Consider the following 56,593-nt stretch of genomic DNA (forward strand, 5'->3'; position numbering starts at 1 on the left):
GCTCATTGCTAGAGCCCAAACAGCCGAAAGCTGGGACGGCCGGAAAGCTCGCGCACGGCATCCAATTGTTGCAGCCGGTCGAACAAGCGCCGCGCCGCAAAGCGGGACAGGTTTTTGGTCGTCAGCGATCCGGAGACGGCGTCGTCGTCGAGCAGTCCTTGGATCACATCGCCCGCCCCCTTTGCCCTCAGCTTCGGTGCGACGGCGATGAGCCGCTCCGCACGACGCGACACATCGGCGGCCAATCGGCAGGCGTCGGCCGCGGCCGCAACGAGCGCGACGCAAACCGCCCGCTCAAACCCTTTTTCCCCCGGCCGAATGCGCTTGCCGCCGGCCTCGCGGCGAAAAGCCGGTCCGAAGGCCTGAGCCATCAGCAGCGGCAGCGGCCGCGGCCAGCGCAAGCTTTTTGCCAGCACCAGGTCGGCCAGCCACCAGGCAAAAAGCTCGGCATCGTGGCGCATGGCGACGGTGCGGGCGGCGAGCGCCGCGGCGGCGAACGGCGCCGGCCGCTGCGATGCCGCCAGTTTTTCGATCTCCGCGGAAAGCGCGGCGAGCGCCGCGTCGTCCCAATGCACTCCGAGCTGGTCGACGATCTTTTCGAGCCGGTCGGGGGCGGCGACCGACGGCTGCATGGCCAACTGCCGCCAGGCGCCAAGAACCGCGCCGGCGGGGCCGGTGTCGGCGCCGGCCGGGCGCAGGTACCAGGCATCGCGCAGCGCGGCCTCGTCTTCTGAGCGGCCGGCGAGCCGCATGCTGGCCGCGGCACAGCGAAGCGCCATCCGCTGCCGCCAGGCTCCGGCCCAGCTGGGCTGCGCGCGGGCGAGGCCGTCGAGCGAAGCCAGGGCGGCGCCGGCGTTGAAGGTGGCGTCAGCGTCGCTCGGCGCGCCGGCGTTTGCGAGCGCCCAGGCCGGGACGGCGGGCGGCGCAGAGGAGCTGGCGGTCGCGGGATCAAGGCGAATCATGATTGTGGAGGGTAAAGCGCTCGTGCGCTTTGTGCCATGAATTTTGCACCAAAACGCACAGGCTGTCGGCAACAGATAACGAACGATAATCTTGCATTATCACTCGTTTGCTCTTTATAAGAGAAATGGCCATTTTCGTCGAGCAAAGCCCCGAAAACCGTGCTGGGCACCGCTCTGCTGACCAGAGAGAAGGGCCGCAGGGGTCGTGCATTCCCGCATCGGATAGAGTATATAGGCTGAAGGTAGACAATTAGGAACCAAGGTACCCTCAAATGGCCCTCAGCATCAAGGATCGGGAAACGGAACTTCTTGCCCGCAAGCTCGCCCAACGCACGGGTGAGACCATCACCATTGCCACCAAGCGAGCGCTCGAGGAGCGACTGCGCAGGACGGGCTCTGCTGCGCGCAAGGCAGCGCTGCTGGAAGATCTGGAGGCAATTCGCAAGCGCTTGAACGCGCTGCCGATTCTCGACGAGCGAACGCCCGATGAGATCATGGGCTATGACGAGAACGGAATTCCGTCCTGATGGTTATCGATGCTTCCGTGATTGCCGCAATCGCGTTCAATGAGCAGGAAGCCAGCGGTCTCCATGAGAAAATCGCCGACGATCCTGTTCGCCTGATTTCGGCTGCGACGGTGCTTGAGGCAGCCATGGTCATCGAGGCGCGCCTCGGAGAAGCAGGCGGAGCGGATTTTGACCTTTGGCTTCACAAAGCCGAGGTCGGCATCGTGGCCGTGACCGCGGAGCACGCGGACCAGGCTCGCCGTGCCTGGCGCCGCTTTGGCAAGGGACGGCATCCAGCGGCGCTCAATTACGGCGACTGCTTCTCTTATGCCCTGGCCAAACTCACCGGCGAACCGCTGCTTTTCAAGGGCGATGATTTCTCCCGAACGGACATCAAGGCGGCATGAGGATGGCTGATAACGGTCACGGATCACCGGCTTTCGGCGACGACGACATGCCCGACATCGTCGACGTCGTCATGGAGATGGGCCGCGCGCCGGAGGATCCCGCAGCCGACACCCCCTCCCCTTCCCTTCCGGCCGTCCGACCGGAGCCGCGCGTTTCGGCGCATCTGGAGCGCCTGGCCGACCGCGCCCGGAACTATGTCGAGGCAGCAAGCTCGGCCAACACCCGGCGCGCCTATGCGACCGACTGGAAGCATTTTGCGAGCTGGTGCCGCCGCCAAGGCATTGAGGTGTTTCCGCCTGATCCGCAGGTCATCGGGCTTTATATCACCGCCTGCGCGTCGGGTGCCGTCACGGGCGACAAGAAGCCGAACTCCGTGTCCACGATTGAACGGCGCCTCGCCTCCCTAACGTGGAACTATGCGCAGCGCGGCCAGCCGTTGGACAGAAAAGACCGCCATATCACCACCGTCATGGCCGGTATCCGCAACACACACGCTTCCCCACCCCGGCAGAAGGAAGCGGTTTTGCCGGAGGATCTGATCGCCATGCTGGAGACACTGGATCGCGGGACCCTGCGCGGACTGCGCGATAGGGCGATGCTGCTACTCGGGTTTGCCGGCGGACTGCGCCGCTCCGAAATCGTCGGCCTCGACGTGGCCAGGGACCAAACTGAGGATTCGTCCGGTTGGATCGAGATTTTGGACAACGGCATTCTGGTGACCTTGCGTGGCAAGACTGGTTGGCGCGAAGTTGAGATCGGCTTTGGGTCGGCCGACAGCACCTGCCCCGCGGTTGCTTTGAAGACCTGGCTGAAAATGGGGCGTATCGCGCACGGGCCTGTTTTTCGGCGCGTCACCGGCCAAGGCAAGGCCGTCGGCGCCGAACGGCTGAACGCCCAGGAAGTGGCGCGGTTGGTCAAGCGCGCGGCAATGGCCGCAGGCGTGCGGGGCGATCTGTCCGAAAGCGAGCGAGAAATGAAGTTTTCAGGCCATTCGCTGCGCGCCGGTCTGGCCTCCTCGGCCGAGGTCGACGAGAGATACGTGCAAAAGCAGCTTGGCCATGCATCCGCCGAGATGACCCGCCGCTATCAGCGCCGGCGTGACCGTTTTCGTGTCAACCTCACCAAGGCAAGCGGATTGTAGGCCGGTATAAGCCCCCTCCCCTGCCCTTCCATGAGCCTACTATGACCAAGACAACTGGTCCTTCGGCAACCGGCCGCTCGGATCGAAGACAGTTACTTTATGCGGGAGGTCCGGACCCCACTCCCACAGGACCAGGTTACGATCCTCGTCCTGGGCACTTGGCGCGAAGCTCGGGACCACAATTCCGGCAATATCGCGAGACCGCAGCCGGTCGTAGATGGACCAGGACGCCGGGCGCTCTGCGTCGCCTAGAGCCGTCGCCCAGGCGCAGGCCATGTCCTCGAGCGCGATGGCGAATTCTCCCCTGGCCTGTTCGGTTGTCAGATCCACGATGTCGTCGCAGTCGATCTCATAGGAGCAAAGGACACAGGGATCGATCCGGTGCGCAAAGCCCTGGTTGGCTTCCTTGACCGCAGTCATGATTGTCAGCCCGAGATAAAGCGCCGGCACGCCTTTAGGGTTGAACCGGACGCCTCTGATCGCCGCTCCATCACCGGAAGTCGGCTTGAATGCCCAGCGTGGATCGTGCGCCCTGTAACAGGTTCTGACGAACCTCACGCAAAACCGCCAACGGCCATGTGATCGAGATAATCACGGACCGCGGCGGCCTTGCCATCCTTCACCAACGCTTCGGCGGTGCGTCCGCCAAATGCCGCAAGCGGCTGAGCCCGATACCAGGCCATTGCCTGTTCCTTGCCGCCCGCCCAATCCGTCACGCGGCTGATGATCTCGAGCATTTCGCGCAGACGCCCCTGGGTCTTTGTCGCAGCGCTGCGCTCTGAACGATAGACTGTCTCACGCGCAAGACCGGCGGTCTGGGCCAACTGACTCTTGGACATCCCAAAACCATCCGCGACCTGCTCGATCGCAATCTTCCCGTTCCGATCCATATAGGACAAGACGAGCGGCCTATTCTGCTCGGCTGTCTTGAGTGCATGCCCCATAGTGTTCATCCACCATATCAGGAGTCATATTTCTTGTGCAAAAGGTATGGCATTTATGGACAGCTTTCAAGCCCGGGAGCCCGCCGACCGTAGGTGGCTGCACGCCGTCACCTACTCAGGTGCCCTTGAGCAGCGCCGATCAACCCTGAGCCCCGAACCCTGTACCTCACTCATGCCGTCATCCTGGTTGCCGGACCATTGGCCTTGAGCGCGGCCATCAGCATCGGTCCGACCGAGAACTGCCCTGCCCGAGCCTTTTCCGTCAGCACACGCAGATAGCCACCGGCCGAATTGATGTGCTGTGCCCGTTGCAGAATACACGCAATCACAATCGCGGCGACTTCCTGACCCATCACATGGCAAGCCTCCTCATAGGCCGACGGTGAAACACCAAGGTAGCCGCGCACCTGGGCCGCGGTGAGCATCAAATCGCGCCAGCTGGCGATGCCGTTGGCCGCATACTCCACAATCTCCGGGCAGGCCTTCAGCACCAGTCCAATCGGATAGCTTTTCAACCGCTCGTCCGGTGCCGGTCTTGGCTCGACGGCCGCCCTGCTTTTTTCGAAAGCCGGTTCAAATACAAAAATGGAGTCTGTGTTTGAATCAGATTGCTGCCGCTCACTTTGGGACTCATTGCCGCCGGGATTCGTGGAATTTGCGAAGCTTTCCAGCATCCTATCCACTTCATCATGGAGCACGGTCATCTCGCCGACGATCGCTTCCAGCTGTGGCAGCCCTGCCCGGCGCGGAATTGCATCCACGATGGACCGAAACCGCCTCCAGACGCCGCCCCAGTCGCCAGAAACCCCTTCCTCGACCGCCGCCTCGACCAGCTTCTGGATGTCCCTGCGATGCAGCGTGATCCGCTCCCGCATCAATTTCAGCGCCAGACATTCGGCGCGGACCTGCTCGGCGGCGCGCTGAAACTCCGAGGCCCGTGTCAGCAAAGGCGCCAACGAGAACCCGAAGACCTCCAGGACAGCACCGCCCTGCCCCTTGCGAGCGAATCTTTTGCCGTTCGGACTATCGCGGCGTATGATCAGGCCGCAACTCACGAGCTCGGCCAGGTTCCTTCTCAGCGTTGAATCGGCCATGCCGTGCGCCCGCAAAGATAGCTGTGCATTCGACGGGAAGACCATCAAACCGTTTTCCTCGCTGATCTGGTCGTCAGGATAGAACGTCAAAAGCCCGCTCAGCACCGCCAGCGCACGATCACCAACGCCAACGATAGACTTGCCCTCGCATAGCCACCGGTAGACCTGCCATTTCTCAACGGCGGCCCCCTCCGGAATCTGCCGTGACGCGGCGTTGGCCTTCACCAAGGCAAGCGTCATCGGCCGCCGCCCAAAGGGCGTCGTCGCAAACCCACTCTCCATTTCCCTCACCTTTCACGAAGGCAAAAGAAACCTGCTCGCCGAAACGGCGCCACGACTCTTGACAGTGATTCGGGGAAGTGCGATTCTCAGCTTGCTACAGACGAGAAGGGCTTCCGCGACGGCGACGTTCGGGGGCCTTTTTCTTTTGCGGTTTCAGTCTCCCGTTTTCTTTGACATTTCCGATTGCCGGAAAGCTTCGAAAAGCTCGTCAAGCCGTTCGGTGATGAAAGCACCGAATGGCGAGGCTTCCCTCGCTTTCAGGGCAAGCGTGAACACTTTTCCAGTGTCGGTGATCTTGGCCCGCACCGACTTGTCCCGCGGCGCCCAGGCCGTGTCTCGTGTCTTCGTCGCAGCCGGCGAACGTTTCGCCGGCGCGCTCAGGAAGTCGAAAAGAAGCGCAAAACGTGCGTCACTGCTTGGCGCCGCGAAATCGGCGCTCTTCACATACTCACCCGCCCTGCCCGCGTTCCCCGGATGCTCCATGAGCTTGGCCAGTTGCCACCATCTGTCCCGCCCGACGGCCTTGGCCGCGCCAACCGCCACAATGACTGGCTCGGGAATATTGCCGGTCACGGAGCGCATCTTCGAGAAGGTCGTGTCATCGAGTGCCAAAGCGGACTTCACCGTGTCCGACGTGTGGCCGCGCTTGAGAATGCGATCGGCAAACAGGGTCCTTTCGATGAAGGACAGATTGGCCCTGGCGGCATTCTCCTGGCCCTGGGCGATAACATGGTCCTCGTCGCCCATCTTCTTGACGACGGCGCGGACCGGCCTTCCCAGTTGGCGGGCAACCTTGACGCGGCGATGGCCGAATACAGTCTGGAAGCGTCCCGAAACCTCCGGATGCGGTCTGACCAGGACCGGCGAATCTTGGCCTCTGTCGCGAATTGCCGACAGCAACTCCTGATACGCCTGGTCGTCTTCGTCCAGGCGGTCCGAGACGAAAGAGGTGTCAACCATGGCAGGATCGAGATCGACGACCGAACTCTTGGAGAGCTCCTCGAAGGATTGCATGATCGAACGGGAGGCACCACGAACGGCATACCCCGATACATCCTTGTTATCGGCCACCGCAGCGACGGGCCCCATCACACTGCCGAAAATATCCTTACGGGCCATTCAACCGCCTCCGTGCGCGGCTAGCGATCTGATTCCACGAGCAAAATAGCCGGTTTTTACTGCCGTAAAGTTCGTCGTCATGACCGACCCCAGGCGCGATGGACGAGGGTGACGATCTCGGCGTTCACCGCGTCGAGCGATTCCAAAGCGCGGTCATATGTCGAGCGGGTGAAAGCCGATTTCTCCACCTCGTAAAGCGTTTGCTTGGTGAGGCCTGCATCGGAAATCGCCGTCGACTTCAACATCGGATTTTCCAGGATCTGGCCGGCAAGCATGGACTGCATGAAGCCCACCATTTGCGCCTGCGGAATATCGGTCGGTTCGTAGCGCGTGATCAGGTAGCGAAACCAGTCGAGTTCGATCGCGGCGCCGGCGGCCTTGATGGTCTTCAAGATGCCGCCAAGCATCAGCAGGAACTGGCTCATCGACATCAGGTCGAGCATCTGCGGATGGACCGTAATGAGGACCGATGTCGCCGCCGACATTGCCGTCAAAGTCAGATAGCCAAGCTGGGGAGGGCAATCGACAACGACGACATCGTACCGGTCGTCAACCTCCGACAGCGCTTTGGCCATGCGCGTGAAGAACTGGCGGCCGGCATTGGAGGTTTTGTCCTGCATGGCAAGCGGCGTGTCGTACTCGTATTCCTGCAGCTCGAGATTGGCGGGAATGATATCAAGGCCCGGGAAATTTGTCGGTATGATCACATCCGCAATCGATCTACGTTCGTCGTCATACCTGATCGCTTCATAGAGCGAGAGGTTGCGATCGAGTTCGGGCTGGAAGCCGTGCAGTGCCGACAGCGAAGCTTGCGGATCAAGATCGATCGCAAGAACCCGATGACCGGTCAGCGCCAGGTGCTGGGCGAGGTGGGCAGCCGTGGTCGTCTTGCCGCTGCCGCCTTTGAAATTGACCACCGCAACCACCTGGAGTTTATCGCCAAGCTTGCGGTGCGGAACGTACTTCTTGACTTCGGTCCTGCCGTGCTGGTCCAGGAAATGTCTGAGCTCGAGCATCTGGGTAGCCGTGTAGGTGCGACGGCCGGAAGGACTTTGGTCAGGCAACGGCCCCTTGCCTTCGAGATGGAGACGCTTCAGATTGTTCTGCGAGACCCCAAGGTAGTGAGCGACCTCCGCCATGGAGAATGTGCGCAGCGTCTTGGTTGCATTGGGCGGAAATTTCTCCATCCGAAGCTGGTTCAACCGCCGGGAAATCTCGGCGCCCTGTTCGAGGATTTTGTCATCGAACTCGAAACGAGGCAGCCGCATGGAGATATTCATTCTCGTCGAAACCTGAATTGGCGCTTTTTGTAAGCAATACCCACAACAAGCGCCATTAAGCTCCGATTCGGACTTACCGGCAAGAAGTTTTGGGTTAACAAAAGGTTAACGCATGCCAGACCGCAGCCGATCGCACGGGCGGCCTGCGGAGTTTACCGCAGTAAAAAGATCCCGGATCGATATTGAAAACAAGGAGTTGCGCCGCAAGACAACGAACCGGCGAAGCCAACTTTTAGATCGCCGGTCGCGATAGTGTCGGAAAAACCGCGATGTTGACGCGGGACAGTGACAGGCATCGACGTGGTCTCGGTTTGAAACCGGGAAGGAGGGGACTTGCGTGTCAACGTTTGTCGCAAGAGGCCGACCGTGACAGGGGCGGGCGCTGCAGAGCCAAGCGTTCGTCGATCGTGCACCTCCGAGTAGGGACGGGGGCCAGTAAAGACCAGCAAGAATGCCATTCCAACTGGCTTTGTACGGGAGCCGAGTACGTCTACTGTTTTTTCAGTGCCTGACCTATGAGGGTGTGCATCATCGATGCGCATTGCCGTTGGGCGCCCGGCCGACACCTTGCGGAGCTAGGGTCGTTCCAAACACAGAAATTGCGGCGGACACTCGGTTTCTGCTTGACCAGCTAAATATCGGCTTTGGCGATGCGCCAACCTCGCAACGGCAAGGCTACTTTCTGCTTCTAATCCTGATTGGCAGCAGAACGGTCCACTCCGGCTAACGGCGCCTCCAGATTCCATCTGATGCCATGCGAACCATATTCAAGATTTCCCCGCCCGCCCACGGCTTCAGGTGCAACCCGTTTCAGGACCACGGTTCCAAAGCCGCCCTGTCCGATAGTCGTGACTTGCGGCCCATCGGTTTCGGCCCAGGTCAGGCGGAAGAGCCGCGATGCTCCGGAACCGCTGATGTTCCATGTGACAGAAATTTGGCCGTCATCGCCGGAGAGCACGCCATACTTCGCAGAGTTGGTCGCGAGTTCGTGGAAGGCAATCCCGAGATATTGGACTGCATTGGGGCCAAGCACAAACGACGGCCCTGACATCTCGATCATCTCACCGCGTGGAAATGGCTGAGCCTGCGCGGCCAAAAGTTCACTGATGGTAGCTCCCTGCCAGTCGGCCGAAACAAGCAGGTCCTGGGAGCGCGACAATGCCATGATGCGCTCGCGCACCTGGGACTCAAACTGCTTGGGCGTCTCCGATCGTTTGTTGGTCTCCCGGATCATCGACAGGATAACCGAATACTGGTTTTTCACCCGGTGATTGACCTCGCGCATCAACATGCGGATACGCTGTTCGTTTTCCCTGGCCGATGTGATATCCCGCGCAATCTTCGAAGCGCCGACGATCTGCCCTGTTGCGTTACGCACTGGCGATATCGTCAGCGAAACCGGAACTAGAATGCCATCCTTGCGTCGACGTATCGTTTCATAGGTATCGACGCGCTCCCCACGACGGATTCGCTCAAGGATGCGAGGTTCCTCGTCCGGGTGGTCATCGGGGATAAGCATGGTTACCGACCTGCCGATCGCCTCGCTGGCGGTGTAGCCAAAGAGCTTTTCGGCGCCTCGATTCCAGCTCTTGATGATCGTGTTGAGATCCTTGCTGACAATAGCGTCAAATGAGGATTCCACGATCGCCGACAGGTGCTGTCTGGTTTCTTCGGCACGCTGGCGGTCCGTCAGGTCGAGCAGCATATTCACCGCGCCAACGAGGTCGCCCTGCTCATCGCGCAGCGGTGTGGGGTAGGGCATGAATGGGAAAAAAGACCCGTCCGGACGCTGCGCTATGGCCTGCTGGTTGCGGACCGGCCGGTTTTCCTTGAGGGCGACTGCCATCGGGCATTCGTCGTGCGGCAGTTCCTTGCCGTCGGTGGTGAACAGCTTGAACGTGACGCACCATTTATCCTTGCCGACCTGAGGCTCCCGCCCTGCCAGATCGGCAGCGGCCCGATTGTAATAGGTAATGATGCCATACTGGTCAGTCGTGTAGATGGCGACTGGAAGGCCATCGAGAATCTGGTGATAGGCGTGGTCCTGCTGCCTGAGTTCTGTCCGCTTTCGCTCAAGGTCAGTTACATCGACAGTAAAGCATCTGGTGTGGACTAGCTTACCGTCGCGGAAATGGCTGCTCGACGTGAGTTCGACGTGCTTGATGGACCCGTCACGGGCGCGCAAACGCGCCGGATATCTTGCAATCTTCTCACCACGGGACAGCCTGCTCAAAATGTCGGTTATCACGTCCCGGTCGGGATAAAACTCATCAATGTGGTGACCGACATAGTCCTCTGCTGGATAGCCGAGGAGATCGAGCTCTGCCTTGTTGGCATGCAAGATAAGGCCATCCGCGCTCACCAGATGGAGCGCCATGGCACCGTTTTCGAAAAAGTCCTGATAGTCGAAGTTGCCGCCTAGGACCATTGCCGGTTTCTTGACGGCGACAACGTCGGCCTGCGGTAGTTCAGTCATTCGAGGGTCCCCGATGTAAACGGGCCACAACGCGCCGCCTAAACAATCGTTCCAAGTCGCCGCCCACATATCGGAAGTGAAGGGTTCGTTGGCCGAGGTAATGGGGTCCGAGCTCCTAGTGCGGACGCTGACGAACTGGCCCAGAAACAGCCTGAACTATTTACGCATGACGGAGCCTTTAGCGCGGCGAGTTAACCCCGGTCGTCGGCGGGCTTGGCCGAGGCAATCGCCCACCGCCTCGGCGGCAATGTCGGCGAGGCCCATGGGCGACAAACGGGTCGGGCGACTCGGCGGTTGGGCTGCCGAATTGCGCAGGGCCAGCAAGAACGACGCCAGGCGTGGTCGACCTGCTGTCGGCCGATGAACGGACCCATCTTTGGCGATTGCCGGTGTTTCGCGCGGTCGAACTGAGTCCGGAGACCAAGCACCACGCGAGATATCGTGCGGCAACAGTACCTTCACGTCGTGAAAGACAACTGGCGAGGAACGTTCCCGATATGCGCCCAGCAACTGGCTCGAGTGCTGACGGACTTGCCGACCCGGCCGCCCCGGGCGGCTCATGCGCTACCGCGCTACAGTCCGTTTCCGGCCTTCTTTCCAATGGTAACGCACGGTGATTAAGCTCGACCTCTCGGCCAGGCCGCCCGCAAGGAAAGTATGCGCGGACTTTGGGCCGTTGGCTTCAGCGGGCTGGTGCCGTGGGAACCTCGATCAACGCATTCCGTTGTGATGCATCAAGTTGCCGTCCTGTCTGCAAAAAGGGCAGGGCGGGCGACGACAACACAAAGGATAACCACCATGAGCTACAAAAGTCTGGCTGCCGCCACCGCGCTTGCAACCCTTATTGCCTCGGGAGCCTTTGCCGCGAACGTCGTGACAACGGCGCCGGCGGACAACAATGCTGCGACAACTGCTGCGGTCGCGCCAAATGGTAGCCTTGTTTCCAAAATTATCGGCGCTACCGTTTACAACGGAACGGACGCTAATGCCCAGACGATCGGCAAGGTCAATGATGTCCTGCTTGCGAAGGACGGCAAGGCACAATCTCTCATTATCGGCGTCGGGGGCTTTCTCGGCATCGGTGAAAAGAATGTCGCTTTCGACTTCAACAAGGCCCAGTGGGCCGAAAAGGACGGCAAGCGCTGGCTTGTGATCAAGACCACCAAGGAAGATCTCCAGGCTCAGCCGAACTTCGATACCAAGGCCTATGATCCCACCACGGCTTCTAATACAGCCCCCACGCCCACGACAGTGGCCCCCGACTCAACCACCACCGCGGCTGTTGACAAAACGGCTCTGACCGCCGTGCCGATCGAAAAGGTCCGGGCCGAGGATCTGGTCGGCACGACCGTCTATGGCGCCAACGACGCCAAGGTTGGAAAGATCGGCGACGTTGTGCTGACGGGGGACAAGAAAGTCGACGCAGTCCTGATCGATGTCGGTGGGTTCCTCGGGATAGGAGCCAAGGAGGTCGCCGTTGGCATGGACAACCTCAAGTTCATGACGGACAAGTCAGGAAATAAGTACCTATATACAAACTTTACAAAAGAGCAGTTTAATGCGCAGCCGGCCTATGAAAAAGGCACCTACGCCAGCGCGCGTGACAAACAACGCATGATCGCGAACTAGAAGGTGCTTGGCCTGTCCGTTGAAATGGACGGACGCTTTCTGCGACCCGGTTTTAGCGACCGGGTCGCGGAGCCTCAACAGGTTGTCCCTCGGTTAGGGCGAGGCGACTGATAGGTGGTTGGACTTTAGGCTGCCGTGTGCGGGCGATGCCAATTGTATCTGTGCAGCCAGACAGGCAGTTCGGCGGCGCGGTGATCGGATGTGGGTGGGCAACGGCGTAGGCCCATTCGCGCAGCGCCGTCTGGATGAAGCGCTCGGCCTTGCCGTTGGTCTTGGGCGTATAGGGCCTCGTCCTGACGTGCTTGAGGCCGAGATCGCGGCAGGCCTTGGCGAAGGCCTTCGATCTGTAGCAGGAGCCGTAGCACCTGCGGAATGAAGGAGCGGCGGCCGAGACAGCGTGCACGCAGCTTTTCGCTGCAGGCGCGCACCGCTGGAGGCGGCCATGGCCAGTCAGAGTTTCTCTAGAATGTGAATGTTCACAACCCATTCCGGAGAGACCGACCATGACCACTTCGATTCTACACCCACCGGCGCGGTGCTGGTAGCGATCGATATCGCCAAGGTCCGCAATGAAGTTCTGATCGAAGACCCAAGCCACAAACGCCGACGCCGTCTGCAGGTCCTCAACAACCGTGCTGAGCACGACCATCTGGTCGAAGTCCTGCAGACGTACGGTCGCCCCGTGGTCTGTGGCTTCGAGGCGACGGTGAACTATCACCGGCCGATTGCATGGCGCCTGGCTCCCTTCCATTACCGCGCAGCTCTGGTAAGCCGTTCAAGTATCTGGAAGTCATCCAAATCCTTATAGGGCGTCAGATCCAAGTCCCCCGGAACGCGTTTCAGCTTTTCCTCATCGATCGGCTTTTCATGGGCTTTCATCACCCGTTGGTAGGCTCGCCATGTCAACCCCGCCCCTCGCACGGCGTCGCGCTCGGCGCGCAAGGCGACCTGGTGCGCGTGCAGGTAGTGAAGCCGCAGCTCATCGAGCAAGGCTTTTTCGACGATTTCATGGGTTACCAAGAACGGCGCTAACCTGAAGTCCCGTCCCTTCCAAGCTAGTGTCCGGGGCAGGTGCCGGTCGATGTAAATGGTCTTTGCGTTGTCGCTGTAGCCGGCAATATATGGAATGTCGAAGTCATGGCTAACGTTGACGCGCCTGCAGAGTGCCGTCACGACGTCAGCCAGTACGCGATCATCCAGCTCCTCGGAGGTATGGCGAACTTCGTTGTCGAGCTTCAAGGCGCTATATCCGTTGGCACCACCGACGAACCCCGCTCTTCATGAAAGGTTCCGGTCGCGCAGTCAGATGGTCTCGATGTGGAAGGTTTTGGCATACGGGTTCTGCGTTTTAGGGGAGGGAGTAGCCCGCATCGGTCAGCGCGAGGAAATCGCAAATCGAGCCATGCGTTCAGTGCCGGGGAGCGGCCCGCGCACCTAGCATAAGCGGAGGCCGACCATACAGCCCCGCGGCCAGCGGCGCCATCAGGAAAGACGCCGCATGGCCTTACACATAGTGTAAGCGGGTAAGTTTCTTAGGCGTTCGTACTAATCCTCGTTGCCGGCTACACCTCGGAGAATATCGCAGGCTTTTCTCTACCCGGTCTTTTCGCGGCGGCTAAATGAGGTGCGCAGGCCTTCGGGTCCGGTAGCGGGTTCATGCGCTTCGGGCTGAATAATCGATCGAGACTGCGCTGCGAGCGTGTGCTGTTACCGGCGCTCGACGAGAATTGCGGCTAACGCCGTGGCAGTGGGCGTCGCGTTCGATCGCCGGACGACTTAGATGTTCGTTGGTCTAACTGCTTCGTCTCGCCGTCTGTTAGGCTGGCGCGGATGTCCGTCGACGCGGAAGGGCTTGTACCAAACCGGCGGTGAGGGGTCCGGCAAAGGGACCCCTCGGACGACCGGGTCAGGCGGCCTGCTGTTCGGCAGCCCGCTCGTTCACGCCCGCCTCGCCAAGCGACGTCAATGCTTCGTCGGTGGCTTTTTCTTCTTCCAGGTTGGCGTTGAGCAATTCCGCGACATCATCCCTGCCAAGGGATGTCGCCCACGCAATCAACGTGCCATAGCGCGCGATTTCGTAGTGTTCGACCGCCTGCGCGGCGCCTACCAGCCCGGCGTCCAGCGAGACCGAGCCTTTGTACTCCTCAAGGATCTCGGAACCTTCCTCAAGAATGCCGTCGATGGCCGGACAGGTTTTGCCTCGGGCCGGCATACCGAGAATCTCAAATACTTCTTCCAGCCGCTCGACTTGGCCTTCGGTCTCGGCACGATGCTTCTCAAAGGCGGCAGTGACCTGCTGGTCGTCCGCGCCCCTTGCCATCTTCGGCAACGCCTTCAAGATCTTTTTCTCGGCATAGTAGATGTCCTTCAGGCCTCCGAGAAACATGTCCTCAAGGCCTTTATTGGTGGCTGTTGCCTTCTTCGTAGCTGCCATTGCTGTTTTCTCCTTATTGATGAACCCATGTGGGTGAGTTTCCAACTTCATTCGAAACGCGAGGTTCCAAGCTGCGGCAGGAGATTTCAGAAGATATCGAGTGCGTAGAGCCGGTCTTAGCTGCGGCGCAGGCGATGTCGATAAGGACTGCCCGATCGGGTAGCCTGAATTCTTGTCCGGCCGTCCTCTGAGCTTAGTCTCTGGGTTTCAGCGAGAAGCATCACGCGCTTGGCTATTGCCGACCTGACCGACGCGGCGAGCTGCCCGGGAAAGTGACGCGGCAACGAAGAGATCACGGCCTCGGCCTGCCTCTCGGCGTTTTCGCCGAGGTCGTCGAAAATTTTGCGTATCAGAGATGTCCCCACGCCAGCAACGTCGGCGATCTGCAAGAAGTGACGGGGCACGATCTCATGTATCGGATAGTGCCGGCTCGTGCCGACCGACATTGCCAACTTGAACTTCTTTCGGGGAATCTGCCCGGCATCTAGGCTGGGCTGCGCGCTCAGTACGTCATAGAGCGGCGTCATCCGGAACCGCCCGCCTGAACCCAGAAAGATGCTAAAATTCTTGGCATGGCCGTCAGTCGCCCCGATCAGCCAGAATACGATGCAAGCGCGCAGAAAGACCGTGATGTCCTCTTCGGGCCTGTCACTGCCCTTCAGGATCTCGATGATCTCCCGCATACCAGGACCACCCTCTGACTGGTACTTGCGCGTGGGCGGGACCGACAGCGCTTGACACATGTCCTCCTGCGGGAGGCGCAGGAGACGGCCGTCCCTAGCCCATAACCGGTCGAAGCGCTCGACAATCAGCGTGCGGCGCTCCCCAAAATCCGCGATCTCTGTCTTGGCGGCAGGAACGCCGAACGCCTCCAGCAGCTTAAGGCACAGATACTCGTTCTCAACGCTATTGGAGAGATCGATGCCATTCGGCAACCTGCCGATCTGTGGTTTGAGGATGTGGGTGGTCGCTGCAGTGCCGATCGGCTTGAACCAGCGTCCATCCTTGCGCAGGAGTGCGGTTTTTTCTTGGGCGCCGGCGATCGAGATACGGAAATCTTCGTCCTCACCGAGGCCGAGAGGACTGGTTGCGAGGTTTTCGATCATCTCGGCGATATCCTTTTTGCTGACTGGCTTGCCATCGCTGCTGCCGGGATTGCCAGGATCGATACCATCGGGCAAGAACTGGAGCGCGCCGACGCAGTCATGGCCGAGTATGGCGAGCAGGCTGTAGGCATCGGTGCCAGCCGCACCGACGCGTTCGGCAACGCGCTTGCGGATGGCTTCATTGTCGGGAAGCAGGTTGTCGAAGACATTGATCACAGGCGCGCCGATATAGCGGTCGTCTCGTAGAGGCAACGAGAGCGAGACCGGGAAAGTGCCCTGCCAATCCAGCCATTCGCTTGCATATTTGAAGTCCACGGCGCCGGTTGATTGTCTGCGCAGCACGCCGACCAGGCGCCCGTTTAGGAAGACATTTAGCGGTGTGTGAGCCGGCCGCCGCGCCATCAGAACAGGTCCTCGATCTCCGTAGCGCTGCTTTTGCTGCGCGGGCGAACGACGAGTTCAAGGTCGAGCGCGGAGAGAGCGGCCATCAACGTACTGAGCTGCACCGCTGGCTCGCCGGCCTCAAGGCGAGACACCGTCGCCTGGCGCAGATGGATTTGGTTGCCAAGCATCTCTTGTGTGAGGTCGGCCTGCCTACGCGCGCGTCGCAGGATGGCGCCAAGTTGCTTTTCGTTGCGTGCGATCTGGGCGGTCATGCTAAGCCTCCAGAGTCTTATATACGCATTCGCGTATCTAAAGTCAATATACGCAATCGCGTATACTATGGCATTATACGGGATTGCGTATAAGGCATCATTATGCGCACTCGCGTATTGTGCCGCCCCCTTAAATCTCGGACCCGAGGCAAGCCGGCCCGGCCGCAGACGGCCATTGACGGCATCTTCATGCCGGACATATTCACGCCGGACTGGACGTCGCGCTGGGCGCCTTGCGCAGCTGGTACGCGCTACGCGTGGTGCAAGACCGGCTCACATCACGCGGAAGTCGCGCCCTTGATGCCGAAAGCGTTTTCGAAGTGATCTTCGAGGCGATGCCTCGTCGCAAGCGGCCCAGCCAGCCTTCAGGTTGACACAGGATGACTAGCCGGGCCGCGCCGGCCATGTGAGTAAGCCGGGCGAGGTTCAGAACCGGTGCCTGTCGCGGCTTCGCAAATCCGACCGGCGGGCGCTTCCCACACTCATCAAACTCGCAGGCATGATTGCGATCCGTCCACTTTGTCGCGGCGCCGCCATCAGGCCTTCGGCCAGCTTGATTGATTCCTCGCTCATCCGTGCTTTTCACAAGGGGAGGGGAGTTGCACTATCGAGATGCTCCTGAAAACGGCCGTCCAGCACGATCATTTCCTTCAGCGCCTTCATCGCCCTTGTGCGCAACGACGAAGTTGTCAGCGACAGCCGCAAAGCTATACGACCGGCATCTCTCGGGCTGCTCGGATTTTTTTGCGGTGATCGGTTTGATGGCTCCTGTCTCAATTGTCTACAGTGAACGGAATGAGAACAAAATAGTCAAGCGCCTCTTGACCTGACAGGAATATGTTCCTTATTCCTGATCTATCTGAGCAGGAAAAGGGCCATGGGAAAGCGCCAAAATGCGCCGATCGGCGAAGCTATGTCCGAAGTGGAGTTGGCGGCCCAGCAAGCCATTGCTGCAGCCGGTGGCGACGCTGTGGTCGCCTTGCTGACCGCTTTGGCCAGGAACGCCGAACTTGAACGGGAACTCGCTTTGTCACGCGCGGCGGTCTCGAATGGCTTTTCTCGCGGCTGGCATAAGGCGCGCCCCTAAATGTTGGACACCGCCGAAGACAATTTCCGGATCGAGGTTTGGGATCGAGAGGAGAAGACGCATCTCGAAACTATCTGTCGATCGCCGGACCCGGTGGTGAGCCAAGCGGCCTGGCACGCCGCCATCCGGCGCCGGCCCGGCCTGATGCTTATCCATTACAACAGCCGCCACGTCATGGAGAAGATCATCACGCCGGGCGAGGTGAAGGTCTCGCCCCAGACGATCATCGATGGCAGCATTCATGCCGGACTGGACGTGGCTCTCGGCGACCTCCGCAGCTGGCACACGCTACGAGCGTGGTGCAAGAGCTGCTCGCATCATGCGGAAGTGAAGCCCGCCAGCTTGATCAAAAGGTACGGCAAGGAAGCCCTGTTCAGCTCGGTGGAGCAGGCGCTCTTGTGCACGAGTTGCGAACGGGGCGGACCGGTGAGGTTGGAAATCCACAAGCTTCCAAGGAACTAAAGGGATTTTGAGAATGCACGACTTGATCGAATTCTTTCAGACCAATGCCGCTTTGGTGATCGCCAATCCCATGGCCTTCCTCACTTTCGCCATCCTTTTTGGAACCGGGGGGTTCATCGTGGGTCGCTATTTCCTCACCGAACGTGTCGCCAATCTAGAAAGCCGTATTGCGCGGCGAGATGATGAAATCGAGGCGCTGAAAACACCCAAGGGAAGGCCGGCCGAGCTATCCTTCATCCCAATCGTCGGCACTTCGGCAATTGGTGAAAACCGGACCACCCCGCTGTTGGGAAAATGGCCCGACCGGCGTCGGCCAGGGGCGCTCTCGGCACCTCCTCATCAACGGCGTGGCTAACTCACAGATTTATTGGGATCGGTCATCTTCTGAAGTCCAGAAAAGCCCACGGAAATTCTAGAGGTATCGGACAACGCGCCTTGTCCGTCAGCCGGTAGAGGTACCCGTGCCGCCAACAGTTCGAGACTCTATGACCCATGCTGGATCCGATGACAGGCAGCATGTCCGGGACATAGCCATCGCAGCCCGACCACGTGCGGATAACCGCGACCGGTGCAATTGCCGGCAGCAATCGCGCGATGGCGCGCAATTGCAACGGAAGGCGCGTGCGAGCGGCGACCGCATGGCCTAGATCGACGTCGACCGGCACCCTTTCGGCCGTGCCGCCGAAGACGATATTGCCCCGCTCGCCCTAACGCGAATAGGCGCCATGGTCCTTGTTGCGCGTCCAAATGCCAACCCCGGCGGAATCCGGTACGGCAGCGGCTCGGTCACACCCATCTGCGGACGCAGCCGTCGAGCGGTACCTCTTCGCCGAACTGTGATCCAGCCGCCCAACAACCGCACAAATCTTCCAGACTTTCTGGGTATGCCAGGACACCAAGCCAATAGGTGAACTCGGTGCAGCCGCCCCCAGGCTGGCACGCCCTTTTATTTCGAGGGAGGCGAGCCGAAACCGAGTCGCTTTTGAGCGGGATCGGCGCCATGGCCTCCATTCACTTCTAGTGACCTACACGAAATCGCTTGGAACCTTCACCTTTGCCTCCTGTTATTTTTAGTCTGATCTCAGACGCGCGCTCACTTCGCTCCCAGGGGGCAAAGCATGGAAAATCCGAAATCGACGGCTCAAATCGCCGGCCATCCAATCCATCCAATGCTGGTCACCGTCCCGATTGCCTGCTTCGTTGGCGCATTATTGACCGACATCGCCTATTGGCGGACCGCGGAAATGATGTGGGCAAACTTCTCGGCTTGGCTGCTGACTGTTGGCGTCATTGTGGGAATCCTGGCTGCCATCGCCGGGTTCATCGATTTCCTTTGGGGGCGCCGGATACGCGAACAACCGATCGCTTGGGTGCATATGGCTGGCAATCTCCTTGCGATCATTCTCGCCTTCTTCAACATGCTGGTGCACACGCGCGACGCATGGACGTCGGTGGTGCCGACAGGATTAATCCTCTCGGCGCTCGTTGTGGTCATACTGATCTTTACCGGTTGGCTGGGCTGGGCGTTGGTTTATCGCCATCACGTGGGAGTGGCCGATGAAACGACTTGACAGCAAATGGGTAGCCTTGGTTTTGCTCGGCTCGACTGCGCTGGGCGTTGCTGGCTGCAGCAATGACAATACTGATCCGAACGAGCAGATCGGACCAAATCCGAAACTGCCAGAAATCAACCAGTATCTTTTCCCGCCGATGCACCTGGCATCCGTTGTCGGCTGGAAGAATGATGAAACTCCGACCGTCGCACAGGGCCTTCGTATCCAAGCGCTTGCCAACGGCCTGCAGCATCCGCGCTCGCTCTACGTGCTGCCCAACGGCGACATATTGGTGGTGGAATCGAAGGCGCCTCCTGAGGCGTCAGCCAAGCGGCCAAAGGATCTCGTCATGGCGTTGATCGAAGGCTGGGTCACGTCCGGCGGCGACACCGGTCCGAGCAACCGCATCACCCTCCTGCGCGACGCCAATGGCGACGGCAAGCCGGATTACCAGGGCGTATTCCTTGATCAGCTGAATTCGCCCTTCGGTGTGGCACTGGTCGGTAACGATCTATATGTGGCCAACACCGACGCGATCGTTCGCTATCCGTATAATCAAGGCGACACCAAGATCACTGCACCCGGCAAGGTGCTCACGGAGTTGCCGGGCGGGCCAATCGACCACCACTGGACGAAGAGCCTGGTGGCGAGTCCGGACGGTTCCCTGCTCTACGTCGGGGTCGGTTCCAACAGTAACATCACCGAGAATGGCATCCAGGCCGAGAAAGACCGTGCCGCCATCTGGGAGGTCGACCGGGCCACCGGCCGGTCGCGCATCTTCGCCAGCGGGCTGCGCAATCCCAATGGCCTGTCGTTCGAACCGCAAAGCAAGGCGCTGTGGACGGTCGTCAACGAGCGCGACGAGCTAGGGCCAAACCTGGTGCCCGACTACATGACGTCAGTGAAGGACGGAGCCTTCTATGGCTGGCCATACAGCTATTACGGCCAACATGTCGATCCGCGTGTCATGCCGCAGCGGCCGGATATGGTAGCCAAAGCTATTCCGCCCGACTATGCGCTGAGCTCGCACGTCGCGCCGCTCGGGCTCGCCTTCTATACGGCTGGAAACCTGCCGCCTTCATATCGTGGCGGCGCCTTTGTCGGCGAGCACGGGAGCTGGGATCGTGACCGATTCAACGGTTACAAGGTGGTCTTCGTGCCCTTCAGCGGCGGACGTCCCAACGGCAAGGCCCAGGACGTCGTCTCCGGCTTCCTCAATGCCAAAGGCGAGGCGCGAGGTCGGCCGGTTGGCGTGGCCGTCGACAAATCCGGGGCGCTCCTGATCGCGGATGATGTAGGAAACACTGTGTGGCGTGTAACGGCGGCGGCGCCAGGGTCATAAGGCATTTACGCCCTCAACGTCTGCAGTGCTCCTCGAGGGCGATTGCCGACATCAAGGATAGGGCTGTTCGCTTTCGGAGGCTGATTGCGGCGATTGGTGCAGGTCTTGGACTAGCCTAGTTGCTCGAAAGTACATTGGCGCGGCGCCTTGTCTGGACGCCAGCGCACGAGCTTTGTTCCATGCCGGAAGCGGTCGCCGGTGACATGGTCAAAGCGAACCTCGACGACCAGTTCCGGTATTATCGGTTCCCATTCGCCGCTACGCTCGGTGCTCCAGCGGCTCGGGCCGCCCGGCGCCTTGCCGGTGAAGCCGGATCCGCCACGCAGGTGTTCGAGCTTTTCCGTCAGCACCGCACGCTCGTCATTGGCAATGGTCGATGTGAATCCGACATGATCGAGCAGACCATCTTTGTTGTAGAGACCGAGCAGCAGCGATCCAACCTGTCGTTTGCCGTTCAGATAGCGGAACCCGCCCACCACACAGTCGGCCGTGCGCAGGCGCTTTACCTTCACCATCGCGCGTTCGCCCGGCTTGTAGGGACCGTTGAGCAGCTTGGCCACGACGCCGTCGGTGGAACCGCTACCGGCGCCCTTCAACCACTTGTCGGCTGTCGCCAGGCTGGTGGCGGCCGGCGAAAGCCGCAAAGCCTTGGTTGTTGCCTTGGCCACCAAGTCCTCGGCTTCCGTGCGCCGATCATGCAATGGCAGGTCCATTAGCGGCCGACCTCCCGGAGCCACAAGCATATCGAAGACGACCAGGCGTGCGGGAGTTTCCCGACTGAGCTTGCGGATGCGGCTCTCTGCTGGATGAAGCCGCATCTGCAGCGCATCGAAAGAGGCACGGCCCTCGATCTCGATTATGATTTCACCGTCGATGACGAAATCTGTCGCATCGTGCGCACTCAAGGCCGCCAGCAGTTCGGGAAAATAGCGGCCAAGCGGTTTGCCGGATTTTGCCCTGAGGTCGACGGCCTTGCCGCCCTTGAAGGCGAGGCAGCGGAAGCCATCCCATTTCGGTTCGTACTGCCAGGGACCGTCGTCTCGCGGCAATGCCATCGCCTGGCGCGCTTCCATGGGCTGCGTGTTCAAGGGCAAGGGAAACTCAACGCCGGATGCCCCTACCATCGCTCTGCCCTATCGCGATGGGGCAGGTCGATGCCGCAGCAAACCCAGCTGAGCGGCTGCGCGGATCCGTGATTGTGTTGTAGCTCGAGTTCCGCCGGATTGTCGAAGGTTCCGACAGGCAGGGCGATTTCCTGGACGGGGGCATCATAGGCAAGAGTAAGCTGCGTCCCGCACGCTTGGCAGAAGCCGCGCTGGGCGAGGGGTGATGACCGGCGGCAGGTAGGTTCCTCGCTTTGCCAAGAACCTCCGGTAGGAGGCAGCCACGCGAGCACCGCAAAGGCGCTGCCGGTCGCACCTCGGCATATGTCGCAATGGCAGTAATGCACGCGCGGGTCGCCTGCGACCCAATAGCGGATCTTTCGGCAGAGGCATCCCCCTGTACGTTCGATAGCAATGGCCCGGATGAAATTCTCTCCTGTGTTCATCCAACTTGAACGCTCGGCGCGGCAACTGGTTTCCGAGGGGACGGGTACCCGGGCGGGGCATTTTCCGACATTGCGAGGATCAACTACTGAATCTCAACAACCGCTTCGGCTCGCCCCAAACATATGTTGTCCTACTTGACCTTCGTGAAGTGGGGGTAAGGCCGCCTGGCATTGTGATGTCAACTCCGGACACGACCTCCAGCGTCGGCTGCGCTGACCCTTTCACCAGATAGCCACCGGCTGCGACCGGGGAGGGCGGTCCGCTTGCGGGCTCACACAATGAGGGATCTCGACCTTGCCGGCAAGATCATCGCAAAGGGCGGCGCCTCGGCGAAGGTCGAGGATGGCTTCAAGGCGATGCAGGTCGGCGCGATCATGGCGCAAATCTTCTCGAAAGACGCCAATGGCGTTGCGCGCTTTGGCGGTTCTGCTGATCGCCGTGGCGACTGGGGGGCATCCTTCCCCGTTCGGACCTTACAACGGTAGTGAGGGAGCCCTTGGCGCAGCCGGTGCCGTCCGGACCTTTAACGCAAGCCTTTTGGAACATTCACCAGCGTCGCTAGTTCAGCGCTAAAGGAGCGCACAGATGAGACGATTGGCTTTGATAGTGGTCGCAGGCCTCATCGCCGGATGCAGTGACAATGGCGTCGACGGCTCGAAGACGAACTCGGTGAGCAACCAGCCGCCAGATCAGAATCCGCAAGTCGACAGGGATCCAACGGCGAAATCGAGCACGGGCGGCGATCAGCAAGGCGTCCAGCCAACTCAGCCAGCCGCGCCGCAGAAATAGACGAGGAACGCAAGGCCGGCAGATTGATCAGAGGTTGCTTCCAAGAATGACGTCGAAGCCGAACGTCCCAAGGGCAGCAGACGACGGCGTTGCAAGCCCTAATCCACGCGTATTCGGAACGAAGGAACGTTTCCGATGCCCTTTAAGAGAAGCTGCAATGCCCAATTTTCGTTTTGAAACTGTTGTTGCAGGTCGCTCCCACATTACTGTGCAGAATCTCGCGAGCGTCGACTTGGCCAGTCCCAAAGCTTTGGAATTGGTAAGAGCGGCGGCGAGCAGCGCTCCAGCAGATGCCGACCACTCTGGCTCTCACGTCAACGTCTACGATGATGCCGGCTATCTGGTCGCGGCTGTCAATTTCTCCGACCTGCTTGAGAACGGTCCATCGGATCCCAGCGATCCACCCGCCGAAGAGCCTGGTGTAATGCGCTCGGGTTGAGGACCCTCGAGGGCTCAAAAGTGCCACCGCCTCCCCTCAATTGCTGAAAGCCTTCGACGACAGGAGAGGTCCTCGCCGCCGATCTGCTCTCCGCACTCAAGGGCCCTGGGTGAGAGGCGCGATGTGCAGGCCTTGGATCACGACGTCAAGCCGGGAGTGCTTTCCGACATGGGAATGGCGACGACTGGCCGGCGCTAGTAAATCCTGGCGGCCGACCTTTTCATTCTCGGCACGCCGATCTGCTCGGACAGCCTTCCCCGTCGCCAGACGCGTGATGGCGCGCATGGACAGTACGGGACACCCGCACGAAACACGCCGTTGGTTACGCAGTTGGGAGTCAACAATGTTACCTTGAAAAGCCGCCAACCGCCCAACCTAGCGACAGGGCTAACACAAACCCGAGAATGACAGCTGTAAACAACCACATGCTATTGTCCGTCCTCCTCTGCAGGAGGCAGCGCGGGCTTCTCGCGTTGTCGCACGCAGAATTTCTGTGCGATGGCAAAGAAGATGGGCGGCTGATCCAGCGTCGAAGCTCCAAGACCTCCAACCCCAATGCTTAAGGTGGGTTCCGCGCTGATCAGGCGTCGGCCCACCAGGCATCGGCGACGCCTTCCAACAGCCTGGGGTCTCTACCATGTTACGAACAGCGCCACGGCAGCAGCCGCCATCACCGCGGTGGCCACCCAGCCCATAATCTTGAGGCCTATTGGCAGCTGAAAATCGCCCATCGCCGCCCGCTTGCCCGAAAGATGCATCATCATGCCCATTACCGGGACAGCCACCACGCCGTTGATGACGGCGCTCCAGAACAGCGCCTTTATGGGATCGATCGAAGTGAAATTGAGGCCGGCGCCGATCAGCGTCGCTGCTGCAATCGTGGTATAAAAGGCTTTGGCCCGATGCGGCTTTTTGGCCAGTCCGACATTCCAACCAAGCGTCTCGCCCAACGCATAGGCGGACGAGCCGGCGAGCACCGGCAGGGCCAGCAGTCCCGTTCCGACAATTCCAATCGCAAAGACGAGGAAAGCGAACTTGCCTGCAATCGGGCGAAGAGCTTCCGCCGCCTGCGATGAAGTCTCGATGTCGGTGACGCCGCTGGCGTGCAGCGTTGCAGCCGTCGTCACGATAACGAAGAGTGCGACAGCGTTCGAGATCGCCATTCCAAAATAGGTATCGATGCGAATACGTTTGAGTTCTTCCGGTGCCTGCTCGGGCGCTACCCTCAACGGCGATGCTTCATCGCGCTCCTTGACTTCCTCAACTTCCTGTCCGGCCTGCCAGAAGAAAAGGTAGGGGCTAATCGTAGTCCCAAGGATGGCCACGACGGAGGTGATGTATTGGTTTTGAAAGCTGATGTGTGGAACAATCAGATTGTAGCCGACCGTCGACCAGGGCACTTTCGCAACGAAGGCCACCGCGACATAGGCGAGCAGCGACAGCGTAAGCCACTTCAGCACCGAAACATAGCGAGCGTATTGCGAGAAGATCTCAAGCAGGGCCGTGAGGATCCCGAACGTAGCGACGTACAGTAGCTGGGGACCGCCCGCGATCAGTTTCAGCGCAGCTCCCATTGCGCCAAGGTCGGCACCGATATTGATTATATTGGCGACCATCAAAAGGAAAACGATCGAGATGCCGACTGCAGATGGATAGTGCTTTCGCAGATTGCCCGCTATGCCACGGCCGGTAACGCGGCCAATCCTGGCGCTAATTTCCTGGATGGCGCACATAAGAGGCCAGCTGAACAGCATTACCCACCCCAGGCCATAGCCGAACTGGGCACCGACCTGAGAGTATGTTGCGATGCCGCTGGGATCATCGTCCGAAGCGCCCGTGATCAATCCCGGGCCAATGATCTGCAAAATCGTCGAGCTATCCGGCTGATTTACCGATGCAGCGGCAGTCTTGTGCACGATCTCAGTCATATTCCTCTCGCTATTCGCTCTGGTGGCGGATCTCTTGAAGTTCGGTGAGCGGCGGTGGTCGCGCTGCTTGGTCTCGCCGTCACGCTGGGGACAATTTTCATTTCAGTTGACGCTAATATTTCTCACACCAAATGCGAGAGATCCCCGATCGTTCCGCGCCGGGCGCTTTTGAAGATAAATCTTGGCAAATTGCGCCGCGGAGAAACCGAAGGCGACGCAATGCTCAGCCTAAAGGAGCTCTCGGTCTCGCTCGATGATTGGTACCGCGGTCGTCGAGGAGACCGAAATCCCATCACCGCTGGCGAGCGGGTTCTGGCCGCTGGCGAGTCGGGTCGAGGAAAGCACGCACGTTCGGGCGATCGGTGGCCTGTGGCCTTGGGCGCGGCAGCGGTAATTTCCATCCCGACAAGCGAATGTTCATATTGCCTTTGGAGCGGCACAAGGACGGGGCAAAACTTGTCGGCGAGATCGATCTGATCCCGCGCAGGAGCCTCAGGAAATTGCGAGCCTTTCTGCGACACCCACGGGCCGGCTGAACCGCGTGTGAAAAGAAGGGACGTCGTTGTTAGAGAACCAGGGCGGGCGCTCGGCGACGCCAGTGCAGTTCGCCATCCGGTAACTCACACGTTCGTGCAATTTTCGACTTGCGACAGTTGATAAATGCGGCGCGGAACAAAATTGAAATTGCGGCGTTTGGAGGCTTGCGGGGTAGTGTGACGTCCGCGCACGAGGGGGATTTATCCTACATGGATCGATTGGGAGTGGCGCTGTGACTGTGCAGGCATCCAAGAAGCAATTGGCCCGTCGTAGCATACTGAATTCTTTGAAGGCCTTCCGACGTGGTGACTTTTCAGTCCGCATCGACAACGTCTACGAAGGCCTCGATTCCGAGATCGCAGAAACCTTCAACGAGATCGTGGATCTGAACGATCAGGTCTCCCGAGAATTCGAGCGTCTGAGCAGGGTCGTTGGCAAGGATGGGCGGATAGGCGAGCGTGGCCGCGTCCGCAACGCTACAGGCAGTTGGGAATCCAGCGTCCGGTCCGTCAACGATCTCATAGAAGACATGGTCCAACCCACCGCCGAGGTCGCTCGCGTTATCGGCGCCGTAGCCAAGGGTGATCTGTCGCAGACGATGATGGTCGAGATCGACGGCCGACCGCTGCGCGGCGAATTTCTGCGCATAGGCAAGATCGTCAACACCATGGTTGGTCAGCTTGCTTCCTTTGCCTCCGAGGTGACGCGCGTGGCGCGCGAAGTCGGCACCGAAGGCAAACTCGGCGGTCAGGCGCGCGTGAAAGGTGTCGCCGGGACGTGGAAAGATTTGACCGATAACGTCAACGCCATGGCAACGAACCTGACCGGCCAGGTGCGCAACATCGCGGAGGTGACGACGGCGGTTGCATCCGGAGACCTGTCGAAAAAGATCACCGTCGACGTGAAGGGCGAGATCCTGGAGCTGAAGAACACGATCAACACGATGGTCGACCAGCTCAATTCCTTCGCTTCGGAAGTGACCCGCGTGGCGCGCGAAGTCGGCACCGAAGGCAAGCTCGGCGGCCAGGCGCGCGTCGAAGGCGTCGGTGGGACATGGAAGGATCTGACCGACAATGTAAATTCCATGGCCGAGAACCTGACCGGCCAAGTGCGCAATATCGCCGAGGTGACGACGGCCGTCGCCTTGGGCGACCTGTCGAAGAAGATCACGGTCGATGTGAAAGGCGAAATCCTTGAGCTGAAATCGACTATCAACACGATGGTCGACCAGCTCAATTCTTTCGCCGGCGAGGTGACCCGCGTGGCGCGTGAGGTTGGCACCGAAGGCAAGCTCGGCGGCCAGGCTCAGGTGCGCGGCGTTGCGGGCACTTGGAAGGACCTCACTGACAACGTCAACTCGATGGCTGAAAATCTCACTGGACAGGTGCGCAACATCGCCGAGGTCACGACGGCGGTTGCTTCTGGAGATCTTTCAAAGAAGATCACCGTCGCGGTTCAAGGTGAAATCCTGGAGTTGAAAGACACCATCAACACGATGGTGGACCAGCTGAACTCTTTTGCCTCGGAGGTGACGCGCGTGGCGCGCGAAGTCGGCACCGAAGGCAAGCTCGGCGGTCAGGCCGAGGTGAGGGGGGTTGGCGGCACGTGGAAGGATCTGACCGACAATGTCAATCTGATGGCTGCCAATCTGACCGGACAGGTGCGCAACATCGCCGAGGTGACTACGGCCGTGGCACGCGGCGACCTGTCGAAGAAAATCACAGTCGACGTCAAGGGCGAAATCCTGGAGCTTAAGGATACTGTCAACACGATGGTCGATCAGCTGAATTCCTTCGCTTCGGAAGTCACGCGTGTGGCGCGCGAAGTCGGTTCGGAAGGCAAGCTTGGTGGACAGGCCCATGTCGAAGGGGTCGGCGGCACCTGGAAGGACCTGACCGACAACGTCAACGCCATGGCTGGCAATCTAACCGTGCAGTTGCGCGATGTGTCCAAGGTGGCGACGGCGATTGCCACCGGCGACCTGACGCAGAAGATCACGGTCGATGCACTGGGCGAGATCTTGCAGATCAAGGACGTCATCAACACGATGGTGGACCAGCTCAATTCGTTCGCTTCGGAGGTGACGCGCGTGGCGCGCGAGGTCGGCTCGGACGGCAAGCTGGGCGGCCAGGCGCAGGTGCGTGGCGTCGCCGGCACCTGGAAGGATTTGACCGACAACGTCAATGCCATGGCCGCCAATCTTACCGGCCAGGTGCGCAACATCGCCGAAGTGACCACGGCCGTGGCGCTTGGCGATCTGTCGAAGAAGATCACCGTCGACGTCCGCGGCGAGATTCTGGAGTTGAAGGACACGATCAACACGATGGTCGACCAGCTCAATTCCTTCGCCTCGGAGGTCACGCGCGTGGCGCGCGAGGTCGGTACCGAAGGCAAGCTGGGCGGCCAGGCTCAGGTGCGCGGCGTAGCTGGCACTTGGAAAGACCTGACCGACAATGTCAATTCCATGGCTGAGAACCTGACCGGCCAGGTGCGCAACATCGCCGAAGTGACAACCGCTGTGGCGCGCGGTGACCTCTCCAAAAAGATCACGGTCGACGTCAAAGGCGAAATCCTCGAGCTCAAGTCGACCATCAACACCATGGTGGACCAGCTCAACTCCTTCGCAGGCGAGGTGACCCGCGTGGCACGTGAGGTTGGCACCGAGGGCAAGCTCGGCGGCCAGGCCCGCGTTGAGGGCGTCGCCGGGACCTGGAAGGACCTGACCGACAACGTCAACCTCATGGCGACGAACCTGACCAATCAGGTGCGTGGCATCGCCGACGTCGTGACAGCGGTTGCGCAAGGTAACCTCAAGCGCAAACTGACGGTGGACGCAAAGGGCGAAATCGCTTCTCTCGCTGACACCATCAACGGCATGATTGAGACGCTGGCCACCTTCGCCGACCAGGTGACCAATGTCGCGCGTGAAGTGGGCATCGAGGGCAAGCTCGGCGGGCAGGCCCGCGTGCCGGGCGCCGCAGGCCTGTGGCGCGACCTCACCGATAATGTCAATCAGCTCGCCGCCAACCTGACGACTCAGGTGCGCGCCATTGCCGAGGTTTCGACGGCGGTAACCAAGGGCGATCTGACCCGTTCGATCAGCGTCGAGGCCTCAGGTGAAGTCGCCGCGCTCAAGGACAATATCAACGAAATGATCCGCAATCTGAAGGATCAGACGCTGAAGAATGCGGAGCAGGATTGGTTGAAGACCAATCTCGCGCGGTTTTCGCGCATGCTGCAGGGCGAACGCGACCTTGCCACGGTCTCGCGGCTTATCATGTCCGAGCTCGCTCCGCTGGTGAACGCGCAATATGGCGTCTTCTACGTCACCAACCGCGACGAAGAGGAATCCTATCTTGAGTTGGCGGCGTCGTATGGCGCCGAAAGCAGGGCCGCCATAAAACAGCGTCTCGATCTGCGCGAAGGCCTCGTCGGGCAAAGTGCCGCCGACAAGCGCGCCATCATGCTGAACAATGTGCCGCCGGAATTTCTGCGCGTAACGTCGGGTCTCGGAAGCGCCTCGCCGGCCAACGTCATCATCCTTCCGGCCTTGTTCGAGGATGAGGTCAAAGCCGTCATCGAACTCGCCTCGTTCGGCGAATTCCGTGACACCCATCAGTCCTTTCTCAACCAGCTGATGGAATCCGTCGGCATCGTTCTCAACACCATTGCCGCAACGATGCGCACCGAGGGGCTGCTCAAGCAGTCCCAGCTGCTGACCTCGGAATTGCAGGCGCGGCAGACCGAGCTGACCAAGAAACAGGAAGAGTTGCATGCCACGAACGAGGAGCTGCAAGAAAAGGCGCAGCTGCTCGAGAACGAAAAAAAGCAGGTGGAAAACAAGAATCTCGAAATCGAGATGGCACGGCGCGCCCTGGAGGAGAAAGCCGAACAGCTGGCGCTTACTTCCAAGTACAAGTCCGAGTTCCTGGCCAATATGAGCCACGAACTGCGTACACCGCTCAACTCATTGCTCATTCTCTCCAACCTCCTTGCGACCAACCAGCAGGGCAATCTGAATGAAAAACAGGTCGAGTTCGCGCGCACCATCAATTCTGCCGGAACCGACCTTCTCAGCCTCATCAACGACATCCTCGATCTGTCGAAGATCGAGTCCGGTACCGTCTCGATAGATATCAACGATATGCCGGTGACCCATCTGCGCCAGCATATGGAACGCACGTTCCGCCAGTTGGCCGCCGACAAGGGCCTCGGCTTCACTATTAAGGTCGATCCCGCACTGCCCGAGACGGTCCGAACGGACGAGAAGCGCCTGCAGCAGATTGTCCTCAATCTGCTTTCGAATGCATTCAAGTTCACATCGCAGGGCGAGGTCAGCTTGAATTTCCGGGTCGAGAAGGCGGGCGGCCGCAACCGTTCCGGGCATGCGACGAAGGCCTTGGCGATCGCAGTGACCGACACCGGCATCGGCATCCCGGAAGATAAGCAGAAACTTATCTTCGAAGCTTTCCAGCAGGCAGATGGAACCACCAGCCGCAAATATGGCGGCACCGGGCTCGGGCTGTCGATCAGCCGCGAGATCGCTCGCCTGCTTGGCGGTGAGCTACGGGTTGAAAGCACCCCGGGCAAGGGCTCAACCTTTACGCTGGTCATACCGTTCGCCGGTCCCCGTGTGGCGGCCGCCCAGTCGGCCTTGCCTGCGCCGACCGAGGTTGCGGCCGAGCCGGCATCGCTCGGCAGCTCGCCCTCGGCGGAGCTGGTCGACGATCGCGATTCCATCGCGCCGACCGATCGGGTCGTGCTCATTGTCGAGGACGACCCGACCTTTGGCGGGCTCCTGCTTGGTCTCGCTCGTTCGGCGGGCCTCAAAGGCGTCTTGTCGAATGCGGGGTCCGGCACCCTGGCCCTGGCTCGCAAACTGGTTCCCGATGCCATTACGCTTGATCTAGGGCTTTCGGACATCGATGGATGGGTTCTTTTCGATCTGTTGCGCCATGATCAGAAGACGAAGGGAATTCCCATTCACGTCATCTCGGGTGCCGAAGCCATAGACAGTCTCGCCCGCAAGGGGGCATCCAGTATTTCCACCAAGCCTGTTTCATCCGACGACCTCATGCAGGTGTTTCAGGATATCCATTCCAGGAAGCTGCGCATTCAGCGGCGCGTGCTGGTCGCGGACCCCGACCCGGAGCGCCGGCTATCGCTAGTCGAAGCGATCCGCGACGGCGTGACCTCGGTCACTGCGGTCGGCCGTTTCGCGGCAAATGCCGACGATATCGGCACGGCTTCATATGATGCCATCGTGCTCGGTTTCGGGCGCTCGGCCAAGGACAATGCACAGTCGCTGGACGAGCTCGCCGACCAGTTCGACGGAACCCTTCCGCAGCTGTTGTTCTTTGCCCCTCATCCTGATGCGCTTGAACAGGTGTTGGCCTTGAATCCGGCGCTTGCGAATACGCCGCGGGCCGAGAATTTCGCTCAGCTGGCGCTTCATATGTCGGCGACGCTGCCAGGAGAGGACCGTGAGGAGCGCGCAACGGAAACCGAGCATGCGGGCAAGTCCGACCTGGCTGGGGCGAAAGTTCTCATCGTCGACGACGATATCCGCAACATCTACTCGCTCACCAGTGTCCTGGAGACGTACGATATTCAGGTTCTCCATGCCGAGCGGGGCCGCGACGGCATCGCACTGCTGGAGCAGGTGCCCGATGTCGACGCCGCTTTGATCGATATAATGATGCCGGAGATGGACGGCTACGAGACGATGCGGCGTATTCGCGCGACGCCGGCGATCGCTCACATCCCGCTGATTTCCGTCACTGCCAAAGCGATGAAGGGCGATCGGCAGAAATGTCTCGACGCCGGTGCTTCGGATTATATCGCCAAGCCGGTCGATCTTGATCTGCTGCTGGCATTGCTTCGTGTCTGGATAGGCCGTTCCCGAGGACGCACGGAGAACCCGGAACAAATGCTCTTGGCAGTGAACTGACGGCCGGTCCATGCAAAAGCCTTCGAGAAACAGGGTAAGAAAACTTGAGGCCGGGCAATTGGCCGAGGGACCGGCAAGGGCACGGATCCTCGCCGTGGACGACGATGAACGCAACCTTCTGGCGATCAGCGAAGTCCTTGCTTCGACGGGAGACGTCATCTGCGCCCAATCGGGCGAAGAGGCATTGCGCTTTCTGCTGAAGGAGGACTTCGCCATCATCCTCCTGGACGTCCTCATGCCGGGAATAGACGGCTATGAAACGGCTGCGCTTATACGCCAGCGCGAACAATCCAAGCATACTCCCATCATCTTCCTTACAGCCATCAACAAGGAGCAGGCTCACATGCTGCGCGGCTATGATGCCGGCGCGGTCGACTATGTGTTTAAGCCATTCGATCCGATCATGCTGCGCTCGAAAGTCGCGGTCTTCGTCGAACTCCACGAAAAGACCCTGGAAATTCAGCGAAAGGCAGCGACCGAGAAGAGACTGCTGGCACAGGCACTCCAGGCGCAGAAGGACAAGCTTCAGGCCGAGCAGGCCCTGCGCAACGCGGAGGAACGGCAGGATGCTATTTTGGGTTCCCTGCCGGTCTGTTTCCATGCGCGGGCAGCCGCGCCGCCCTTCGCGACGCGCTTTGTCACCGACGGGGTCGAACGTCTAGCTGGCTTTACATCCAAGACATTGACCTCCGATCCGTCCTTTGGCCTTAGCCGGGTCCACCCGGACGATCGCGCCAGGTTGGAGCAAGCGCTTTTGGTGGCAAAAACGACCGGCTCCTACACCTGTGAATTCCGCTGGCTGTGCGCCAATGGCGAGTATCGGATCTTTCTCGACCAAGGTGTGATGTCGAATGGCGTAGATGGCCGCGAACCGGAAATCTTTGGGACGCTGCTTGACGTCACCGAGCGGCGGGCTCTTGAGGACCAGCTGCTTCAGTCGCAGCGACTTGATGCTATTGGCAAGCTGACCGGTGGCCTGGCTCATGACTTCAACAATCTGCTCGCCGCAATCTTGAGTGGGTTGGGACTGCTCGAACGCGGTGCAACCTTGGATGACCAGGCCCGGCAGGTCCTTGAGCTGATGCGGCGCTCGGCCAAACAAGGCGCCGATCTCGTCACTCGCATGCTCGCCTTTTCGCGTCGGCAAACGCTGAAGCCAGAAGCGGTGCGTCTTGCAGGGTTCGGCGACACCATGAACGGGTTGGTAGCGCCAGTCTTAGGGGGCTTGATACGCTTCGATTGGCAGATCGACGACACGGTATGGCCGGTACATGTCGATGCCGGGCAGCTTGAACTTGCGCTGATGAACCTTGTTTTCAACGCACGCGATGCCATGCCGTCGGGTGGGACTATCAGCGTGCTTGCGCAAAATCGCTCCCTCGAGACGACGTCGCAAGATCTGGCGCCTGGCGAATATGTCGTCGTAACGGTCAAGGATACGGGTTCGGGAATCCCTTCCGACATACTGGCGAAGGTCATTGAACCTTTCTTCACGACAAAACCGGTTGGAAAGGGAACGGGGCTCGGGCTCAGCACGGTTTATGGCTTCATGAAGCAGTCCGGGGGTTCTCTTCGCATAGAAAGCGCCCCTGGTCGCGGAACGGCAATGGAACTGTGGCTGCCACGTTCTTTTGATGATTCATTTAACGATGACACCGCGGCCAAAGAGGAACCAGTAACCTACAGCGGCAAAGAAAACCCGTCAGTCCTTCTGATCGACGACAGCAGCGTGTTGCGGCAACTGACTGCCGAGTCGCTTCGTCAGCAAGGTTTTCCGGTGACCTGCGCGTCTGGCGGCGCTGAGGCGCTGGCTGCCATTGAACGGGCCCCGCATGATTTTGATGTAATCGTCACTGACTTTGCCATGCCGCTGGTCACCGGGATCGACGTTATTCGATTCGCACGCAACCTCCGCAGCGATTGGCCGGCGGTGATAGTGACGGGCTACGCCGAAGCGGATACGATTTCGGATCGCCCGTCGGATGTCCCTCTGTTGAGCAAGCCCTTCCGAGAAAAGGACCTCGTAGAGGCTATCTTTCGAGCAATCGCACCAGCCCCTAAAGCAACAAAGACAGGATAGGGCGGCTAAGTCCGTTTGATCCGATAAAGCGATGGACGGGGCATGCGCATAAACGCCTGACCAAGAATTGAACGAGCCAGGCTCGAAGACTGCATTGCGCCTCAGTCTATCGATCGTTAAGCCTCCGTAGCGGACAGCGGGCCGCACGTGCCATCGCAGGGTCGCGCGGGCCCGACACACTCAATACCCCTCGGGACACCTGGCAACATAGACGCGCCCTTGGCGATCCCTATAACGGCACTGGCCAGCCTCGCTGGCGTGTCCGATCACCGCCCCTGCGATGGCACCAGCAGCTCCGCCGACGACCGCACCTTGCACTGGGTTACCAGCCACGGCCGCGCCGATTGCCGCCCCACCCAGTCCGCCGACGGCAGCACCCTGTTCAGTGCGGGAACATGCAACAAGCGGAATGAGAAGGCTTAATACGAGCATTGTCTTTTTCATCAGTCGTCCTCCAGCAGCCCAAAGCGGGCCGGATACTAAATGCGCAGTTCCCGCTTTTGATCCATATCTCTCTAATTTAGATTTAGCTGTTGACGGGATCACATGCATGCCGACAAAGCCGGCGTGCACGTCGGAGACCAGGAACTCTCTGAAAGGGACCGCCTGGCTCGGAGTTGCGCTTATTGGGGAACGCGCCGGCCCTCTTGCGAGTTCGTCCGTCACTTCAACTGCTTCTCGGCCAGCTTACCGCCGGTGGGCCGTTATTTCGCTTTGGTGTTGAATTGACGGTTTGCAGCAAATCGATGGTGAAGGTGCCTGGAGGAGCGCGAACGCCCTCCTTCACATTAGAGATAGTCACTGTCGTGATCTGCCCTCTTTCGTCGGTGAGGCTCCATCTGCGTAGATCCAACGATTTCTTGTCAAAGACCACCGTGATGTTCGAGTTTCCGAAAGCCGACTTGTCAGCCAGCTTAATGATAACCTGGGCACCATCGTCTCTGATGCCTTTGACGCGGTTACCGGAAAATTCGACCTCGTCGTCCAGGACGAGTTTAAGCGGCGTTTTGGAGAGAGCATAGAGGCGTGAGGTCTTGAGCTTCTTGTTGTAGATTACGACGGATCTTCCATCTGCAATCAAGCTGATCCCGGATTGGCCTGCATAGTCGAATCGGAGCTTGCCCGGGCGTTGCAGAAAAAATCTCCCGCTGGTCTTTTCCGCCCTAGGACCAGACTGGACGAAGTCCCCTGACATGGACTTTATGGCTGAGAAATGATCGGCAATCGTCGCTGCATCTGCCGGCGCGGCCGCGACGGCAGGAGTAAGTTCGGAATTGATCGCGGTAGCGCTGACAACTACAAACCAGAAAGCCAGCAGTCTTCTGATCTTTTCCATTTACTTTCCAGGTTCGAGCGGCGTGATTAAAGGAGGTGGCGCGCCTTTTGGCCCCGCGTAGCGCACAATCCAGCACGCGAATTTGCTGTCGCCGCTACCGTAGCAGGCTCGGCTGCGCTGGGGTCCCGAGCTCCGACCAACCGCCAATTCGGTTTAGCTTTCGCCGATCATACATCGTAATGCGTGCCCGGCTCTCCAAGTGAGAGCCGGGCAAAAAGGAGGCGGTCAATAACCGCCATTCTCCTGCTGAATAACAACGTGGCGGTGACGATGGTGGTGCGATCGATCCATCGGGCTTCGGACAACAACCGCATCGGAGCGATGGTGGCGACGACCGTGATCGAAGAAAGTGATATCACCATGATGGCGGTGATGGAGGCGATGTCCTTCACGATAGATAACGACACGATCATTGTTCCAGTGGTGGTGTCGGTGGTGTCTATGGGTCTGAACTACGATCGCGTCGGCCGAGGCGACGCAGGGTACGAGTAGGCACAGGGCCAAAGCAGTAACAATGGCGACTTTCATTTGAGATCCTCAACGATTTAAGATGGCCCTTCGCCTGCTTAACATCGTGCGATCGCTTTGGTTCCGTTACCGCAGGACCCGTCAGGGACATTGAGAGGTGACCAATTGTCGGCCGACGGCCAATACTCCGGCACTCGTCATCGGCCCAGCATTAGCAGGGCGAGTGCGGCGCAGTGATAGATGCAATTTCGAAGGTAAAACGGATTTCTTTTGCCACGCCCTCAAAAGGATCTCGGGCGTCTATCGGCCATTCCTAAGGCCGGCACTGACGCTGCGGCACAAGTTGCCAACCCGCTAAAGCCGGCCCAACGGCGACGTCCTAAAAATACGGCCCAAATATGGAACATTAGGCGGTCCGAAATGTTGATTTCGACGCAATAACCGTACGGTAGGCAAAAGAGCGTGGCCTGCCTATTATTTTGGAGTCCGATCGATGCACAGCATAATCTACATTGTTGGGCTAGTCGTCGTTGTTCTTGCGGTGCTGAGCTTTTTTGGCCTGAGGAGATAGGCACGGCAAGTGGGGAGGCATGACGTTGGTTTCCCGGGCTAGCCAAGCCATCAATGCCGGAACTGATGATGGCCGCGTGGCCGCAGCGATGAGCTGAGGAACGCTGGGCCAATGTTGATGGTCGGTATGTTTGCAAGCCCGCGCGCATCGGGTCATCGCATCGGACCCCGTCTTTCCACATTGCGTGTTCCTGCCGACCACATCGAAACTAGCAGCGGCGCCCATCCGGAATGCCGGCAAATACTACGGGCAAACGATTGTGCTGTAACGGACGCCGCCCGGCCTGGAAGCTGGCTCAGCTTAGATCCCGTCCCGGGTCGAGACGGCTCCGCACGGCCAGATGAGTGGTAGACGCTTCAACGACGCGGTGACCGGCTATTGGCGCAACTCACTCGACGCCTCCATCCAGGCGCGGCAATTTTATCGCCGAGACGTCGCGCCTTCTTACCAAAAGCGAGCCGCACCGCAAAGACAGCCAGCACCTAATCACCGCTCATTGCAATGCTCCCTTCGCGGGATTCGGTTCTTGTCGGGATTGGAGAATGGAAGTTCGTGCGGGATCCGGGTCAGGCTCTCGCACGTCGGATGTCCAGGCCGGCGCATCTAGCAGCGATTCTTTATTGGGCTCTGGTTTGGGCGGCATGTCTGCCGGTCAGCAGAGGGGTTTGCCGACCTGGGCTGCGCACCAGTTTGTCTGGCAGGGAATGGTCTTCCTGGCCAACCGACCAGCCGTAGAGAATGTTCCATCTGCAGCGGAACTGGCACTGACGGGGGCGGTTATCGTTGATCACGGAGGACCAAAGGCATGCGTGACAACGAAAACCATCGCGAAACCGGGGCCACAAAATATCCGGCAAAGACCGGCGTCGACTCTTCGAACGCGTCCTCTCAGGACGCGGCCGCAAACAAGAAGCCCAAGCCTGGCGGTGGCCTGACGCGCCCCGTGAATGAGGTGGAAGACAAGACTCACCAATCAGACGGGCGGCAACCATCAGAAGAGGAAACCGATTCCAGGCCCTGATCCTCGCCATCCGGTGGGCGCGTTAACCCTTCGCAGAGAATTCGTGGCAAGGCAGAAAAGTGATGCCAGTCATTTTGCGGTCTTGCCCAAAGTGTCCGCTACGACCGCGCCACGTTTGCCCATGGGCAGGGGCAGGCCGGTAGTGGAATCAATCGCTGTCTGATGCTCCATCTCGGCATTGATCGCGGCGCCGGCGATAAGGATGATGACGGAAATCCACGTCCACATCATTAAACCGACTACGGCGCCGAGCGATCCGTATGTGGCGTTGTAGTTGGCGAAATGCTGCAAATAGAATGAAAACAGCCACGACGCCGCGATCCACGCAACGGTCGCAATCAAAGAGCCCCAACTCAGCCAACGCCATTTGGCACGTTCGCGGCTTGGTCCGAAGCGATAAAGCAGAGAAATTCCGGTCAGCATCGCGCAGACCAAGACCGGCCACCGGGCTGCTGCTATTAACGTCTCCGTCCACGCATCCAGATAGAAATAGCGCAAAAGCGCGGGAACGACGCCCACCGTGAGCAACAGCACGATGCCGATCAACAACGCGCCGACAGTAAACAGGATCGACATTAGGTTGAGCGTGATGAAGCTGCGTTTTTCCCGTTCCTCGTAGGCGATATTCATGGCATCAAAGAGTGCCTTCATGCCGCTGTTGGAACTCCAAAGCGCGATACCAAGGCCGATGAAGAAACCGATGCCGAGAGCGCCGGGTTTTTGCCTGGCCAAGGCTTGAAGCTGTTCGCGAATGAGGTCTAGCCCGCCCGACGGAAGCAATCCGCCGAGATAGGCAATATGGTCGGCAACCGAAACCGGGTCCGCGACAAAGCCGTAAATTGAAATGAAAGCGGCCAAGGCCGGAAACAGTGCCAGAAGCAGGTAGAACGTGGCGCCGGCCGCAACGAGCAAAACCCGGTCCTTGTTGAATTCTTCCCATAAGCGCCAGAAGATATCTTTCCAACCAAGCGCAGGTATCTGGGATGGCCAAGCCGCGTCGCGTCCGCGGTCTCCCTCCTCCGATCTCAGAGCTGCCTTACTCTCTTCCGTTGTTAAGGCCGCGCGACTGGCCGCTTCTTCATCGATTAAAGACGCCTCTGTGGCGGGCAGCTTCTGACTCCGTCTCGCTTTCGAAGTCACAGGGCTAACCCCATCGCTGTCCACCACATTCGACTACGCTCCAATGTGCGGCCAATGCTTCCCTTGACCGCTGTGGGTTGCCGACGAACGCTTCCGCAATGCGCTTCCTCATGCCCGGGCTTGAACCTCTCAACGCCTTGAACGGCGTAGCTGTTCCGTTGCCCCTGCGAGCTGGCAAGCCAGCCGAAAACCTGTCCATGGTTTCGACTGGCGCAAAAACCGCTCGAAACTGCCAGCCTATTTGGCGACGCGACACATCGCCGACATTCATCCAAAATCGGCGGCCTCACGAAGGTGCCAAGCAGACCTATCGGGACCCTTGATCGTGCAGGGACCGGCGTAGCCTCAGGCGCGGCATGAGTAACGAAAAGCACGGAGAACAGAACCCCCAAAGCAACGCGATACCAATAATCAAAGCCATTCCTGGACCTCCACCCACTCGAACGCGGAGAACGTGTTGCGAAATCAGCGTGCCCCAGCCCTGCGTCTAGTTCCTCCAGCGGTGATTTGATCGCGCGGCCAACGGCGAGGACCGCTATCGAGACGCCCGACGCTTTCACCAATCCTGAACGCTGCATATACGATGCCGATCTGGATCAACAATTTGAGCATGAATAGTCTCCTTGGCAGCAAAAACTTGGTCGCTGGCCACTGGTTCCGCTGGCGATTCCGTCACCAATTCATCTCCGCAATGTGGTTCGAGCCGTTACCCGGATCATCGATCGCTGCCTCAGTCTGAGAAAGCACTGCCCGACCTTGACCACCTGGCGCTATTCCGCGGATCCGTTGTTGGTAAATGGTGAAGCGCTGGGGATGCACTGCAAGGTCCAGCCCGACGGCGTCGGCTGCCTCTGGTATTCGGCGATGGCCGCCATGCATTGTTCACGCTTGTCGAAACTGCCAGGCAAGATTGCCATGCCACCCTGCGGACCGGCTATTACCAGGTACCAGATTAACGCTGCTGTCGAAGCCATGGTGTTTCCTCGTTGCAAGCGAAGCTATAAAAGCGGGCGGCTGGACCGCTTTATGACAGTGGCAGGAATGAGCTAGCGGCAAGCTGGTGAACATCGTCGTGCTCTGCCTACGGTTCGCAACGCGCGCTTTCAGAGCATGGGATTTTGCGAGATCTTGCATTTTGAAGCCCGCCGCCACGAGACGACGGGCTTGAGCCAGGAAGGTCAGTCGTAGACCTTGACGATCTTGTGGGTGCCTGGATCGACCAGAACAGTCCGGTTGTCGATCACGACATAACGGTATTTGACGTTGGGGACTTCGCGAAGCTCGACTGTATCGGGTAGAGCCGTGCCGATATTGAGTTCCACTCCGGGGACCTTTACCGACGCGAGCGGCTGCTTCTTCACATATTCGCGGATCACCGTGTCCTGCTCGGGCTGAATGATGATATCCTCGGCCGCCGCGACGCCGACGCCTGTGAGCAGAAGAAATGCCGCGGCTGCAGCAGACAGATGCAATTCCATATTGGGCTCCTCGTGAGAGTGGCTCCGACTGGTGGTGTCGAAGCTCAATAGCCAACTTGGCGCTGACGCAATCGTTCCCCTTGGTGGACTTCGGTCTGGGGTTCGGTTGGACATATGTCTGGCCACGTTCGGCAATGGTCTTGCAGACGGTGCGGCTTGGAACGGTCCCCTTTTGCGGAAGTTGTGAGCCGGAACTGAAGGAAAAATCTATTGATAGGAGCGTTGGTCAAGCGCGTTCTGTTGGCCATTATCTCCCTCGTGATCGGAATATCTCTTGGCTGAAGTCAACCATCGCGACTTTCCGAATCGGCGCAGTTATGTCCCTTCCTGCGCTGATAAGGGTTCGCTCGTCTCCCCGGGGGCGAGCGAACCCGTGGACTTCAGCTTGGCGCCGGAAGATTGGATGTTCAACGAGAAAGAAAATCGGTTCATTGAAGCTGGCTTGCTCCTGGCCGTGCCCATTTCCGTCGCCATCACCTCACTGATAGCGGTTTTCGCCTTGTGATTTCGACGGCGGGCTTGTTCAGACAGGCTTCCACGTTCATTAGGTTGCAATAGTGTTGTTCACCGCGCTGATGCGGTCGGTAACCTAGCACCGAATTGAGATCGCCGGGACTCCAAGCGGGCTGGGGCCGATTTTCTGAGAGGCGCGGGCGTGCATTCCTTCAAGGAAATGTCTCAACGCCTTGTGCAGTCTCAGGGTTGCATCTTCGATCAGTGCGCTTTCCGGGCTCCAAACAGCCGCTTTCTGACAGGTTATTGCCGCACCGCTGTGGCGCAAATCCCGCTATCGAACTGTGTGGCGGCAGCGCATGCCTCCAACGGAACATTCTTCGCCAACTGAAGTTCTGAATTTGCCTTGGTTTTGATCCCCGTGGGCCAAGGCGAGGAGGCTGTCTCCATCAGCTTCCAACCAGCCCGCCTCGGATGGGGGCAAAACTGTCCGGGGCGGGCTTCGGTCAGGCCTAAAGCGAGCATGGTTTTCCACCGTTAACTCTTTGGATCGAGTTTTCTTGCTGGCGCTTCGGCGACTCGCTTATTAGAGACTCCTTATGGAGAGGCGGCACGCAATCCGAAGGGTCAGTGATGGGCTCTGGGAGGTCTACGACATAGACAACAACAAGGTTGTGCGCGTGGGTGGAGTGCCCTTGACAAACTTGTTGGATGAAGACGCGCTCGACGCGTTGGACCTGATAAGGGATGGCTTCCTCGCCCCGGGCCGGTCCAGGAGGACAAAGGCCTAAGCAAGGTGCCAGGTCAGGGCGCCTGGCAGCATGGCATAAGCGCGCAAAAGGCCCCGGCGAAGCGGGGAGCGCCGAGGCCTTGGCCATGTACGAGCTACTTGCATTTCCGCTGATCATGATGCGCCAAACATGCTCAATTATCTGTAAATCCGCTTCACAACCTGGAGCTGATGGCAGGCAAGCGAAGGACATAATCCGCGCAGTTGCGGGGAGCCCTCAAAACGGAGACACCCAATGGCCAGAGATCGAGCGTTTTCTGATGCCGGCGGATGCCCTCCGCGAGACCATAGAAGCTCATGTCGCCAACCGGCGATACCACGGGCAATGATGCTCCGTTCATCGGATGGAACGGGCGACTTGGGCAGGCAAACATGCGCCCGAGGCCACCGCAAGGGCAGGTGCGGTCCTTGAGTAACGCTTTCACCGGCAATGCGGCCCGGCGCCTACCAGTAGGACGCCGGGCCTAAACGACGGGACGCCGGCTGGCTATACGCTAGTGCTAGTATAGCTGCATTCGACCTTTCGTGCAGGCTCAAAGGGCCCCCTGCAACCAGATCAGGGCTCGCGGGTTCTTAGTCTCATTAAACAGCGCCTCGTTTTCCTCCGAATTTGGTCAATCCATGAACGTCTCGGTTACGCCAACAACGGCCGACAGAATCAAAGCCGGTAAGAGTGGCCTGCTTATGATCTCTGACAATTACGATGCGTTCGCCGCGCGTGTCTTAGCGGCAAGGAGTGCGGCTCGCACTCTCGATCTCATGTATTATCTCTGGCATGACGACCTTACTGGGCGCTTGCTTCTACAGGAAGTTGTCCGCGCCGCGCAGCGGGGCGTACGCGTCAGAATGCTGCTCGACGACGTCAATCCGCGCAAGAGCGATGCAGCTTATTTGGCGCTGAGCAACCATCCAAACATGGAACTCAAATTGTTCAACCCGAGCGGCATCAGAGCACGCGGCGTGATGCGAGGCGCGGAAGTCCTCTTGCGGATTTTTGCATTGACCAGGCGGATGCACAACAAGGCGTGGATCGCCGACGACAACATCGCCATCGTCGGTGGACGTAATATCGGCGATGCCTATTTTGACGCGGCGGAGACGAATTTTCGTGACCTCGACATGCTGCTCCTCGGTCCTGCCGTCCAGCAAACCGCACAGATCTTCCAGACTTTCTGGGCATGCCAGGACGCCAAGCCAATAGGTGAACTCGGTGCAACCGCTCCGGGTTCGTATTCCCCTTATTTCGAAGGAAGCGAGGAGGAAACCGAGTCGACGCTCCTGAGCGGTATCGGAGACAAGGGCTCCATCGCCGGGTTCATAGCGGCCAGCAGCGACGTTCATTGGGTCGAGGGCGCGCGCGTGATCTCTGACCCTCCGGAAAAGGTGCGAGGCTGGAGACCGTGTGGTTGGCTGATGAAGGAGTTGCTCCCAATCATTCAGTCGGCGCGCAAGCGTGTGGAAATCGTGTCGCCATATTTCATCCCCGGCAAGAAGGGTTCAAAAATCCTCGGCGACCTCGTGGACGACGGGGTGCAGGTCGCTGTTTTGACCAACTCCTTGGCCGCGACCGATGTCGCTGCCGCACACGGGGCCTACGCCAACTATCGCAAGCGCTTGCTCAGAAAGGGCGTGCAGCTCTTCGAGCTTCAGCCCTTTAGAAGGCAGCCCAAAATTTCTGTATTTGGATCAAAGGGTGCCAGCCTGCACACAAAAGCGTTCAGCGTCGATAACAGGATCGGTTTCGTGGGATCCTTCAACTTCGATCCGCGGTCCGTATCGTTGAATTCGGAAATGGGAGTGCTTTTTGAAGACGAGACGTTGGTCGCGGAACTCCGGCACCGGTTCAAATCCGAGATAGCGCCGGAAGCAAGCTACCGGCTCGAACTGAAGAACGAGGTTCTGCGCTGGCATGGCAGCGATGAAGGCAGACCTCAAACCTATACTCGCGAACCCGAGGCAGCATGGTCCCGCCGTATCCTGGCCGCCCTGGTCAGGTACCTACCCATCGAATCTCAGCTTTAGCGGTATGTCGATACTGGGAATGTTGGCGCTCTCCCCCAGCCGCCATTCAAGCAGGTTCCCACCCGCCTGGACCTTGCCGAAAGGAATAGCTGGCCGAGGTTTCGAACCCGGAACGCGAAGACTGCCATGCCCGGCATTCGACGGAGATCCTCGGATGCTCGACGCGAATGATGTTAAACGAATTTGCAGCATGGCGTACCCGGGACGAAACCGCCGTCCCCGCTTGAATAAGCAGTGCCGCATAGCCGTCGATTAGGTAGCGCCGTGCGCTCGAACCGGCGCGATGAAGATGCTGGTGGCCAGACAATATGACGTCTACGCCGCTGCGCGAGAAGGCATCCATTGCCAGATCCGCGCGGCCAACGATTCCGTCGTCGTTTTCCAGGTCCAGTCCTTCGAAAGGATGGTGCGTCACCACTATCCGGGTAACGTTATTGGACATATTTGCCAACTTGTCCCTCGCCGCCTCTAGCTGGCGGACGTTGATCCTGCCGTCCTTGATTGTCAGGGATCGTGCCGTGTTGATCCCGACGACAGCGACTTCGCTATCGGCGTAGAATGGGTCCGTGTCCGCCTCGATGTAGCGCCTGTAACGTGCCAGAGGTGTCACGGCACGCGCAAAGACATTCCAGAGCGGCACGTCGTGATTGCCGGGCACCACGATGCGGGGGCCGGGAAGAGAGTCAAGGAAAGCCCGCGCCTGCAGGAATTCGTCTTTCCGGGCGCGCTGCGTCAGATCTCCCGACACGACGAGCAAATCAAAATCGACGGCACGAACCTCAGCCGCGATCGCGTCCACGAGCTGGCTCTCTGTTTTTCCGAAGTGCAAATCCGAAAGGTGGACGAGGGTCTTCACTGAATTTCTCCGCTTTCAGTTATGGCCACTCGTCTTTGTCGTTTTGGTCAGGCGCAAGGACCTGCAAGGCCGCCGGTCGAATCCGAAAATTCAGGGGCATGTCCATACGGACGGCTTCGCCGTCCAGAGAAACCAGCATGGCGCGGCGATGCGATGTGATTTGAAGTGAAGTAGCCCTATAGGTTTCCAGATCTCGGGTCGAATCTATCACGCCGAATGCGATTTTGAACGGAAGCAATGCCAGCCCAAACCAGGACTGTTGCTTAACGACATAAATGCATAGTTCTTTTGACGAGAGGCTGCGGCGGTGGCCAAGATTGGCGACGTCGTAGAAATTGTTGCCAACAAACACGCAAGGAGTCCGCAGTCTTTCGCGAGCGCCCTGGGCAGAAACGTGAACAGCCTGCCACGTGGCGAATCTCACCGTTCTCATGAGGGCGGGGCCGATGGCGGCAAGCTTGCCAAATCCGCGGTGCCGCTGCTCGGCTGAGCGCTTTGCCACAAAGAACGGATAGATCCCGATCGATGAATTGTTGAGAAACACGCGGCCGTTGACCTCGGCGACATCGACTGCGACAGGTGTGCCTGTCGCGATTGTATCGATCGCCGCCGTCAGATCGAGCGGCACACCCAAATCCTTGGCAAAGTGGTTCAATGTGCCGAGCGGAAGAACACCGAGAACCAGATTCGTCCCCGCCAGCGCCGAGGCAGCGGTGCCGAGAGTGCCGTCGCCACCGCCCACCACCAATCTCGATCCATGATCGGAAGTCGACTTATTGTCGGCAACGAAACGCCGAGCGAGTTCTCCAACCTCTCGCCCGTCTACCAATCGCACATCCACCTCGACGCCACGTTCGGCGAACGCATCCCGCACGGCTCTCGCTATGTCGCCCTTGCGCACCGCAGCGCCGGCACCCTTGTTGATGAGCGCCATAACCTTCAAGTCTTTGGTCCCCGCTTTGGTCTTTCCTGAAACCACAAAGCGACTATCCAACACAGGATCGCCCAGCCAGAGCCAACGCACCACCCTGCCAATACATCCGTTGGATAGTGGACTGCGAGGTAGACCCGGCTTATGCCAACGGCCACCGTCAGAAACAAGGCGAGCGCCATGAAATACACTTTGAGGCGCAGATCCTGACTTGCATGTGAAAGCAGAGCCCCTACGGTCAGGAACGTGATCGCCGAAAGCATTGCATGTCCACTCGGGAAGCTTGCCGTGAATACTCGCGTGACATGAGGGATCTCCGGCCTGGGCCGGTTGAAGCTCAGCTTGAGGATCGTGCCAAGCAGTTCGCCGCCGCCCACCGCTACCGCCATCCAAATGGCCAGAGCCCGCTTGTGGACCAGAAGCAGATAAACAGCCGCTCCCAGCAACACGAAGCCAAGAAACACCACGCTGCCGAGTGAGGTCACATCCCTGGCGGCTTCCTGAAGCCAGGGCGGACCGATCGGATAGGCGGGATCGGCTGCGCGAAGGGCCGACATAATGGCCAGATCAAATTTGGTTGTGTCGCCTTCCAGGACTTCCTCGGCGAGCAGCCCAAAGCCGAGAACGAGGCAGGCGACTAGCATGCCCGCAATAAGCCTGTTCTTGCCTTGTGCGGAAGCACTGCCGATCCGAGGCGGCGTGGGAGGGCAGTGATTCCCGAGGGGCCCGCGCTCGATGTCTGGAATTGGTTCTCTCAAGCCTGGGACCTCATTGGTGAGGCATAACGGGCTCGCGAGAACGAGGTTCCCCAGCCATCACCGCGCTGAGAACGTAAGAATTTGCAGCCGCACTGCGCTACAGCCCCGACAACATGACGGGTGGGAAAGGGGCCGTCACCCTCTCTTTTCAAGAGGGAACTATTGAAAATGCTATCCGTTAAGGAGGTCACCAAAGGCGTGTGGGGACAACGTGGATCAAGAGGACGCTTCACCAATATCATCTGGCGTGGAAGGCCTCGACTACGTCCTGCGAGGCGGCTATGCAAAATTCCGCTCACATCTTGTAGAGGGCAGGCCTGGTTCAGGAAAGACCACACTTGGTCTGCAGTTTCTGATCAAAGGCGCGACAGATGGCGAGAAATGCCTCTACATAACGCTGTCCGAAAGCAAGCGTGAACTGCACTCGGTCGCGCAACGGCATGGGTTTTCTCTTGAAGGTGTCGAAATCCTCGAGCTGGTCCCGCCGGAGCTGAGCCTCGATCCGTCGCAGTTACAGACTCTGGTTCATTCCTCCGATCTGGAACTCGGTGAAACTGTGCAGTCCGCGCTTGCCGAGATCGAGCGCATAAAGCCGGATCGCGTGGTGTTCGATTCCCTGTCGGAAATACGTCTTTTGTCACAGGGATCGTTACGCTATCGACGGCAGGTCCTGGCGTTGAAAAGCTTTTTCCTGCTCAACAATGCAACGGTGCTTCTCCTTGACGATCTCACTGCCGAACATGACGATCTCAACCTGCATTCCATCAGTCATGGCGTCATCCGGATGGAACAGCTTTCGCCAATCTATGGCGGAGAGCGGCGGCGGCTGCGCGTCATCAAAATGCGCGGCGTTCAAATTCGCGGCGGCTTCCACGACTTCGTCATTCGACCCGGCGGCGTGACGGTATTTCCTCGCTTGGTTGCCTCCGAACATGAGCTGGCCGAGCCTGGAACGCCCGCCATCGGCAACAGTTCTGTCGACACGCTCTTGGGTGGCGGGCTTGACCGCGGCACCAGCACGCTTCTGATGGGACCTTCTGGTGTCGGCAAGTCAACCATCGCGTGCAGCTATTGCCATGCCGCTCTCAAGCGGGGCGAACATGTGTTGGTGCTTTTGTTCGATGAAACCAAGCGGATATTCCTGGCGCGCGCGTCGGGCCTCGGCATGGATCTGGGCCCGTTCGCCGACAATGGCAGTTTGCTGCTGGAACAGATCGATCCGGCGGAATTGTCGCCCGGTGAATTGTCGTCGCGCATCCAGTCGGCTGTCGAGCGGTCAAATGCGCGGATCGTCGTCATCGACAGCTTGACCGGGTACCTCAATGCGATGTCGGAGGAACAGCATCTTGTGCTGCAGATGCACGAGATCCTGACATATCTCAATCAGAAAGGCGTTGTGACGATCCTGCTGCTGGCCAATCATGGAGTGATCGGTCAAATGTCAGCCCCCGTAGACATGACCTATCTCTGCGATTCCTTAATGCTCCTGCGCTTCTTCGAAAGCGGCGGCCGTCTGAGACGGGCTATTTCCGTGGTCAAGAAACGCGCCGGGCCGCATGAGGACACCATTCGCGAATTCAAGATAAGCGCGACCGGGCTGGCCGTCGGTGAACCATTGGAGGAGTTTCGGGGGATCCTGACTGGCGTGCCCACCTACGAGGGAAAGCAAGGCAACCTGCTGCAAGACAAGGCCTCGTGATGCCTTCAGACTGCAGTGTGCTCGTATTGGCACCAGTCGGGCGCGACGCGAAGGTCGCGTCGACAATCCTCGCGGAGAACGGGATCAAGTCTCACATCTGCGCCACCCTCGACGAAGCAGTACCGCTGTTGGACCAAGCCCAGTGCTTTTTGGTTACCGAAGAAGCCTTGATCAGTTCTGATCGAAATCAGTTCGCATCCTGGCTCAATCTTCAACCGGCGTGGTCCGATTTTCCGATCGTGCTGCTGACGATGCGGGGAACGGAGATCGACAAGCGCCTGGCCTTTCTGGACCGCTATCTGATCGTTCTCGAGAGGCCTTTTCTGGCGTCGAGCCTGGCAAATTCGGTACGCTCGGCTCTGCGCGCCCGCGCCCGTCAGCTCGAGGTCAAGTCGTATATTGAAGAGAAGCAAGAGGTCGCTGACCGGCAGAAACTGCTGATCAGGGAGCTCCATCATCGCGTCAAGAACACGCTGGCAAATGTCCGAGCTATGATGGGTGCGACCGCCAAGTCGAGCGGAAGCGTCGATGATTTCGTGCGCGATTTCTCCGCCAGGATCGTCTCTCTCGCCGACACGCACTCGATGCTCACCGATGACTATTGGCAGATGGCCTCCTTGCACAAGCTGCTGGAGTCGGAGCTGCGCCACTACGATACGAGCGACAGGTCGCGTGTTGTGCTTGAAGGGCCAAACGTCGCCCTGGTCGCCGATATCGCCATCCCGATCGGGATGGCCTTTCATGAACTTGCGTCCAACTCATCGAAATATGGTGCGTTGTCCCGCCCCACCGGACGTCTCGAAGTCCGGTGGTCGTTGAGCAATTCGCAAGACGAGCGAATCCTCAATCTGGAGTGGCTTGAAATGGGCGGGCCGAAGGTCGAGCCCCCAAGAAGGCGCGGCTTCGGGACGACACTGCTGGAGAAAGTCGTGACTGTGCAGTGCCAAGCCAAGGTCGAGTTGAACTATCGCCCTGACGGTCTGCGGTTCACGATGGCCTTGCCGCTACGCGATACGAGGCTGGTCCCGGCATATTGACCTCTTCTAGGTGGCCGCGCTTCGGCGGTGGCCTATCTGCTCCATCGCTGATACTGATGACCTATCCTTACGGCGTAGGCGTTAAAATGACATCGGATACAGGGAAGCCCGAGGCGGTCGAGCAGCTGCTCGATACGCCAGAACTGGCCACGGCGCTGGAGAGCGAACAGTTCAAGAAGTTCCTCGACCAGGTGCCTATTGCGATCGCAGTTTCAGACCTGATCGAAACGGAACGCGTCGTCTATGCCAATCCGGAATTCGAAAAGCTCTCCGGCCTGAAGGCCGCCAGTCTGGCGCGAAAAAACTGGGCAGCGCTGTCGGGGACTGGTATCCGTCAGCAGAAAGACAAGGCGCTGGCCGAATGCGTTGTCAACGAAACGGATTTTGTCGGTACTTTCCGCCTTGAACGCGGCGCCGACGGACCAGCAGTCGTTGACGCCTATTCAAATTTGATAGTGGACGATGATGGCAAGACCTGTTTTCGGCTGGTCGCCTTGGTGGACGTATCCTCTCACGGCGAGGAGGCGCCCTCGATCGAGGAGCGTGTCCGCGAGAAGGATACATTGCTGCGGGAACTGCAGCATAGGGTAAAGAACAATCTCCAGATGATCACCGCACTCATCCGACTGGAGACCCGCAATGCGGCGGAGCCTGATCAGAAACGGTTCGAGAGGTTGGCCGGGCGCGTCGACGCTCTTGCGATACTCTACCAGGCGCTGTCGAACGACGAGCAGGAAGATGAGGTCGATCTCGGCATCTACCTCAGCCAGATAGCATCTGCGGTAATGGCTTCGCATGCCGTCGAAGGCATACGCTTGGACATGAAAGTGGATACCTATCCCGTCTCCGTCAACGTTGCGATGCCGACTGGCCTGGTGGTGAACGAACTGCTGACGAATTCGCTCAAACACGGCTTCAAGGGACGAGAAGGCGGCACGATAACGCTTCACAGCGTGGTCGATGGCGAAGGATGCCGCATCACTATCGCCGATGACGGAGTTGGCTTGCCGCAGGGTGAGACTTGGCCGAAGCCCGGCAAGCTTGGCGCACTCATCGCGCACTCCTTGACCGAAAACGCCAAAGCGCACTTCGAAGTGAAATCCAGCGCCGACGAAGGGACCAGGGTTACCATCGTTTTCAAACGGTCGGCGGCGACCTGACGACCACCCTAGAGGTTGCGCTCGACCGGGTCGCTGTCACGGCGACGCCGACCCACCGCTAGTGCCTAAGTCCGGGTCGGCCACCGTCCTCGGCCTGGGAGACGTAAGAAAGTTTCGCACCCAGCGCGAACGTGCGGATCCGGCCCCCCACCCCAAGTTGCCCGAGCGGATCCAGCCGATCACGTTTCTCGACAGCTGCTGGCACGGTGGTGTGGGCGGTGGCAACCCAGTTCCAAACGTTTCTACGACTGGCCGTCAACTAGCGGAGGTGGACGTTCAAACGTTCTGCCTTAGCGCACTGCGCACTGATGCTGGTGAGGACGAGCGATGCGACTGGCAGAAAAGGGCGGACGAGCGCCGGTGATCGCGTCCAGCGACTGCGGTAATCCGGTTAGCGGCGAATGCACGATAGGCTTTTTTGTCGGGGGCAGGAACCGCTTCATGGTGGCGAAGTTCAATTCCTAGGAACACAGGAGTGAAATATCATGGACACGCCAACCACAGACGACTTTCCGGGACCAGGTAACGCCAACGAGAACGGCTGGGGCAATGAGGACGCCGAGCGTGCCGAGACCAGGAAAGAAGCTCTCGGCAAGCTTAAGACAAGTGCGGCGGAGACCGCGTCGCATCTGAAGAATGCCGCCGCCTCCGTTTCGAGTGATGCCAAAGATTATGCAGGGTCTGTCGCCGCTGATGCCGCGGGCGCCTTCAAGGAAGCAGTCGAGTCCAACAAGACGGCGGGCGCCGATGCTATTGCCAATATCGCCCATTCCGTGAAGGACGCGGCAGACGGCATCGAAAAGCAATCGCCCCAGGTCGCAAGCATGGTGCGCACGGCGGCCGAAGGTGTCGAGCGTATCTCTACCGATATCAGGGACCGCAACGTCGGCGAGTTGCTCGATTCCGTCACGAAATTCGCGCAGCGCCAGCCTGCCGCCTTTTTCGGGATCGGCATTCTAGCCGGCGTGGTCCTGACGCGGATCATGCGAAGTTCCGATCGGTCCTGAGAAGGATCATTGGCATGGATGATGGAACGGACCACCGGCCCTTCGGAAGCGTGTTCGGCCAAGCGGTAAGCCAATTTGGCTCGTTGATGCGCCTAGACTTGCGCCTCCTCGAGGCGGAAATGCGAGCGAAGTCCACCACGCTGGTTTCTTCGGGCGCATGTGGAATGGCGGCGGCCGTGTTTTTTGCGCTGGCGGCGTTCGCTCTGGTTCAGTGTCTCATCCTTGCGATGATCTCCTTCGGGGTAGGTCCGATGCTCGCCTGTCTGATCGTCGGCCTTGTTTTGATCGCGGGAGGTTTGATCTCCCTTTATCTGGCCAAGCGCGCGCTGACCGGATGGACCATTACGCCCGTCGAGACAGTCAATCAGGTGCGGACTGACCTCGCGGCCTTGAAGCAGGGAATACGCTATGGCTCAACCCAGCAATGAGATTAGGGACATCCTGGTGCAGAGCCGAACTGAACGGCAAGCACTGTTCGGCCCTGTAAGCGAGGTGAGCCGCCGGCTGCAACCCAGACATTTGGCCGACGTTTCCACACACTACGCCAAACAGAAAGTTGCCACGGCGCTCGGGGGCATCTCGGATGCGGTCCAGGAGAATGGCGGAATAGCGGCCGCCGTTGCATTGGGCGCAGTCGCCGTTTTTGATGCGGGACGAAGGAGTGCTGACGGAAAAGTCGCTGCTGGGCGTGTCGAAGTAACCACGGCGACGGTGACAAGCGACGGAGATGCCGATGCAAGGTCAAGCGGTTATCATGCTGGCAAGCGTCGCGCCGTTGCCAATCTCGATCGAGCCAAGATGATCGCCGGCTCGGCGGTAGGGGTGTTGGTTGGCCATATCATTGGCCGGGCCTTTCCGCCGACTGCCAAAGAGCACGCGCTGTTCGGCGAGGCTGCCGACGAAATTCGGGACGCGGCGGCCCAATTTGTCAGTGAGCATAAGCGCGGCGCAAAGATTGCCGCGGCTGAGGCCTTCGGCTTCGCGCGATATGGCGCCACCTTCCTGGCCGTGCTTGCGGTGGCAAGCGACTATTTCGTCAGCAAGGAAGACATCCGGGACCCTTCCGAGAAGTAATTGTCAGACAGTCAGGCGCACTTCTTATCTTCCGCGACCTCGACGCGAGCCGGAACGCCTGGCCGCCTGCCTAGGAGCGGGCGTAACTTTCAGCCTCGAATGGAATGTCAGTGTATTGCCGGATGCCGTTCCGCGAACGTTCCATTTCTTCCCTCGAATGCTTTCGACCGCATGGTCGGGCGATCCCATCATATCCTCACGATCACGAGGGTGAGGATGCGAAGATCGCGTCGCAAATCGTTTGAATGCAACAATTCGACATGGCCGTGTGCCGCTGCGTCTGAAACCGGCGGCGCTATCCTAAAAAAGCGCAAGGACAAATGGCTGTCCAACAAGCGCGACGCGCATTGCCGGCATCTGGCGCGAGACGACGGATGAGGGCGAAGCATTCTCGGCCCAGACATTGTCTCCAATCATGACCGGCAGATCGTCATCCTCGGCCGGAAAGACTGGGCTGCCTGGCTCGATCCATCGGTCTCCGCCAAATCTCTTGTCAAGCCTTTACCGGCGCGTACGCATTCCGTCGAGCAGGTCGGCTAATCCGACTTCAGGGCATACCCCTTTGCTCGCTGATAGTGGCGATGCGCCTTCGCACGATTTCCACAATCTCCCATCGAGCACCATCGGCGATTCTGCGCTCTGCTCTCGTCGACAAAAAGCCAGCCGCACCCTCTCTCATCCTGACACTGCCTGATTTTGCCAGAGCGGATCCCGGTCAGGAGCTCAGCAGCCGACAGGGTTATCGGAGTTAGAAGGCTCCCCACTCCCTTCGTCGCGCGCCAAGCGTAGTCGCCTGCCCGCCAAGCGAGGGTTGCGCCTACCCCACCAGCGGTCAGGAAATGGTTGAAGGCCTCAAGGTCCTTGGTGCGAGGCGTCTGGCCATCGATCCGCGCAATCAGCAGATTGTAGATCAGTTCGCGCAAAGCGATCGCGCTCTCATAAAGGGAGTTGGCAGCCTCGACATCGGATTTCCACGCCCGCTGCAACGCCGTTCGTTCGCCACGGGAAACCAGGTCGTTGGCGTGAAACCAGTCCAGCAGAGCTTCCGGGCTGGGGAGCCGTTCTTCAACGTCCGAACGCAACCTCCAGGCCGCCGTGTTCACGAAGCGGATCGCCAGATCCTCGTTCGCCAGATGGCGCTCCGCAACGCGCGTGGCACGTGGTTTTGGAGAGGTCGTGGAACCAATCGGGCTCATGCCGCTTAACCTTACCTAACCTATTAGATGGTTATAAGTTCGATGACCGCTTCTTCAAGAGAAAAGCTTACGATCGTATGCGGTTTTGCCGCCATATATCTCATATGGGGCTCGACATATCTCGCCCTTGCGGTCGCTGTCCAAACCATCCCACCCTTTGCGTTGATGGGCACGCGCTCGATTGTCGGCGGAGTGATCTTGCTGGCGCATTCGAGGGCCAAAGCCGACGACGGCGGTTCGATCCGGTCCTGGCTCCGCGCAAGCCTCTGTGGGGTGCTGTTCTTCGTCGGCTGTCACGGTGTGTTGGCCTATGCCGAGCAGCGCATGCCGTCCGGCCTTGCAGCCTTGCTCCTGGCGACGATCCCATTCTGGATCATCGTCGGAAGAAGCATTCTCGGCAGATCGGACCAGCCTCTTGTCAGGACCATTTTACTGCTGCTTCCCGGCTTGCTCGGAGTCGTCCTTGTTGCATGGCGAAGCGTTGCCGGTCCCGCAGGGCTCCAACTGTCCGACATCCTGCTTTTGCTGATGGCGTCCGCTTCTTGGGCGCTTGGCACGCTCATTGCCGAAGGCCACAACAACAAGGGTTCCTCGGTGGCACTTGCCGGCCGCGAATTGGTCACCGGCGGCGCAGCACTGATGCTGTTGAGCGCGGCGCGAGGCGAACCGATTGGAGCCGTGGCGCAGATTTCCCTGTCATCCTTCCTTGGCTGGAGCTACCTCACGCTCGCCGGCACGGTGATGGCGTTCGGTTCGTACATCTGGCTGCTCAAGAAGATCTCGCCCGCCCTTGTCGCGACCTACACGTTCGTCAATCCCGTGATTGCGATGTTCCTCGGCTCGGCATTTCTTGGCGAGGAGATCACCGCAACCACCCTGATCGGAGGCTTTCTGGTTGTTGCCTCCGTGGCCTGCCTGCTGGTTGCCAACCGCAATTCCACTCACAAGGAGGTAACTCATGGTCGACGCCACGAAAAACAGCAACGGCGATCGCAAAAGGGTAAGGATCGGGGTCGTCGCCCCGCTTACGGGACGTCCTGCTTATCTCGGGATCGAGATGGCGCAGGCAGTTGAACTGGCGGTCGAGGATGCCAACGAAAGGGCTGAGGGTATCTTGTTGGAGGCGATCCGGCGCGACGACAAAGGCGACGAGGCCGAGGGCGCCAAGGTGGCGTCAAGCTTGATCGCTGATCAGGGCGTGCTGGGCATTGTTGGGCACTACAACAGCAACGTCACGCTCGCCGTGGCGCAGCGCTATTGCGATGCGTCGATGGCGCTGATTTCACCCATCGTTTCCAACCCGAAGCTAACGGATTCGGGCTGGAACAATGTGTTTCGGTTCACAAACCGCGACGACGTTACCGCGTCCGCCATATCCAACCATCTGACCGCCGAAATGGGGAAACGGTGCGCTGTCGTGGTCAGAACCAACACCGTCTACGGACAAAGTATGACCGACGAGTTTGTCCACGCCTTTCGGCGCCGCGGAGGCGGTGTTGTGCAGGACATCGCTGTAGAGGAAGGAACCACCGAGTTCGGCGCGTTGGTCGGCAGCTTTCCCAAAAATATCGACCTGGTGTTCTACGGCGGCACATTCGAGGGCGCGCCGTTGCTAAAGGCAATGCGGGCGGCGAGGGTACGGCATTTGCTCGCGACCGGGGACGGTTGCTGGGATGGTTGGAATTTCCTAGAGCCCGCCGGCCAGGCGGCCGAGCAGGATGAGGGCGTCCTCGTCCTCTCAGCCTGTCCGGAAATTGGTGTCGTCCAAGGGTCGCGGGAATTTGCTCAACGCTATACGGATCGCTTCGGTCCCCTCAAGAACTATGCCGTAAACTGCTATGACGCTGCGGCACAGTTGCTTGAGGCCATAAGGCTGGCCAAGCGCGCAAATCAGCTTAGCCGACAGGGCGTGATATCGGCGCTCCGGAAAAGCCAATATCGTGGCATTGCATACCCAGACGTCGTCAACTGGGATGCCAAGCAGGACGACATCGCCGCGGTGACGGCTTTGCACGTGGTTGAGAAAGGCCGGTTCAAGCAGATCAGAATGCTTGCTCGAACGACCGAGAAGTCGGCCTTTTGAGCAATCAGTAGCGGACGTTTGTAAGCGAATTGATGCGGCCGGTTGCCTGGGGTTCATTCCACGCCGGTAGTTCCTAGCCGCTCGCCGCGCCTCCCCAATGCCTGCGAACCGGGACTGTGGGACCGAAATTTGGTTCGCAATGTTCGCCTTGCCGTAGGGCCGGTAGCAAGCTCTTTGCTTTAGAGGAGCGATCAGGGAACCCCGCATCGAACTCCACAGCAAGACCCGCGTCGATCGCGCTTCGAGCTATGTAGTCCCCCCGTTCCCAATCCGTTAGCTCGCAGAGCTCCTTTCTCCGACGGCGTGGATGACCACGTCTATCGAACGCTCGGATTTTTGACATTATCAAGCAGGTAACGGACAACCGTTTGGCGAACGTCCGATGAAGTAAGCGTCGGAGCGACGTCTGCCATTGCAGGGCCTATGAATGAAGCCGTGTTTCAGAGCGATCGGCAGTCATTGCGTCGAAAGCGACAGGAATGCTGTGGAGGATGCATGCCGCAGCCAGTATCTCTTCCAGCTCGGGGTCCGTGGCCTTACACGCCGGAAGCAGTGTTCGAATGGCACGAATTGCCTGTGCGATGGAAAGGAAGCGGGCCTTGCCTCTGGAACGGACATAGGCGTCGGCCGCCCTTTCAACCGTGACGGTGTGAAAACTGTTGGTCATGTGAGTTCCTCCCTGAACCCAAACGAACACGATTTATGGCACCAATTCGTCAACCCGTAAGGGTGTGTCCGATTCCGGACAATCAGCTGGAATCACTGCCGAAGTGACGTTGCTCTTCGTCGCCATAGGCGCCGTGCGTCAGCTTTATCATTCCGGGCCGGTCGACAATGGTGATCTCACCGCGTTTGGCGTGGATCAGCCCCCGATATTCAAGCATTTGCAGGGCTATCGTCACGCCAGGGCGCCGGGCGCCAAGCATGGTGGCCAGAAACTCGTGCGTCAGGTAAGATCCTGTTGCCCTCCATACGATCATCGACCATAAGCAACCACCGGGCCAGCCGTTCCTCGATTTTCGAATGGCCGTTGACAAGTGCCGTGCGGGACAACTGGACCAGGAACGCGTGCGCGTAGCGAAGCAGCGAGCCGCGAAGGGACTGGCTTTCTTCAATCGCGTCGCGAAGGCTTTCGACCGGGAGCAACCAACCTTTGCCGGCGACCTGGATGTAGGTTTCGTTGGGGGAACTGTCCCGGCCGAGAACAACCGCAACCCCCATCATGCCGTCATGGCCAATGATGCCCACTTCGCTTTGCCGGCCGCCCGTCATGGCCGCGACCACCGAAGCGATTCCCGCCTCCGGAAAATAAACATGCTCGATTAGTTGATATGGGACTTCCAGTCGGTCTTTGACGCCCAGTTCGACGTGATGCATTGACGGCTGTAAGAGCGCAAAATCCTCAGGCGAGAGGGCTTGCAATACATGGTTGCGAAGAAGGGATTGGGGCACGGCGCTCTCCCTGACGGGCAAGAGCATGTACCTCTCACTGTCGGCTGCATCCGAAAACACTGGCGGCCGATACAAGCAGAGTAGACCTCATGGGCGCGATTAGCAAATTGGCGTGTACCTCAGTTGGAAAGCGCTTGTTGCGATTCAGGCCTAACTCCTCGCAAACGCATGGTGGCGCGTGCGGAACCCAGCCGGCGAACCGCGCTGCTACGGCCCTTGTTGGGTGGAAGGCGCCCATCTGGCGGACTAGACTGAGCGACCATGCTGGAAACCGCTGGGATCGAACTTATGGATTGCGGAAGGTGGA

At 59.3% G+C, this 56,593-nt stretch carries 51 protein-coding genes and 4 pseudogenes; 27 read left to right on the top strand and 28 right to left on the bottom strand.

Translation table 11 applies throughout. The features are described from left to right. Positions 1 to 8: 8 nt before the first annotated feature. On the bottom strand, positions 9 to 962 hold the full coding sequence (locus FJV83_RS29360; RefSeq protein WP_142887465.1) for a DUF1403 family protein: 954 nt from the start codon (positions 960 to 962) through the stop codon (positions 9 to 11). A 272-nt stretch (positions 963 to 1,234) separates the two neighbouring features. Here FJV83_RS29360 and FJV83_RS29365 point away from each other — a divergent pair, with 272 nt between their 5' ends. From FJV83_RS29365 to FJV83_RS29375, 3 genes are read left to right on the top strand one after another with little or no spacing between them, the layout of a single operon-like run. Further along, on the top strand, positions 1,235 to 1,489 hold the full coding sequence (locus FJV83_RS29365) for a type II toxin-antitoxin system VapB family antitoxin (RefSeq protein WP_095793421.1): 255 nt from the start codon (positions 1,235 to 1,237) through the stop codon (positions 1,487 to 1,489). After that, a complete protein-coding gene (locus FJV83_RS29370) occupies positions 1,489 to 1,875 on the top strand; it encodes a type II toxin-antitoxin system VapC family toxin (RefSeq protein WP_095789994.1) in 387 nt (128 codons plus the stop codon). Before FJV83_RS29365 ends, FJV83_RS29370 begins: the two co-directional genes overlap by 1 nt. Continuing rightward, positions 1,872 to 3,017 (top strand): tyrosine-type recombinase/integrase, encoded by a 1,146-nt coding sequence (locus FJV83_RS29375; RefSeq protein WP_142877470.1) that lies wholly within the window; start codon positions 1,872 to 1,874, stop codon positions 3,015 to 3,017. The genes FJV83_RS29370 and FJV83_RS29375 overlap by 4 nt, the downstream gene beginning before the upstream one ends. 39 nt (positions 3,018 to 3,056) lie before the next feature. Here the strand turns inward: FJV83_RS29375 and FJV83_RS29380 are convergent, their stop codons facing one another. From FJV83_RS29380 to FJV83_RS29405, 6 genes are all read right to left on the bottom strand, one after another. Further along, positions 3,057 to 3,575 (bottom strand): RES family NAD+ phosphorylase, encoded by a 519-nt coding sequence (locus FJV83_RS29380; protein ID WP_142877471.1) that lies wholly within the window; start codon positions 3,573 to 3,575, stop codon positions 3,057 to 3,059. Next, positions 3,572 to 3,961, bottom strand: coding sequence for an MbcA/ParS/Xre antitoxin family protein (locus FJV83_RS29385; RefSeq protein WP_095789997.1), 390 nt, complete (start codon positions 3,959 to 3,961; stop codon positions 3,572 to 3,574). The genes FJV83_RS29380 and FJV83_RS29385 overlap by 4 nt, the downstream gene beginning before the upstream one ends. A gap of 170 nt (positions 3,962 to 4,131) precedes the next feature. Next, positions 4,132 to 5,337: a plasmid replication protein RepC gene (repC, locus tag FJV83_RS29390; protein ID WP_095789998.1), complete on the bottom strand. Its 1,206-nt coding sequence runs from the start codon at positions 5,335 to 5,337 to the stop codon at positions 4,132 to 4,134. Positions 5,338 to 5,490: 153 nt separating this feature from the next. Then, positions 5,491 to 6,456, bottom strand: coding sequence for a plasmid partitioning protein RepB (gene repB / locus FJV83_RS29395; protein ID WP_095774637.1), 966 nt, complete (start codon positions 6,454 to 6,456; stop codon positions 5,491 to 5,493). 77 nt (positions 6,457 to 6,533) lie between these two features. Further along, positions 6,534 to 7,736 (bottom strand): plasmid partitioning protein RepA, encoded by a 1,203-nt coding sequence (repA, locus tag FJV83_RS29400; RefSeq protein WP_095774636.1) that lies wholly within the window; start codon positions 7,734 to 7,736, stop codon positions 6,534 to 6,536. A 688-nt stretch (positions 7,737 to 8,424) separates the two neighbouring features. Beyond that, positions 8,425 to 10,212, bottom strand: a complete 1,788-nt coding sequence (locus FJV83_RS29405; protein WP_142877472.1) for a PAS domain S-box protein — start codon at positions 10,210 to 10,212, stop codon at positions 8,425 to 8,427. Positions 10,213 to 11,010: 798 nt separating this feature from the next. On the opposite strand from FJV83_RS29405, the gene FJV83_RS29410 reads away from it, so the two are divergent. Next, positions 11,011 to 11,841 carry a PRC-barrel domain-containing protein gene (locus FJV83_RS29410; RefSeq protein WP_245437857.1) on the top strand — a complete coding sequence of 277 codons (831 nt, stop codon included), beginning with the start codon at positions 11,011 to 11,013 and terminating at the stop codon, positions 11,839 to 11,841. Between the two features lie 52 nt (positions 11,842 to 11,893). Here FJV83_RS29410 and FJV83_RS29415 read toward each other — a convergent pair. Continuing rightward, positions 11,894 to 12,199 (bottom strand): annotated as a pseudogene (locus FJV83_RS29415) (integrase core domain-containing protein); the annotation flags it as partial. Positions 12,200 to 12,376: 177 nt separating this feature from the next. Here FJV83_RS29415 and FJV83_RS29420 point away from each other — a divergent pair. Then, a pseudogene (locus tag FJV83_RS29420) lies at positions 12,377 to 12,580 on the top strand (IS110 family transposase); the annotation flags it as partial. Between the two features lie 11 nt (positions 12,581 to 12,591). On the opposite strand, the gene FJV83_RS29425 reads toward FJV83_RS29420, so the two are convergent. From FJV83_RS29425 to FJV83_RS29440, 4 genes are all read right to left on the bottom strand, one after another. Next, positions 12,592 to 13,080: a hypothetical protein gene (locus tag FJV83_RS29425; RefSeq protein ID WP_095793416.1), complete on the bottom strand. Its 489-nt coding sequence runs from the start codon at positions 13,078 to 13,080 to the stop codon at positions 12,592 to 12,594. 667 nt (positions 13,081 to 13,747) lie between these two features. Next, positions 13,748 to 14,275 (bottom strand): ferritin-like domain-containing protein, encoded by a 528-nt coding sequence (locus FJV83_RS29430; protein ID WP_095789999.1) that lies wholly within the window; start codon positions 14,273 to 14,275, stop codon positions 13,748 to 13,750. 116 nt (positions 14,276 to 14,391) lie between these two features. Continuing rightward, complete coding sequence (locus tag FJV83_RS29435; protein ID WP_095790000.1) at positions 14,392 to 15,783, bottom strand: type II toxin-antitoxin system HipA family toxin; 1,392 nt, start codon at positions 15,781 to 15,783, stop codon at positions 14,392 to 14,394. Continuing rightward, positions 15,783 to 16,037: a helix-turn-helix transcriptional regulator gene (locus FJV83_RS29440; RefSeq protein WP_095790001.1), complete on the bottom strand. Its 255-nt coding sequence runs from the start codon at positions 16,035 to 16,037 to the stop codon at positions 15,783 to 15,785. Before FJV83_RS29440 ends, FJV83_RS29435 begins: the two co-directional genes overlap by 1 nt. Positions 16,038 to 16,914: 877 nt before the next feature. On the opposite strand from FJV83_RS29440, the gene FJV83_RS29445 reads away from it, so the two are divergent. From FJV83_RS29445 to FJV83_RS29455, 3 genes are read left to right on the top strand one after another with little or no spacing between them, the layout of a single operon-like run. Then, a complete protein-coding gene (locus FJV83_RS29445; protein ID WP_142877473.1) occupies positions 16,915 to 17,124 on the top strand; it encodes a hypothetical protein in 210 nt (69 codons plus the stop codon). After that, on the top strand, positions 17,125 to 17,586 hold the full coding sequence (locus FJV83_RS29450) for a hypothetical protein (RefSeq protein WP_142877474.1): 462 nt from the start codon (positions 17,125 to 17,127) through the stop codon (positions 17,584 to 17,586). It abuts the gene before it with no gap. 13 nt (positions 17,587 to 17,599) lie between these two features. Then, entirely contained in the window at positions 17,600 to 17,941 is a 342-nt protein-coding gene (locus FJV83_RS29455) for a hypothetical protein (RefSeq protein ID WP_095793412.1), read from the top strand. 145 nt (positions 17,942 to 18,086) lie between these two features. Here FJV83_RS29455 and FJV83_RS37210 read toward each other — a convergent pair. Further along, a pseudogene (locus tag FJV83_RS37210) lies at positions 18,087 to 18,426 on the bottom strand (FAD-dependent oxidoreductase); the annotation flags it as partial. A gap of 278 nt (positions 18,427 to 18,704) precedes the next feature. Here FJV83_RS37210 and FJV83_RS29465 point away from each other — a divergent pair. Together FJV83_RS29465 and FJV83_RS29470 are read left to right on the top strand one after the other, a co-directional pair. Further along, positions 18,705 to 19,157: a DUF2231 domain-containing protein gene (locus tag FJV83_RS29465; protein ID WP_245437856.1), complete on the top strand. Its 453-nt coding sequence runs from the start codon at positions 18,705 to 18,707 to the stop codon at positions 19,155 to 19,157. Then, positions 19,144 to 20,481: a sorbosone dehydrogenase family protein gene (locus FJV83_RS29470; RefSeq protein WP_095793411.1), complete on the top strand. Its 1,338-nt coding sequence runs from the start codon at positions 19,144 to 19,146 to the stop codon at positions 20,479 to 20,481. Before FJV83_RS29465 ends, FJV83_RS29470 begins: the two co-directional genes overlap by 14 nt. A 110-nt stretch (positions 20,482 to 20,591) precedes the next feature. On the opposite strand, the gene FJV83_RS29475 is transcribed toward FJV83_RS29470, so the two are convergent. Continuing rightward, positions 20,592 to 21,605: an ATP-dependent DNA ligase gene (locus FJV83_RS29475; RefSeq protein ID WP_095790006.1), complete on the bottom strand. Its 1,014-nt coding sequence runs from the start codon at positions 21,603 to 21,605 to the stop codon at positions 20,592 to 20,594. Between the two features lie 704 nt (positions 21,606 to 22,309). Between FJV83_RS29475 and FJV83_RS36610 the strand changes: the two genes are divergently transcribed. After that, positions 22,310 to 22,516 (top strand): hypothetical protein, encoded by a 207-nt coding sequence (locus FJV83_RS36610; RefSeq protein WP_185973338.1) that lies wholly within the window; start codon positions 22,310 to 22,312, stop codon positions 22,514 to 22,516. A 461-nt stretch (positions 22,517 to 22,977) separates the two neighbouring features. After that, positions 22,978 to 23,259 carry a hypothetical protein gene (locus FJV83_RS29490; protein WP_142877476.1) on the top strand — a complete coding sequence of 94 codons (282 nt, stop codon included), beginning with the start codon at positions 22,978 to 22,980 and terminating at the stop codon, positions 23,257 to 23,259. 632 nt (positions 23,260 to 23,891) lie between these two features. Here the strand turns inward: FJV83_RS29490 and FJV83_RS29495 are convergent. Together FJV83_RS29495 and FJV83_RS37220 are read right to left on the bottom strand one after the other, a co-directional pair. Further along, positions 23,892 to 25,187, bottom strand: coding sequence for a divalent metal cation transporter (locus FJV83_RS29495; RefSeq protein ID WP_142877477.1), 1,296 nt, complete (start codon positions 25,185 to 25,187; stop codon positions 23,892 to 23,894). 850 nt (positions 25,188 to 26,037) lie between these two features. Beyond that, on the bottom strand, positions 26,038 to 26,262 hold the full coding sequence (locus FJV83_RS37220) for a hypothetical protein (protein WP_245437855.1): 225 nt from the start codon (positions 26,260 to 26,262) through the stop codon (positions 26,038 to 26,040). Between FJV83_RS37220 and FJV83_RS29500 the strand changes: the two genes are divergently transcribed. Both FJV83_RS29500 and FJV83_RS29505 read left to right on the top strand, forming a co-directional pair. Next, positions 26,254 to 31,674 (top strand): HAMP domain-containing protein, encoded by a 5,421-nt coding sequence (locus FJV83_RS29500; RefSeq protein ID WP_246689023.1) that lies wholly within the window; start codon positions 26,254 to 26,256, stop codon positions 31,672 to 31,674. The two genes, FJV83_RS37220 and FJV83_RS29500, sit on opposite strands and share 9 nt — an antisense overlap. Positions 31,675 to 31,768: 94 nt before the next feature. Beyond that, entirely contained in the window at positions 31,769 to 33,754 is a 1,986-nt protein-coding gene (locus FJV83_RS29505; RefSeq protein WP_245438135.1) for a response regulator, read from the top strand. A 180-nt stretch (positions 33,755 to 33,934) separates the two neighbouring features. Here the strand turns inward: FJV83_RS29505 and FJV83_RS37225 are convergent, their stop codons facing one another. Continuing rightward, on the bottom strand, positions 33,935 to 34,198 hold the full coding sequence (locus tag FJV83_RS37225) for a YMGG-like glycine zipper-containing protein (RefSeq protein WP_095774620.1): 264 nt from the start codon (positions 34,196 to 34,198) through the stop codon (positions 33,935 to 33,937). A gap of 223 nt (positions 34,199 to 34,421) precedes the next feature. Beyond that, positions 34,422 to 35,090 carry an outer membrane lipoprotein carrier protein LolA gene (locus FJV83_RS29515; protein WP_246689025.1) on the bottom strand — a complete coding sequence of 223 codons (669 nt, stop codon included), beginning with the start codon at positions 35,088 to 35,090 and terminating at the stop codon, positions 34,422 to 34,424. A gap of 258 nt (positions 35,091 to 35,348) precedes the next feature. Between FJV83_RS29515 and FJV83_RS37780 the strand changes: the two genes are divergently transcribed. Further along, positions 35,349 to 35,582: a hypothetical protein gene (locus FJV83_RS37780; protein WP_179296076.1), complete on the top strand. Its 234-nt coding sequence runs from the start codon at positions 35,349 to 35,351 to the stop codon at positions 35,580 to 35,582. 1,352 nt (positions 35,583 to 36,934) lie between these two features. Then, positions 36,935 to 37,150: a hypothetical protein gene (locus tag FJV83_RS29525; protein ID WP_095790014.1), complete on the top strand. Its 216-nt coding sequence runs from the start codon at positions 36,935 to 36,937 to the stop codon at positions 37,148 to 37,150. A 69-nt stretch (positions 37,151 to 37,219) separates the two neighbouring features. On the opposite strand, the gene FJV83_RS29530 is transcribed toward FJV83_RS29525, so the two are convergent. From FJV83_RS29530 to FJV83_RS29540, 3 genes are all read right to left on the bottom strand, one after another. After that, complete coding sequence (locus FJV83_RS29530) at positions 37,220 to 38,290, bottom strand: YihY/virulence factor BrkB family protein (protein ID WP_095774691.1); 1,071 nt, start codon at positions 38,288 to 38,290, stop codon at positions 37,220 to 37,222. A 770-nt stretch (positions 38,291 to 39,060) separates the two neighbouring features. Next, entirely contained in the window at positions 39,061 to 39,264 is a 204-nt protein-coding gene (locus FJV83_RS29535) for a hypothetical protein (protein WP_095774617.1), read from the bottom strand. A 204-nt stretch (positions 39,265 to 39,468) separates the two neighbouring features. Then, positions 39,469 to 39,768 (bottom strand): DUF1236 domain-containing protein, encoded by a 300-nt coding sequence (locus FJV83_RS29540; protein ID WP_142877479.1) that lies wholly within the window; start codon positions 39,766 to 39,768, stop codon positions 39,469 to 39,471. A 274-nt stretch (positions 39,769 to 40,042) separates the two neighbouring features. Between FJV83_RS29540 and FJV83_RS29545 the strand changes: the two genes are divergently transcribed. Further along, entirely contained in the window at positions 40,043 to 40,273 is a 231-nt protein-coding gene (locus tag FJV83_RS29545) for a hypothetical protein (RefSeq protein ID WP_142877480.1), read from the top strand. Between the two features lie 1,359 nt (positions 40,274 to 41,632). Continuing rightward, positions 41,633 to 43,033 carry a phospholipase D family protein gene (locus tag FJV83_RS29555; protein WP_142885353.1) on the top strand — a complete coding sequence of 467 codons (1,401 nt, stop codon included), beginning with the start codon at positions 41,633 to 41,635 and terminating at the stop codon, positions 43,031 to 43,033. A 46-nt stretch (positions 43,034 to 43,079) separates the two neighbouring features. Here FJV83_RS29555 and FJV83_RS29560 read toward each other — a convergent pair whose 3' ends face one another. Genes FJV83_RS29560 through FJV83_RS29570 form a run of 3 tightly spaced genes read right to left on the bottom strand, consistent with a single transcriptional unit; the run spans position 43,080 to position 45,464 of the window. Continuing rightward, positions 43,080 to 43,889 (bottom strand): metallophosphoesterase, encoded by an 810-nt coding sequence (locus FJV83_RS29560; protein WP_142877482.1) that lies wholly within the window; start codon positions 43,887 to 43,889, stop codon positions 43,080 to 43,082. A gap of 19 nt (positions 43,890 to 43,908) precedes the next feature. Beyond that, positions 43,909 to 44,823 carry a diacylglycerol kinase family protein gene (locus FJV83_RS29565; RefSeq protein ID WP_246689026.1) on the bottom strand — a complete coding sequence of 305 codons (915 nt, stop codon included), beginning with the start codon at positions 44,821 to 44,823 and terminating at the stop codon, positions 43,909 to 43,911. 5 nt (positions 44,824 to 44,828) lie between these two features. Continuing rightward, positions 44,829 to 45,464 (bottom strand): phosphatase PAP2 family protein, encoded by a 636-nt coding sequence (locus FJV83_RS29570; protein ID WP_245318236.1) that lies wholly within the window; start codon positions 45,462 to 45,464, stop codon positions 44,829 to 44,831. Between the two features lie 325 nt (positions 45,465 to 45,789). On the opposite strand from FJV83_RS29570, the gene FJV83_RS29575 reads away from it, so the two are divergent. The 7 genes and pseudogenes from FJV83_RS29575 to FJV83_RS37235 all read left to right on the top strand — a co-directional run. Continuing rightward, complete coding sequence (locus FJV83_RS29575) at positions 45,790 to 47,277, top strand: ATPase domain-containing protein (RefSeq protein WP_095790020.1); 1,488 nt, start codon at positions 45,790 to 45,792, stop codon at positions 47,275 to 47,277. Continuing rightward, positions 47,274 to 48,314 carry a sensor histidine kinase gene (locus tag FJV83_RS29580; protein ID WP_142877484.1) on the top strand — a complete coding sequence of 347 codons (1,041 nt, stop codon included), beginning with the start codon at positions 47,274 to 47,276 and terminating at the stop codon, positions 48,312 to 48,314. Before FJV83_RS29575 ends, FJV83_RS29580 begins: the two co-directional genes overlap by 4 nt. 86 nt (positions 48,315 to 48,400) lie before the next feature. After that, positions 48,401 to 49,474, top strand: a complete 1,074-nt coding sequence (locus FJV83_RS29585) for a histidine kinase dimerization/phosphoacceptor domain -containing protein (protein WP_142877506.1) — start codon at positions 48,401 to 48,403, stop codon at positions 49,472 to 49,474. 485 nt (positions 49,475 to 49,959) lie between these two features. Then, complete coding sequence (locus FJV83_RS29590) at positions 49,960 to 50,481, top strand: hypothetical protein (protein WP_142877485.1); 522 nt, start codon at positions 49,960 to 49,962, stop codon at positions 50,479 to 50,481. A gap of 14 nt (positions 50,482 to 50,495) precedes the next feature. Continuing rightward, positions 50,496 to 50,909: a phage holin family protein gene (locus tag FJV83_RS29595; RefSeq protein ID WP_095790024.1), complete on the top strand. Its 414-nt coding sequence runs from the start codon at positions 50,496 to 50,498 to the stop codon at positions 50,907 to 50,909. After that, on the top strand, positions 50,890 to 51,555 hold the full coding sequence (locus tag FJV83_RS29600) for a hypothetical protein (protein WP_142877486.1): 666 nt from the start codon (positions 50,890 to 50,892) through the stop codon (positions 51,553 to 51,555). Before FJV83_RS29595 ends, FJV83_RS29600 begins: the two co-directional genes overlap by 20 nt. Positions 51,556 to 51,858: 303 nt before the next feature. Beyond that, positions 51,859 to 52,095: pseudogene (locus FJV83_RS37235) on the top strand (SOS response-associated peptidase); the annotation flags it as partial. On the opposite strand, the gene FJV83_RS29610 reads toward FJV83_RS37235, so the two are convergent. Then, complete coding sequence (locus FJV83_RS29610; protein ID WP_245437850.1) at positions 52,092 to 52,751, bottom strand: ABATE domain-containing protein; 660 nt, start codon at positions 52,749 to 52,751, stop codon at positions 52,092 to 52,094. The pseudogene FJV83_RS37235 and the gene FJV83_RS29610 overlap by 4 nt on opposite strands. Positions 52,752 to 52,793: 42 nt before the next feature. On the opposite strand from FJV83_RS29610, the gene FJV83_RS29615 reads away from it, so the two are divergent. Together FJV83_RS29615 and FJV83_RS29620 are read left to right on the top strand one after the other, a co-directional pair. Continuing rightward, positions 52,794 to 53,825, top strand: coding sequence for an EamA family transporter (locus FJV83_RS29615; RefSeq protein WP_142877487.1), 1,032 nt, complete (start codon positions 52,794 to 52,796; stop codon positions 53,823 to 53,825). Next, complete coding sequence (locus tag FJV83_RS29620) at positions 53,710 to 54,834, top strand: branched-chain amino acid ABC transporter substrate-binding protein (RefSeq protein ID WP_246689027.1); 1,125 nt, start codon at positions 53,710 to 53,712, stop codon at positions 54,832 to 54,834. The genes FJV83_RS29615 and FJV83_RS29620 overlap by 116 nt, the downstream gene beginning before the upstream one ends. 421 nt (positions 54,835 to 55,255) lie before the next feature. On the opposite strand, the gene FJV83_RS29630 is transcribed toward FJV83_RS29620, so the two are convergent. The 3 genes from FJV83_RS29630 to FJV83_RS29635 all read right to left on the bottom strand — a co-directional run bounded on the left by FJV83_RS29630 (position 55,256) and on the right by FJV83_RS29635 (position 56,313). Beyond that, positions 55,256 to 55,501: a hypothetical protein gene (locus tag FJV83_RS29630; protein ID WP_142877488.1), complete on the bottom strand. Its 246-nt coding sequence runs from the start codon at positions 55,499 to 55,501 to the stop codon at positions 55,256 to 55,258. A gap of 82 nt (positions 55,502 to 55,583) precedes the next feature. Next, a complete protein-coding gene (locus FJV83_RS37785) occupies positions 55,584 to 55,814 on the bottom strand; it encodes a helix-turn-helix domain-containing protein (protein WP_348643987.1) in 231 nt (76 codons plus the stop codon). After that, a complete protein-coding gene (locus tag FJV83_RS29635; protein ID WP_348643989.1) occupies positions 55,711 to 56,313 on the bottom strand; it encodes a Crp/Fnr family transcriptional regulator in 603 nt (200 codons plus the stop codon). Before FJV83_RS29635 ends, FJV83_RS37785 begins: the two co-directional genes overlap by 104 nt. Positions 56,314 to 56,593: the final 280 nt, after the last annotated feature.

The sequence above is a fragment of the Mesorhizobium sp. WSM4307 genome (genome assembly GCF_007003945.1).
In the GTDB taxonomy this organism is placed as follows: Bacteria; Pseudomonadota; Alphaproteobacteria; order Rhizobiales; family Rhizobiaceae; genus Mesorhizobium.

Excerpts from the sequence above, each read along its gene's own strand:
- FJV83_RS29360 (WP_142887465.1), bottom strand. The coding sequence starts at position 962 with ATGATTCGCCTTGATCCCGCGACCGCCAGCTCCTCTGCGCCGCCCGCC.
- FJV83_RS29365 (WP_095793421.1), top strand. The coding sequence starts at position 1,235 with ATGGCCCTCAGCATCAAGGATCGGGAAACGGAACTTCTTGCCCGCAAG.
- FJV83_RS29370 (WP_095789994.1), top strand. The coding sequence starts at position 1,489 with ATGGTTATCGATGCTTCCGTGATTGCCGCAATCGCGTTCAATGAGCAG.
- FJV83_RS29375 (WP_142877470.1), top strand. The coding sequence starts at position 1,872 with ATGAGGATGGCTGATAACGGTCACGGATCACCGGCTTTCGGCGACGAC.
- FJV83_RS29385 (WP_095789997.1), bottom strand. The coding sequence starts at position 3,961 with ATGGGGCATGCACTCAAGACAGCCGAGCAGAATAGGCCGCTCGTCTTG.
- repC (WP_095789998.1), bottom strand. The coding sequence starts at position 5,337 with ATGGAGAGTGGGTTTGCGACGACGCCCTTTGGGCGGCGGCCGATGACG.
- repB (WP_095774637.1), bottom strand. The coding sequence starts at position 6,456 with ATGGCCCGTAAGGATATTTTCGGCAGTGTGATGGGGCCCGTCGCTGCG.
- repA (WP_095774636.1), bottom strand. The coding sequence starts at position 7,736 with ATGAATATCTCCATGCGGCTGCCTCGTTTCGAGTTCGATGACAAAATC.
- FJV83_RS29405 (WP_142877472.1), bottom strand. The coding sequence starts at position 10,212 with ATGACTGAACTACCGCAGGCCGACGTTGTCGCCGTCAAGAAACCGGCA.
- FJV83_RS29410 (WP_245437857.1), top strand. The coding sequence starts at position 11,011 with ATGAGCTACAAAAGTCTGGCTGCCGCCACCGCGCTTGCAACCCTTATT.
- FJV83_RS29430 (WP_095789999.1), bottom strand. The coding sequence starts at position 14,275 with ATGGCAGCTACGAAGAAGGCAACAGCCACCAATAAAGGCCTTGAGGAC.
- FJV83_RS29435 (WP_095790000.1), bottom strand. The coding sequence starts at position 15,783 with ATGGCGCGGCGGCCGGCTCACACACCGCTAAATGTCTTCCTAAACGGG.
- FJV83_RS29440 (WP_095790001.1), bottom strand. The coding sequence starts at position 16,037 with ATGACCGCCCAGATCGCACGCAACGAAAAGCAACTTGGCGCCATCCTG.
- FJV83_RS29445 (WP_142877473.1), top strand. The coding sequence starts at position 16,915 with ATGGGAAAGCGCCAAAATGCGCCGATCGGCGAAGCTATGTCCGAAGTG.
- FJV83_RS29450 (WP_142877474.1), top strand. The coding sequence starts at position 17,125 with ATGTTGGACACCGCCGAAGACAATTTCCGGATCGAGGTTTGGGATCGA.
- FJV83_RS29455 (WP_095793412.1), top strand. The coding sequence starts at position 17,600 with ATGCACGACTTGATCGAATTCTTTCAGACCAATGCCGCTTTGGTGATC.
- FJV83_RS29465 (WP_245437856.1), top strand. The coding sequence starts at position 18,705 with ATGGAAAATCCGAAATCGACGGCTCAAATCGCCGGCCATCCAATCCAT.
- FJV83_RS29470 (WP_095793411.1), top strand. The coding sequence starts at position 19,144 with ATGAAACGACTTGACAGCAAATGGGTAGCCTTGGTTTTGCTCGGCTCG.
- FJV83_RS29475 (WP_095790006.1), bottom strand. The coding sequence starts at position 21,605 with ATGGTAGGGGCATCCGGCGTTGAGTTTCCCTTGCCCTTGAACACGCAG.
- FJV83_RS36610 (WP_185973338.1), top strand. The coding sequence starts at position 22,310 with ATGAGGGATCTCGACCTTGCCGGCAAGATCATCGCAAAGGGCGGCGCC.
- FJV83_RS29490 (WP_142877476.1), top strand. The coding sequence starts at position 22,978 with ATGCCCAATTTTCGTTTTGAAACTGTTGTTGCAGGTCGCTCCCACATT.
- FJV83_RS29495 (WP_142877477.1), bottom strand. The coding sequence starts at position 25,187 with ATGACTGAGATCGTGCACAAGACTGCCGCTGCATCGGTAAATCAGCCG.
- FJV83_RS29500 (WP_246689023.1), top strand. The coding sequence starts at position 26,254 with ATGGTCCAACCCACCGCCGAGGTCGCTCGCGTTATCGGCGCCGTAGCC.
- FJV83_RS37225 (WP_095774620.1), bottom strand. The coding sequence starts at position 34,198 with ATGAAAAAGACAATGCTCGTATTAAGCCTTCTCATTCCGCTTGTTGCA.
- FJV83_RS29515 (WP_246689025.1), bottom strand. The coding sequence starts at position 35,090 with ATGGAAAAGATCAGAAGACTGCTGGCTTTCTGGTTTGTAGTTGTCAGC.
- FJV83_RS29525 (WP_095790014.1), top strand. The coding sequence starts at position 36,935 with ATGCGTGACAACGAAAACCATCGCGAAACCGGGGCCACAAAATATCCG.
- FJV83_RS29535 (WP_095774617.1), bottom strand. The coding sequence starts at position 39,264 with ATGGCTTCGACAGCAGCGTTAATCTGGTACCTGGTAATAGCCGGTCCG.
- FJV83_RS29540 (WP_142877479.1), bottom strand. The coding sequence starts at position 39,768 with ATGGAATTGCATCTGTCTGCTGCAGCCGCGGCATTTCTTCTGCTCACA.
- FJV83_RS29555 (WP_142885353.1), top strand. The coding sequence starts at position 41,633 with ATGAACGTCTCGGTTACGCCAACAACGGCCGACAGAATCAAAGCCGGT.
- FJV83_RS29565 (WP_246689026.1), bottom strand. The coding sequence starts at position 44,823 with ATGGCGCTCATCAACAAGGGTGCCGGCGCTGCGGTGCGCAAGGGCGAC.
- FJV83_RS29570 (WP_245318236.1), bottom strand. The coding sequence starts at position 45,464 with ATGCTAGTCGCCTGCCTCGTTCTCGGCTTTGGGCTGCTCGCCGAGGAA.
- FJV83_RS29585 (WP_142877506.1), top strand. The coding sequence starts at position 48,401 with ATGACATCGGATACAGGGAAGCCCGAGGCGGTCGAGCAGCTGCTCGAT.
- FJV83_RS29590 (WP_142877485.1), top strand. The coding sequence starts at position 49,960 with ATGGACACGCCAACCACAGACGACTTTCCGGGACCAGGTAACGCCAAC.
- FJV83_RS29595 (WP_095790024.1), top strand. The coding sequence starts at position 50,496 with ATGGATGATGGAACGGACCACCGGCCCTTCGGAAGCGTGTTCGGCCAA.
- FJV83_RS29600 (WP_142877486.1), top strand. The coding sequence starts at position 50,890 with ATGGCTCAACCCAGCAATGAGATTAGGGACATCCTGGTGCAGAGCCGA.
- FJV83_RS29610 (WP_245437850.1), bottom strand. The coding sequence starts at position 52,751 with ATGAGCCCGATTGGTTCCACGACCTCTCCAAAACCACGTGCCACGCGC.
- FJV83_RS29615 (WP_142877487.1), top strand. The coding sequence starts at position 52,794 with ATGACCGCTTCTTCAAGAGAAAAGCTTACGATCGTATGCGGTTTTGCC.
- FJV83_RS29620 (WP_246689027.1), top strand. The coding sequence starts at position 53,710 with ATGGTCGACGCCACGAAAAACAGCAACGGCGATCGCAAAAGGGTAAGG.
- FJV83_RS29630 (WP_142877488.1), bottom strand. The coding sequence starts at position 55,501 with ATGACCAACAGTTTTCACACCGTCACGGTTGAAAGGGCGGCCGACGCC.
- FJV83_RS37785 (WP_348643987.1), bottom strand. The coding sequence starts at position 55,814 with ATGATCGTATGGAGGGCAACAGGATCTTACCTGACGCACGAGTTTCTG.
- FJV83_RS29635 (WP_348643989.1), bottom strand. The coding sequence starts at position 56,313 with ATGCTCTTGCCCGTCAGGGAGAGCGCCGTGCCCCAATCCCTTCTTCGC.